53 protein-coding genes, 1 pseudogene and 1 other annotated feature (2 of these 55 running past the window's edge) are annotated in these 57,671 nt (G+C 42.1%); of the genes and pseudogenes, 20 read left to right on the forward strand and 34 right to left on the reverse strand.

Translation table 11 applies throughout. From position 1 onward, the window contains the following. The 3 genes in view from SCJ97_00670 to larA are tightly spaced (at most 43 nt apart) and all read right to left on the reverse strand, a layout consistent with a single transcriptional unit that may run on beyond the window. Positions 1-1,003, reverse strand: the 5' portion of a protein-coding gene (locus tag SCJ97_00670; GenBank protein MDW7738559.1) for an aldehyde ferredoxin oxidoreductase C-terminal domain-containing protein. The gene continues 701 nt to the left of window position 1, outside the view; only the first 1,003 of its 1,704 coding nucleotides appear in the window; it begins with the start codon at positions 1,001-1,003; the stop codon falls past the left edge of the window. A gap of 24 nt (positions 1,004-1,027) precedes the next feature. Then, positions 1,028-1,273 (reverse strand): MoaD/ThiS family protein, encoded by a 246-nt coding sequence (locus tag SCJ97_00675; GenBank protein MDW7738560.1) that lies wholly within the window; start codon positions 1,271-1,273, stop codon positions 1,028-1,030. 43 nt (positions 1,274-1,316) lie between these two features. Further along, positions 1,317-2,564, reverse strand: coding sequence for a nickel-dependent lactate racemase (gene larA, locus SCJ97_00680; GenBank protein ID MDW7738561.1), 1,248 nt, complete (start codon positions 2,562-2,564; stop codon positions 1,317-1,319). A 188-nt stretch (positions 2,565-2,752) separates the two neighbouring features. Between larA and SCJ97_00685 the strand changes: the two genes are divergently transcribed. The 4 genes and pseudogenes from SCJ97_00685 (at position 2,753) to SCJ97_00700 (ending at position 6,610) form a co-directional block, all read left to right on the forward strand. Beyond that, positions 2,753-3,745: an ATP-grasp domain-containing protein gene (locus SCJ97_00685; protein MDW7738562.1), complete on the forward strand. Its 993-nt coding sequence runs from the start codon at positions 2,753-2,755 to the stop codon at positions 3,743-3,745. A 67-nt stretch (positions 3,746-3,812) separates the two neighbouring features. After that, positions 3,813-5,630: a YgiQ family radical SAM protein gene (locus SCJ97_00690; protein MDW7738563.1), complete on the forward strand. Its 1,818-nt coding sequence runs from the start codon at positions 3,813-3,815 to the stop codon at positions 5,628-5,630. A 3-nt stretch (positions 5,631-5,633) separates the two neighbouring features. Next, the gene (locus tag SCJ97_00695; GenBank protein MDW7738564.1) at positions 5,634-6,314 is read left to right on the forward strand and encodes a hypothetical protein; all 681 of its coding nucleotides are present in this window, start codon (positions 5,634-5,636) and stop codon (positions 6,312-6,314) included. 35 nt (positions 6,315-6,349) lie between these two features. Then, positions 6,350-6,610 (forward strand): annotated as a pseudogene (locus tag SCJ97_00700) (HD domain-containing phosphohydrolase). 13 nt (positions 6,611-6,623) lie between these two features. On the opposite strand, the gene phoU reads toward SCJ97_00700, so the two are convergent. From phoU to SCJ97_00735, 7 genes are all read right to left on the reverse strand, one after another. Beyond that, complete coding sequence (gene phoU, locus SCJ97_00705) at positions 6,624-7,292, reverse strand: phosphate signaling complex protein PhoU (GenBank protein ID MDW7738565.1); 669 nt, start codon at positions 7,290-7,292, stop codon at positions 6,624-6,626. 32 nt (positions 7,293-7,324) lie between these two features. Continuing rightward, positions 7,325-8,134 carry a phosphate ABC transporter ATP-binding protein PstB gene (gene pstB / locus SCJ97_00710; protein MDW7738566.1) on the reverse strand — a complete coding sequence of 270 codons (810 nt, stop codon included), beginning with the start codon at positions 8,132-8,134 and terminating at the stop codon, positions 7,325-7,327. Between the two features lie 97 nt (positions 8,135-8,231). Next, positions 8,232-9,113: a phosphate ABC transporter permease PstA gene (gene pstA, locus SCJ97_00715; GenBank protein MDW7738567.1), complete on the reverse strand. Its 882-nt coding sequence runs from the start codon at positions 9,111-9,113 to the stop codon at positions 8,232-8,234. Positions 9,114-9,116: 3 nt separating this feature from the next. Further along, positions 9,117-9,971 (reverse strand): phosphate ABC transporter permease subunit PstC, encoded by an 855-nt coding sequence (gene pstC / locus SCJ97_00720; GenBank protein ID MDW7738568.1) that lies wholly within the window; start codon positions 9,969-9,971, stop codon positions 9,117-9,119. A 162-nt stretch (positions 9,972-10,133) separates the two neighbouring features. After that, the gene (locus SCJ97_00725) at positions 10,134-11,081 is read right to left on the reverse strand and encodes a phosphate ABC transporter substrate-binding protein (protein ID MDW7738569.1); all 948 of its coding nucleotides are present in this window, start codon (positions 11,079-11,081) and stop codon (positions 10,134-10,136) included. A 105-nt stretch (positions 11,082-11,186) separates the two neighbouring features. Beyond that, positions 11,187-12,980, reverse strand: coding sequence for an ATP-binding protein (locus SCJ97_00730; GenBank protein ID MDW7738570.1), 1,794 nt, complete (start codon positions 12,978-12,980; stop codon positions 11,187-11,189). Between the two features lie 37 nt (positions 12,981-13,017). Next, positions 13,018-13,761, reverse strand: a complete 744-nt coding sequence (locus SCJ97_00735) for a response regulator transcription factor (protein ID MDW7738571.1) — start codon at positions 13,759-13,761, stop codon at positions 13,018-13,020. Positions 13,762-13,937: 176 nt separating this feature from the next. Between SCJ97_00735 and SCJ97_00740 the strand changes: the two genes are divergently transcribed. The 4 genes from SCJ97_00740 (at position 13,938) to nifJ (ending at position 19,758) form a co-directional block, all read left to right on the forward strand. Continuing rightward, entirely contained in the window at positions 13,938-14,234 is a 297-nt protein-coding gene (locus SCJ97_00740; protein ID MDW7738572.1) for a hypothetical protein, read from the forward strand. Positions 14,235-14,361: 127 nt separating this feature from the next. Beyond that, positions 14,362-15,891, forward strand: coding sequence for a sodium:solute symporter family protein (locus SCJ97_00745; GenBank protein MDW7738573.1), 1,530 nt, complete (start codon positions 14,362-14,364; stop codon positions 15,889-15,891). After that, on the forward strand, positions 15,892-16,044 hold the full coding sequence (locus tag SCJ97_00750; protein ID MDW7738574.1) for a hypothetical protein: 153 nt from the start codon (positions 15,892-15,894) through the stop codon (positions 16,042-16,044). Between the two features lie 180 nt (positions 16,045-16,224). Then, positions 16,225-19,758, forward strand: a complete 3,534-nt coding sequence (gene nifJ, locus SCJ97_00755; protein MDW7738575.1) for a pyruvate:ferredoxin (flavodoxin) oxidoreductase — start codon at positions 16,225-16,227, stop codon at positions 19,756-19,758. A 69-nt stretch (positions 19,759-19,827) separates the two neighbouring features. Here the strand turns inward: nifJ and SCJ97_00760 are convergent, their stop codons facing one another. Genes SCJ97_00760 through SCJ97_00770 form a run of 3 tightly spaced genes read right to left on the reverse strand, consistent with a single transcriptional unit; the run spans position 19,828 to position 22,063 of the window. Then, complete coding sequence (locus SCJ97_00760; GenBank protein MDW7738576.1) at positions 19,828-20,451, reverse strand: nitroreductase family protein; 624 nt, start codon at positions 20,449-20,451, stop codon at positions 19,828-19,830. After that, entirely contained in the window at positions 20,444-21,265 is an 822-nt protein-coding gene (locus SCJ97_00765; protein MDW7738577.1) for a patatin-like phospholipase family protein, read from the reverse strand. The genes SCJ97_00760 and SCJ97_00765 overlap by 8 nt, the downstream gene beginning before the upstream one ends. Positions 21,266-21,298: 33 nt before the next feature. Further along, entirely contained in the window at positions 21,299-22,063 is a 765-nt protein-coding gene (locus SCJ97_00770; GenBank protein ID MDW7738578.1) for a type III pantothenate kinase, read from the reverse strand. A gap of 195 nt (positions 22,064-22,258) precedes the next feature. Between SCJ97_00770 and SCJ97_00775 the strand changes: the two genes are divergently transcribed. From SCJ97_00775 to folK, 6 genes are all read left to right on the forward strand, one after another. Next, on the forward strand, positions 22,259-23,578 hold the full coding sequence (locus SCJ97_00775; GenBank protein ID MDW7738579.1) for a CPBP family intramembrane glutamic endopeptidase: 1,320 nt from the start codon (positions 22,259-22,261) through the stop codon (positions 23,576-23,578). An 18-nt stretch (positions 23,579-23,596) separates the two neighbouring features. Then, positions 23,597-24,163 carry a GTP cyclohydrolase I FolE gene (gene folE, locus SCJ97_00780; protein MDW7738580.1) on the forward strand — a complete coding sequence of 189 codons (567 nt, stop codon included), beginning with the start codon at positions 23,597-23,599 and terminating at the stop codon, positions 24,161-24,163. Between the two features lie 21 nt (positions 24,164-24,184). Next, positions 24,185-24,679 carry an HD domain-containing protein gene (locus SCJ97_00785; GenBank protein ID MDW7738581.1) on the forward strand — a complete coding sequence of 165 codons (495 nt, stop codon included), beginning with the start codon at positions 24,185-24,187 and terminating at the stop codon, positions 24,677-24,679. 344 nt (positions 24,680-25,023) lie between these two features. Beyond that, positions 25,024-25,863: a dihydropteroate synthase gene (gene folP, locus SCJ97_00790; GenBank protein ID MDW7738582.1), complete on the forward strand. Its 840-nt coding sequence runs from the start codon at positions 25,024-25,026 to the stop codon at positions 25,861-25,863. A 7-nt stretch (positions 25,864-25,870) separates the two neighbouring features. Continuing rightward, entirely contained in the window at positions 25,871-26,224 is a 354-nt protein-coding gene (folB, locus tag SCJ97_00795) for a dihydroneopterin aldolase (protein ID MDW7738583.1), read from the forward strand. 5 nt (positions 26,225-26,229) lie between these two features. Beyond that, a complete protein-coding gene (folK, locus tag SCJ97_00800) occupies positions 26,230-26,739 on the forward strand; it encodes a 2-amino-4-hydroxy-6-hydroxymethyldihydropteridine diphosphokinase (protein ID MDW7738584.1) in 510 nt (169 codons plus the stop codon). 118 nt (positions 26,740-26,857) lie between these two features. On the opposite strand, the gene SCJ97_00805 is transcribed toward folK, so the two are convergent. The 11 genes from SCJ97_00805 to mfd form a co-directional block, all read right to left on the reverse strand. Next, positions 26,858-28,621: a formate--tetrahydrofolate ligase gene (locus tag SCJ97_00805; protein MDW7738585.1), complete on the reverse strand. Its 1,764-nt coding sequence runs from the start codon at positions 28,619-28,621 to the stop codon at positions 26,858-26,860. A 114-nt stretch (positions 28,622-28,735) separates the two neighbouring features. Next, entirely contained in the window at positions 28,736-29,695 is a 960-nt protein-coding gene (locus tag SCJ97_00810) for a P1 family peptidase (protein MDW7738586.1), read from the reverse strand. Positions 29,696-29,767: 72 nt separating this feature from the next. Next, positions 29,768-31,780 carry an ATP-dependent zinc metalloprotease FtsH gene (ftsH, locus tag SCJ97_00815; GenBank protein ID MDW7738587.1) on the reverse strand — a complete coding sequence of 671 codons (2,013 nt, stop codon included), beginning with the start codon at positions 31,778-31,780 and terminating at the stop codon, positions 29,768-29,770. Positions 31,781-31,866: 86 nt separating this feature from the next. Beyond that, positions 31,867-32,391, reverse strand: a complete 525-nt coding sequence (gene hpt / locus SCJ97_00820; GenBank protein ID MDW7738588.1) for a hypoxanthine phosphoribosyltransferase — start codon at positions 32,389-32,391, stop codon at positions 31,867-31,869. Positions 32,392-32,447: 56 nt separating this feature from the next. Further along, a complete protein-coding gene (tilS, locus tag SCJ97_00825) occupies positions 32,448-33,848 on the reverse strand; it encodes a tRNA lysidine(34) synthetase TilS (protein MDW7738589.1) in 1,401 nt (466 codons plus the stop codon). A 110-nt stretch (positions 33,849-33,958) separates the two neighbouring features. After that, a complete protein-coding gene (locus SCJ97_00830; GenBank protein ID MDW7738590.1) occupies positions 33,959-34,360 on the reverse strand; it encodes a S1 RNA-binding domain-containing protein in 402 nt (133 codons plus the stop codon). 76 nt (positions 34,361-34,436) lie between these two features. Then, positions 34,437-34,697, reverse strand: coding sequence for a septum formation initiator family protein (locus SCJ97_00835; protein ID MDW7738591.1), 261 nt, complete (start codon positions 34,695-34,697; stop codon positions 34,437-34,439). 252 nt (positions 34,698-34,949) lie between these two features. After that, complete coding sequence (locus tag SCJ97_00840; GenBank protein ID MDW7738592.1) at positions 34,950-35,222, reverse strand: HU family DNA-binding protein; 273 nt, start codon at positions 35,220-35,222, stop codon at positions 34,950-34,952. A 74-nt stretch (positions 35,223-35,296) separates the two neighbouring features. Beyond that, positions 35,297-36,748 (reverse strand): nucleoside triphosphate pyrophosphohydrolase, encoded by a 1,452-nt coding sequence (gene mazG, locus SCJ97_00845; GenBank protein ID MDW7738593.1) that lies wholly within the window; start codon positions 36,746-36,748, stop codon positions 35,297-35,299. Between the two features lie 5 nt (positions 36,749-36,753). Continuing rightward, positions 36,754-38,388, reverse strand: coding sequence for a polysaccharide biosynthesis protein (locus SCJ97_00850; GenBank protein ID MDW7738594.1), 1,635 nt, complete (start codon positions 38,386-38,388; stop codon positions 36,754-36,756). 43 nt (positions 38,389-38,431) lie between these two features. Further along, complete coding sequence (gene mfd / locus SCJ97_00855; protein ID MDW7738595.1) at positions 38,432-41,917, reverse strand: transcription-repair coupling factor; 3,486 nt, start codon at positions 41,915-41,917, stop codon at positions 38,432-38,434. 422 nt (positions 41,918-42,339) lie between these two features. Here mfd and SCJ97_00860 point away from each other — a divergent pair, with 422 nt between their 5' ends. The 5 genes from SCJ97_00860 (at position 42,340) to SCJ97_00880 (ending at position 47,792) form a co-directional block, all read left to right on the forward strand. Then, positions 42,340-43,428, forward strand: a complete 1,089-nt coding sequence (locus SCJ97_00860; GenBank protein ID MDW7738596.1) for a formate/nitrite transporter family protein — start codon at positions 42,340-42,342, stop codon at positions 43,426-43,428. Between the two features lie 41 nt (positions 43,429-43,469). Further along, positions 43,470-43,733, forward strand: coding sequence for a hypothetical protein (locus SCJ97_00865; protein ID MDW7738597.1), 264 nt, complete (start codon positions 43,470-43,472; stop codon positions 43,731-43,733). A gap of 152 nt (positions 43,734-43,885) precedes the next feature. Continuing rightward, positions 43,886-45,055, forward strand: a complete 1,170-nt coding sequence (locus tag SCJ97_00870) for an iron-containing alcohol dehydrogenase (protein MDW7738598.1) — start codon at positions 43,886-43,888, stop codon at positions 45,053-45,055. Then, a complete protein-coding gene (locus SCJ97_00875; GenBank protein MDW7738599.1) occupies positions 45,055-46,227 on the forward strand; it encodes an ATP-binding protein in 1,173 nt (390 codons plus the stop codon). The genes SCJ97_00870 and SCJ97_00875 overlap by 1 nt, the downstream gene beginning before the upstream one ends. A 56-nt stretch (positions 46,228-46,283) precedes the next feature. Then, positions 46,284-47,792, forward strand: a complete 1,509-nt coding sequence (locus SCJ97_00880; GenBank protein MDW7738600.1) for a sigma-54 dependent transcriptional regulator — start codon at positions 46,284-46,286, stop codon at positions 47,790-47,792. Positions 47,793-47,820: 28 nt separating this feature from the next. Here the strand turns inward: SCJ97_00880 and pheA are convergent, their stop codons facing one another. The 7 genes from pheA to spoVG all read right to left on the reverse strand — a co-directional run bounded on the left by pheA (position 47,821) and on the right by spoVG (position 53,900). After that, positions 47,821-48,648, reverse strand: coding sequence for a prephenate dehydratase (gene pheA / locus SCJ97_00885; GenBank protein MDW7738601.1), 828 nt, complete (start codon positions 48,646-48,648; stop codon positions 47,821-47,823). 1 nt (position 48,649) lies between these two features. Further along, the gene (gene aroF, locus SCJ97_00890; GenBank protein MDW7738602.1) at positions 48,650-49,699 is read right to left on the reverse strand and encodes a 3-deoxy-7-phosphoheptulonate synthase; all 1,050 of its coding nucleotides are present in this window, start codon (positions 49,697-49,699) and stop codon (positions 48,650-48,652) included. 74 nt (positions 49,700-49,773) lie between these two features. Further along, positions 49,774-50,042: a binding site (T-box leader), on the reverse strand. Between the two features lie 28 nt (positions 50,043-50,070). Continuing rightward, positions 50,071-50,679, reverse strand: a complete 609-nt coding sequence (gene pth, locus SCJ97_00895; GenBank protein MDW7738603.1) for an aminoacyl-tRNA hydrolase — start codon at positions 50,677-50,679, stop codon at positions 50,071-50,073. 59 nt (positions 50,680-50,738) lie between these two features. Next, entirely contained in the window at positions 50,739-51,422 is a 684-nt protein-coding gene (locus tag SCJ97_00900; protein ID MDW7738604.1) for a 50S ribosomal protein L25, read from the reverse strand. A 53-nt stretch (positions 51,423-51,475) separates the two neighbouring features. After that, positions 51,476-52,429 (reverse strand): ribose-phosphate pyrophosphokinase, encoded by a 954-nt coding sequence (locus SCJ97_00905; GenBank protein ID MDW7738605.1) that lies wholly within the window; start codon positions 52,427-52,429, stop codon positions 51,476-51,478. Between the two features lie 123 nt (positions 52,430-52,552). Beyond that, positions 52,553-53,542 (reverse strand): NTP transferase domain-containing protein, encoded by a 990-nt coding sequence (locus tag SCJ97_00910; protein MDW7738606.1) that lies wholly within the window; start codon positions 53,540-53,542, stop codon positions 52,553-52,555. Positions 53,543-53,624: 82 nt separating this feature from the next. Next, positions 53,625-53,900 (reverse strand): septation regulator SpoVG, encoded by a 276-nt coding sequence (spoVG, locus tag SCJ97_00915; protein ID MDW7738607.1) that lies wholly within the window; start codon positions 53,898-53,900, stop codon positions 53,625-53,627. Positions 53,901-54,255: 355 nt separating this feature from the next. Between spoVG and SCJ97_00920 the strand changes: the two genes are divergently transcribed. Beyond that, positions 54,256-55,143 carry a hypothetical protein gene (locus SCJ97_00920; GenBank protein MDW7738608.1) on the forward strand — a complete coding sequence of 296 codons (888 nt, stop codon included), beginning with the start codon at positions 54,256-54,258 and terminating at the stop codon, positions 55,141-55,143. A gap of 13 nt (positions 55,144-55,156) precedes the next feature. Here SCJ97_00920 and SCJ97_00925 read toward each other — a convergent pair whose 3' ends face one another. The 3 genes in view from SCJ97_00925 to SCJ97_00935 are tightly spaced (at most 2 nt apart) and all read right to left on the reverse strand, a layout consistent with a single transcriptional unit that may run on beyond the window. Next, a complete protein-coding gene (locus tag SCJ97_00925; GenBank protein ID MDW7738609.1) occupies positions 55,157-55,936 on the reverse strand; it encodes a nucleotidyltransferase family protein in 780 nt (259 codons plus the stop codon). Continuing rightward, positions 55,929-56,822 (reverse strand): 4-(cytidine 5'-diphospho)-2-C-methyl-D-erythritol kinase, encoded by an 894-nt coding sequence (gene ispE / locus SCJ97_00930; protein MDW7738610.1) that lies wholly within the window; start codon positions 56,820-56,822, stop codon positions 55,929-55,931. The genes SCJ97_00925 and ispE overlap by 8 nt, the downstream gene beginning before the upstream one ends. A gap of 2 nt (positions 56,823-56,824) precedes the next feature. Then, positions 56,825-57,671: the 3' portion of a nicotinate phosphoribosyltransferase gene (locus SCJ97_00935; protein ID MDW7738611.1), read on the reverse strand. Its footprint extends 194 nt past the window's final position; 847 of the gene's 1,041 nt are visible here — the last part of the coding sequence; its start codon lies beyond the right edge, outside the window; the stop codon is at positions 56,825-56,827.

Raw genomic sequence — 57,671 nt, forward strand, 5'->3', positions numbered from 1 at the left:
TTCCTATCCCGCAATTGGAACCAATCAGTCCTATGGTCTCATATTCAAGCGGAGAAACAATTTCGCTGCCTGAAGAATCCGCATAAACATTGGAACACTTGATTACGCAGCCCGGCATGCAGGCATGCGTCGGATTACCTGCTCCGCCCCGCTTCATGATTGTATTAAACAAGTAGTCCCCGTCTATTCGGTTAGCAAACTCAAATGTACCTTCGGAAAAATTTCTTGTTGGCAGCGCATACAGTGCATTAGTCCTGGTTACCATGGCTGCTGTTCCGTATTTTGGATATGCTTCTCCTGTTGCCGGGTTTTCACGGAGTATTTTTACCAGCTCTTTATTCAATTCCTGGAAAGCTTTACGATCATGATATTTAATACCTTCCTTTCCAGCAGGATCTAGAACAATAGCTTTTAACCCCTTTGTGCCCATGACTGCACCGAGGCCGCCACGGCCGGAAAAACGACCCGGACGCCCCTGTGGATCTGTATTGGTAATACCGGCAACGGGGAGGCCTTTCTCACCGGCAGGACCAATCAGGATAAGTGAAACCTTATCACCGTAGCGTTCAAAGAGTAATTTAGAAGACTGGTAAACGCCCATACCGGCAAATTCAGCAGGCTTTAAAGCAGATTCTTGATTCCCGAGGAAAAGATATTGGCAGTAATCAAGATTACTTTCTCCCTCAAGGATAACAGCTTTAATACCAAGTTTACTCAAAGCCTGAGCGGCAGTTCCGCCTGCATTAGATTCTTTGATGCCCCCGGTAAGCGGGCTTTTCCCCCCGATCGATAACCTCGAAGAGCTGGACAAAAAGCTCCCTCCAAGTAAACCGGGAGCGATAACCAGCTTGTTATGGCGCCCCAATGGCTCACAGGCAGGATCAATCTCATCAAGTAAGATCTGTGCAGTCAGTGCTCTTCCACCAAGCTGTTTATATTTATCAGGAACCTCTTCGCTAGTTATACTCCCACTTGTAAGGTTGACGCGTATAATTTTCGACATTATTGTTGCCTCCAATTCAATGAATTAACCGCCAGACATGGGCGAAAATATCCTTACCTGATCCTGATCTGAAATCAGGTGTTTGTAATTTACCTGTTTACCATTCAAAGTCACCAAACCTACCTGTGATACGGAAAGGCCCAGTTCATCAAAAAGATCATATAGCGTCGATCCATGATTAAGTTCAATATTCAATTGACCGGATCCGGTTTGAGATTTATTTCTTAGTTTATCTTTCAACACATCTGATAGTTGAACCTTAATAATCAACAGGCAACACTTCCTGACTGGTAAAACTATTTCAAATAAGAGTTCATTTTAGAATGGGTCTGTAAATAGCCCCCTGTGGAATAACATAAGTCAGCAACTCTCTCGTCTTTTTATAAACTGCTGCAAGAGCTTCATCAAGATCTTCCACAGGAATAAAACCCAACGCCCGGGATAAATCTTTATCTAACCTTGATACCAGATAAACAGTACCCTTTCGCAAAAGGTTGCTAATCGTATATGCTTTATGTCCTCCAAGTACGAAATTATTTGTAATAGCCCTTCTAAGTTCCTGAAGTGAGCAATATTTTAATGTCCATTCTTTAAAGGTTGTTGAACCCATTCCTTCTTCACATTCTGCAAGCAGGATCAAATTACCCCCTGGCCGCATCGCATTTAAAGCATTATCAAGCGTTTTATGAGCCTGGTAGAGGTTAATATCTTTCGGATACCCGCCACAAGATGCTATTACAACCTCAGCAAGTTGGTTTATTTCAACATTATAGACCTTATCAGCTGCTTTACAGGCGGCAAGATGTGCATCAATCATATCTCCGGCATATATGCCCAGGATAGCTTTCTCTTCGTCAAGGACAGTATTAATTAAAAAGTTTCCACCGACCATCAGCGCAGCTTCAAGTAAGTCTTCATGAACCGGGTTTCCATTCAAAATTCCACCCGCAGCCTTTTCATCGAGCATAAGACTATGATTTTTCTCTATTGTCTTCCAGCCGGCAGCGCCCGGGACTAAAGCTTTACGCCCTCCCCCATATCCGGCGAAATAGTGCTGAACTACACTACCGGTCAATATTCGCTTATCTGCTTTTGCAACACGGCTATTAATATAAACCGGGGTATCAAACGATGTGGTTCCGTAATAAACCAGTTCATCATCATTTCTGCTATCATGATTATACAATGCAATTTTTGAGGCTACATAATTTCCCACCAAGTCTTTCATTTCCGTCTTTGAAAGAGCACGGTGAGTTCCATTGGTAAAAACAATAAACATATCTTTATCTTTTATTCCAATTCCGTCCAGCTCATCAATCAGAACCGGTAAAAATATTTCACTGCGGGCAACCCTGGTCGAATCATTAACCAGGATACAGACTTTATCGCCAGGATCAATTATTTCCGAAAGCGGGGGGCAGCCAATCGGTGATCGTATAGCATAGATGATTTCCTGCTCGGGATTGTTAAGCGGTGGTTGAAAAGTACCACTGACCATTTGGAATTTAACGCCCTCCGGAATTTTTAGTTTAATCTGATCTTTACCGTAATCTAGCAGCATCTTTAATCGTCCTTACTTCAAATTTTTATCGAGAGTAAACATTTCGGTTCCGTGATTGAAATTCCCTGCAATGCAGGTTTGATTTGCAAATATAAACCATGATATTATTGAACTAACCGGGAATTTATTTTATGATATTTCAGAATACAGGGCAGGGACAGTCCGAATAATTTTTGGTGGTGTAAAAAATGAAAGTTGCAATTGTTTATAACTACCAGAGCCGGGCTGTTATAAACCTTTTTGGAACGCCAAGCAAAGAAGTTTATGGCATACAAACAATTAAATTGATTCAAAGTGCCCTGGAATCCGGCGGGCATCAGGTTATAGCTTTTGAGGGCGATAAGAATATCATTAATATCCTCGAAAAATTTATGCCCCCGGATTCACTAAATAATAACCCCGGCATAGTTTTTAACCTGAGCTATGGAATCCAGGGGAAAGCTCGCTATACTCATATTCCGGCAATATTGGAGATGCTGGGAATCCCTTATGTAGGTTCAAGCCCTTACGCTCATGCTATTGCATTGGACAAGGTGTTAACAAAAATTCTTCTTCTTCAGAAAGGATTACCAACACCTCGTTTTATGGTCATTGATGAGCCTGAACTTACCCCTATCGAAGAATTAAATTTCCCCATCATACTTAAACCTAAAGATGAGGCACGTTCGATGGGGCTAACGATTGTTTATAATATAGAGCAATTCAGATCTGGGGTATCAGAGATTATTGAGAAGTTCGAAACACAGGTTCTGGCAGAGGAGTTTATTGATGGGAGAGAAATATGTATAGGGCTTCTGGGAAATAAACCGGCGATTACACTTCCTCCAGTTGAGTTACTATTCTGCGAAGGATTGAATATATACACCTATGAAGATAAAACCAAACAAAGTAAGCGGAAGATTGAAAAAATTTGTCCGGCAAAGCTTCAACCAGAACAGTTAACCTTGCTTCAAAAGTTGGCTGTGAAAGCTTTTAATGCTCTTGAATGTTACGATTGCGCGAGAATAGATTTTCGTTATGATCGGGAAGATCAGCCATATATTTTAGAGGTTAATTCTATGGCCAGTCTCGAACCGGATAGTTCATTCATTCTTGCTGCCAAAGAAGCTGGCCTATCCTACGAACAACTGTTGAATAAATTGATAGATATAGCAGCAGAACGCTATTCATTTGCTCTATAGGGAATAGCAAATATAAAAGATTTGATCAGCTCAGATAGATTTATATTGACCATAACAGGCGGACTAAATGACAAATTACTTTTTGCCCATTTCAGTTGAAGATATGAAAAGCAGGGGTTGGGACACCCTCGATTTTATTTTGATCAGCGGGGATGCATATGTAGATCACCCTTCATTTGGTACTGCCATCGTAAGCAGACTGCTTGAGGCAAAAGGATTTAGAGTTGGCATAATTGCTCAACCGGATTGGAAAAATATAAACGAATTCAAAAAACTTGGAAAACCAAAATTTGCATTCTTAGTTACATCAGGAAACATAGATTCAATGGTCAGTCACTATACAGTAGCAAAAAAAAGAAGAAAATCTGATCTATACAGCCCCGGAGGCAAAACCGGTCATCGGCCGGATCGGGCTCTTACCATTTATTCAAAAATGGCCAGAATCGCATACCCGGATACCCCTATAATTATCGGCGGAATTGAAGCGAGCCTGCGCAGGTTGGCTCATTATGACTATTGGGATGACAAGGTGCATCGTTCAGTTTTACTCGATGCCGGAGCTGATCTTTTAGTTTACGGCATGGGCGAAAATGCCCTGATCGAAATTGCAGAAGCGATGGAAAGCGGACTTAATATAGAAGATATTACCTATGTCAAAGGTACTGTTTATTCTGCAAAAAATATAGATTTTCCTGAGGATTTTTTGGTCCTTCCATCATTTTCCAAGATCACCTCATCAAGGGATGCTTATGCCAAAAGCTTTATAAACCAGTACAATAATACCGATCACATAACAGCCAAAAGTCTGGCTGAACCTTATGGCGGTATTTATGTTATCCAAAATCCACCGGCTGAACCTCTCTCCACAGATGAACTTGATATGGTCTATCGTCTTCCCTATCAAAAAACATTCCACCCGGTATATGGAAAAACCGGTGGAGTACCGGCTTTAAAAGAAGTTAGATTTAGTATTGTCAGCAGCAGGGGCTGTTTCGGTGGTTGCAGTTTCTGTTCCCTTCACTTCCACCAGGGAAGAATCATTCAGAACAGAAGCACTGAAGCTGTAATTGAAGAAACGAAAACATTGATTAAAGAGCCCGATTTTAAAGGATATATTCATGATGTTGGCGGCCCGACGGCAAATTTCTATCAAAAAGCCTGTACCAAACAGGTTAAATACGGTTCATGCATGGAACGTCAGTGTCTTTCTCCCGATCCATGTAATAATTTGATTGTCGACCACAGCAAATATTTAAAACTGCTCAGACAGCTGCGCAGCCTGGAAGGAGTAAAAAAAGTATTTGTTCGATCCGGAATCCGTTATGATTATCTTCTACTTGAAAAAAATAACGCTTTTTTCGAAGAGCTGTGCGAATATCACATCAGCGGCCAATTGAAAGTAGCGCCTGAGCATGCATCAAAAAAAGTACTCAGCAAAATGGGTAAACCTGAAATAAAAGTCTATCTTGATTTTAAAAAAAGATATAAAAAAATTAATGGTAAGTTAGGAAAAGACCAGTACCTGGTGCCCTATTTCATGTCTAGCCACCCGGGAGCAGATCTTGAAGCTGCTGTTGAGCTTGCCACATTTATAAAAAATCACGAACACTACCCTGAACAGGTTCAGGATTTTTATCCAACTCCCGGCACATTATCAACCTGCATGTATTATACTGAAAAAGATCCACGCACTATGGAAAAAATATATATTCCCAAATCACCACATGAAAAAGCAATACAACGTGCATTGATCCAATTTAAAAACCCAAAAAATTACCAGCTTGTTTGTGAAGCACTTAAAAAAACCGGCCGTAAAGACTTGATCGGATACGGAAGAAAATGCCTGGTTAAACCACGAAAGCAAAAGTTAAAAAAACGGAGTTAAGCGATGAACTTACATTCAGGAACAGCTGATCGAATCAAATTTCGCAGAAGCGTGCTAAGATATACAGCTCTTTTTTCAGGGCTTTTTATAATTGCCAATGGTATAGTTTTTACCATAAATGCAAATCTGGGTGTAAATCCCTGGGATGTGCTGCATATCGGGATCGCCAACCAGACCGGGATCACTATAGGCCGGGTAATGCAGGGCATAGGATTATTACTGATCTTTGTCAGTTATCTGCTCAGGGTAAAACTTTTTCTCGGAACTATCCTGAACATGATCTTTCTCGGTCTATTTGTAGATTTAATAATTGGCTGGGACTATATTCCTCATCCTGATTACCTTTGGCTGAGAATTATATTTTATCTATTCGGAGTAATATTGTTTGGTTTCGGCGTTGCTTTTTACATCAGTCCGAATCTCGGTGCCGGCCCTAGAGATAGTCTCATGTTAGCCCTGACCAGGGCTTCAAAACTTAAAGCTGGAACAGTAAGAACTTTTATGGAAGTTACAGTTGCTATAATCGGTTATTTACTTGGAGGCCCGCTTGGAATAGGAACCTTTATTTTTGCCCTATCCATCGGCCTTTTTATGGAATTGGGTTTTTCTTCTGTCCGATGGATTAAAAGAACCGCTATTTACATGCGAGTATGGTCTTTCAATGAAAAGGATTATTCAGATTAGTGCTTAATAATATATATCATTCAAAGTGATTGCAGGTGACCAAGCATCATGAATACTGGAATGGCAGTGGTTATCCTCTTGGTCTGAAAGAAGACGAAATTCCGATCGAATGTCGTATCCTGGCTATAGCCGATGCCTTTGACGCCATGACCAGTGATCGGCCTTACCGAAAAGCCATGAGTGCAGCAGCCGCTATTCAAGAACTGAAAAAAAATGCCGGATCACAATTTGATCCCAACCTGGTTAAAACATTCCTCACTATCATCAATGAGTATAAACAGGATAAGCAGGATTAATAATATTAATTGGTTATTCATTCAGGTTTAGCTTTTTACCGGTAACAAGGAAAATAACCTCTTCTGCAATATTGGTGGCATGATCTGATATACGCTCCAACCAGCGGCCGACAAAAAGCAACTGCGTTGCCTGAGTTATGGTTTTCGGATTTTCCATCATAATTGTGAGCAGTTCCCTGAAGATCTGACCAAACAGGTTATCCACCTCATCATCATCCTGCCCGACAGCTTCTGCCAACGTAATATCTTCCCGCACGTAGGCATCAAGTGACTGTTTAACCATCTTTTGGCTTAATATAGCCATCCTGGGAATGTCAACCAAAGGTTTAATCAAAGGCTGGTGTCCGATTCTTATGGTTATTTTCGCTATACTGGTTGCGTAGTCAGCCATCCTTTCCAGATCGCTGATCATTTTAAACAGTGTGGCAACCCGGCGTAAATCCCTGGCCATCGGCTGTTGGGTTGCAATTACCTCAAGACATTTCCCTTCAATTTCCCGCTCGAGATCATCGATAATATCGTCTCCATCTATTACTTTCTGAGCCAGCCCGAGATCCTGTTTTTTTAGGGATTCGATCGAACGCGCAATGGATTCTTCAACAAGACTGCCCATTTCCTGAAGTTTTTCCAGTAATAAATGCATCTTTTCCTCAAAAACTATTTTACGTTCAGTATGTTCCATTCTATCCACAAATATCTCTCCTTTAAGCGGGCTTAACCAAATCGCCCGGTGATATAATCTTCAGTCCTCTGATCCCCGGGATTGGTGAATATTTCTGAGGTTTTCCCCCACTCCACCATCTCTCCCTGCAGGAAGAAACCCGTGTTATCTGAAATCCTTGCTGCCTGCTGCATGTTATGGGTAACTATTATTATTGTATAGTTTTCACAGAGTTCCCGGATTAAATCTTCTATCCTCTGGGTTGCAATCGGATCAATTGCCGATGTCGGTTCATCCATTAAAAGTATTCTCGGCTGAACAGCTAACGCACGGGCAATGCACAGCCTCTGCTGCTGCCCTCCCGAAAGTGAAAGTGCCGGCTCATGGAGACGATCTTTTACTTCATCCCAGAGAGCTCCCCCCTTTAAGCTTTCCTCCACGATCCGGCTTAATTGTTCTTTATTGCGCAAGCCATGAATTCGAGGGCCATAGGCAACATTTTCAAAGATACTTTTCGGGAAAGGGTTGGGCTGTTGAAATACCATGCCTACGTTCTTTCTTAGCTCCACTACATCGAAGGACTGATCATAAATATTTTCTCCATGAATAGTGACAGTGCCTTCAAGACGGGTTCCGGGGATTAGATCATTCATCCGGTTTAAAACCCGGAGAAATGTTGATTTCCCGCATCCCGAAGGGCCGATCAGGGCGGCAACGCCTTTTTCCCTTACTTCAAGGTTAATATCAAAAAGGGCCTGTTTCGAATCATAGTAGAAATTTAGATTTTGAACTTTAACTTCGCAATAACCGTTGTTGTTTATTCGATTGTTTATATAAGAATTACTATTTTTTATCTGAATCATCTTAATCGGTTCCTTGTCAAAAAGAACCTGCGCACACTCCCCTCATAAAAAAATATTTTAAAATACAAGTTATTATGAAACATCCACTGGCTAAGCATTAAAGACCTTTAGCCATTCTGCTTCGATAATGTTTGCGAAGCAGTATTGCCACCAGGTTAAGGAGGCAAACAAGTACTACAAGAACCAGCGCTGTACCGTATGCAATGGGACGAACTATAGCCAGGGCGTGATGCTGGGTAGACATAATAAATAGATGATATGGCAGCGCCATAAACTGGCTCTTAATTGAGTCAGGTAGAAAGGGTAAAAAGAAGGCCGCTCCGGTTGCCAGTATGGGAGCTGTTTCACCAGCGGCCCGGGCCAATCCGAGAATTGTACCGGTCAATATCCCGGGAATCGCCCGGGGTAGAACTACTGTCCGAATCACCTGCCAGCGAGTTGCGCCCAGGGCGAATGAACCTGCCCGGTAAGCACGGGGAACTGTAATCAGAGCTTCCTCAGCTGCAGTTACAATAACCGGCAGCGTTAAAAGACCGAGTGTAAAACCGGCAGCAATCAGAGAAGGGCTGAAACCGAATAATTTAACAAATACAGCCATCCCGAACAGACCGAAAACTATTGAAGGAACACCGGCCAGGTTGCGCAGGGACATCCGGACCAGTCTTGTGAATCGATCCTGAGCCGCATATTCATTGAGATAAATTGCAGCAGCAACTCCAATCGGAACAGCAAATGCTATAGTAATTAGCGTCACATAAACCGTACCTACGATAGCCGGGAAAATACCTCCCTCGGTCATTCCTTTTCTGGGGGCTGCAGTGATAAATTCCCAATTGATCACCCCGATACCCTTGGAGAAAATATCATAAATGATAAAGAGAAGGACAAGTATAACTATCGCCAGGGCAAAGCGTAAAAACCAGTAACCGATCATTTCGGCTCCGCGCCATTCCGCTTTTTGTTGGTTTTTATTGATCATTTTTTATTTATTCACCTCCGGCTTACGGCGGATAAGGATATCAGCGATAAGGTTAACAATGAAAGTAATTGTAAATAAAACCAAACCAACAACAAACAAGGCATGAAAATGAACCGAGCCAAAGACAACATCACCGATATCTATAGCAATATTTGCGCTCAGGGTTCTAACCGAATCGAGAAATGAAGAAGGCCGGGCAATCATATTTCCGGTTACCATCAATACGGTCATTGTTTCACCAATCGCTCTACCCATTCCGAGCATAGCGGCAGCTGTTATCCCGGAAAAAGCAGCTGGAACTGTAACTTTCCAGATCGTCTGCCAGCGGGTACCCCCAAGGGCCAGGGAAGCATGGCGATATTCTTTTGGTACCGCTGTAATAGCATCTTCAGCCAGGGTTATGATCGTCGGCAATGCCATAATACCCACCAAAATTGCTCCGTTTAAGGCATTGATTCCATTAGGCAATCCAAAAATATTTGCTATGATCGGCGAAAGAACAACTAAACCGATAAAACCGAGCACAACTGAAGGTATCCCTGCAAGGACTTCTACAACCGGTTTAATGAGTTCTCTTTCCCAGGGAGCTGCTATTTCAGATAGGTAAGCTGCTGCTGCAATTCCAAGAGGAACAGCAAAAACCAGGGCCCCGGCAGTAACCATGAAAGTTCCTAAAATAAAATTATTGATGCTGTAGGTAGGTTCTCCATAAGCTCCCGGTCGCCATACTCCGGAGGTAAAAAAAGCGCGTAAACCGACTTCGCCAAACGCGGGAATACTATTGGAAAGCAGGGTAAAAAGAATCCCTGCCAAAAAAAGAATAATGGCAATTCCGCTCGCCCAAAAAATGAATTTCATAATTTTTTCTGTCCAGAAGTGCAAGTTAATCCTCCTTTCAGTAAACCCGGCTGTGAGAAGTTAAGCTGCCCCGCAACCCATCACCGTTTATGAACAGCAGTGAATCGCAGGGCTAAATAGATAGGGTTCATCATTACCATTACTATGTATAAAAATATATTGTTACTCTAGTGCTTTCTTGTTAAACTCTATATCCGCTGCAGTAATCGGATAAAAGCCCTCATCCAGCACTATGCTCTGTCCCGCATCACCTGTTTCAAAGAGTAGAAATTCGAGAATCGCACCACTTGGTTTACCGGTTACACACTGGTACAGGGGCCTTGTGAGAGGATAGTTACCGCTGGTGACATTCTCCAGTACAGTTGGATCGTAAGCTGTAGAGCCTGCATCTTTCGCAATATTAACAGCTTTTACACCTTCACGGTCGGCATATCCAATAGCTGCATATCCAATCCCTCCAACATCACCTGCTACTGCTTCTACAATATCTGAAGTGCCCGGCAGGTTACGCATCTCCGGTGAGTAATCGGCCTGGACTACCAGTTCCATGAAGAACACATAGGTACCGGAGGTGCTTTGCCGGCCGTAGAGGGTTATCTCCTGATCTGCTCCCCCAACTTCCGACCAGTTTGTAATATCTCCACGGTAAATTGCGCCAACCTGATCGACTGTAAGTTCAACAACCGGATTGTTTTCATTAACAACCACAGCAACGCCGTCAGTGGCAAACCGGACTGCAAATGCTTCATCGCCCTGGTTAGCCAGGTGATTTTCCAGTTCAGCATCTTTCATCGGTCTGGACGAGTTGGCGATATCTATACCACCATCGATCAGAGAAGATATGCCCACACCGGAACCACCACCGGTTACAGCTATAGGAATATGAGCATTTTCATTCATAAATTCTTCTGCAAGCCTGGTTACCAGGTTAACTTCCGAATCTGAACCCCCGATCATGATCGAAGCTGATTCAACGGATTCCACTATCTCGTTACCGGCATCATCATCAGATAAAGAATCAGGTGCTGGCTGCTGTCCACAACCGGCAACCAAGATGACCAATAATATAAAAATCAAACCTGCCAAAGCTAGCCACCGTTTCTGTTTCATCGTATACCTCCTGATAAAATAATTTAACCTTGTCCAGAATAGCTGATCAAGGTTAAATAACAAGGTAAAGAAAGTAAAATAAATGTTAAATTCAGGTTAAATACTCTAGCTGTTATTTATAATCGGCAGGCTGAAGCGAAAAAAGGTCCCCAATCCTTCAGTACTGTTAAGAGAATAATAGGCTTTATGCGCTTCCATAATGTGTTTGACAATTGAAAGTCCCAGGCCGGTGCCACCACTTTTCCTGGAACGGGCTTTGTCAACCCTGTAGAAACGTTCAAAAATATAAGGTAAATCCTCTTTTGGAATACCGGGTCCATCATCAGAAATCTCAACCACGGCTTGATCCGACTCCCTAAATATTTTGATGGTGATCCTGCCTCGTTCTTTCCCATGTCGTATACTGTTTTCCAATATATTTATAACCGCCTGGCATAACCACTCAAAATTTCCTGATACCACTAAATGGGATTCAGAGATATCCAGATCTATTGAAACCTCTCTTTGGCTCTGCAGGTCTTGAATTCTTTTTTTCGCTTCGAGAAGCAGTGCTTCCAGATCAATCTTTTCTTTCATGAAAAGCTCTTTTTCATTCTCAATCTGGGCCAGATCGAGTAAACTGTCAATCAGGTTGGTCAGCCTGTTTGTCTCTTTATCAATAATTCTTAAAAAATCAATTAGTTCTTCATTGCTTAGTTTTTCGGTCATAATAGTTTCTGTGTAACCCCTGATTGTTGTTAAGGGAGTGCGCAATTCGTGAGAAACATTCGCCACAAAATCACTACGCATCTTCTCCATTGTCCTCTTTTCAGTTACCTCATGGAAGATAAATAGGCCCCCACTGACTCCTTTGCCATCGGTTGTTAAAGGCAGTAAATAGGCTTCGACAAGCACCGTTCTAGGGTAATAAAGATTAAGCTCAAAATACTGAGATTTACCTTCCCCGTAAACTGTCTTTAACTTTTCAGTAAGAGCATAGTAACGTACTGTTTGTTGGATCGGTTTGCCAGTTACCGCATCCTTATTAACATCAAAGAGTTTTTCGGCTGCCGGGTTGATCAGTTCAATCTTTTGTTCTTGATCGACCATAATTATCCCACTGTTAATCGATGAAACAACAGTATCCAATTTGTTCTTTTCCCAGGTTACCTGATCGATTTTTTTATTCAATGCCCCACCCATTTCTTTGATACTTCTCCCCAGAGCAGTCAACTCATCATTGCCTCCTATTTCCAGTGCCGGGGCGAAATTACCGGCAGAAATTGCCCGGGCTGCCTTGCTGATCTCTCTTATCTGCCCTGTCAGGCGGTGCGATAGTATAACTGAAGCAACAAGTGCTATGATTGATGAGCCCAGTAATGCAGCAAGTATAATATATTTTAATCGGGAGGTTGTATCGTTAATCATAACTAAGGGAAGTGAGATCCTGATTGTTAACGTCCCATCTTCTGTAAACTCCATTAGAGAGGGAATTTCCACGGGAACAGCCAAATAATACATTTCTTCGCCAATTGTAGTGCTGTATCGGATAGAACTACCTTCACCAACAGCGTATGCTTCTATAATTTCGGGTCGTTGGGCGTGATTATCCATAAAGGCAGGAATTTCTGCAGAGTCTGCCAATACTGTACCATCCCTGTTAACCAGTGTGATCCTGAGTCCGAGCTCATGCCCCAACTGCTTACATAAATTATCAATATCTTGGGAACTGGCTCCGCGATCGCTCATTTCGGCGACCAGAGCTTCAACCAATTTAAGTTGTGTGTAGAGGTTTTCATGAAGATTTTTCATGTAAAAATTATTTAGAAACCAGATAAATGACAGCCCCATAATCAGAACAATAAGGGATATAACCAGGATATAGTAAAAAATTAAACGCCACCGAATGCTCGAAAACAAAGGAAGCCCTCCATCTATCCCTACCTACCCCTGCAGATTAATGAAAAGCAAACCTGTAGCCAACACCACGAACAGTTTCAATATAATACGGGTTAGCGGGATCATCTTCAATTTTTTGTCTCAGGTAACGAATGTGGACATCTACGGTTCGGGTGTCAACTTCTACTTCATAACCCCAAACCTTGTCCAATAATAATTCCCTGGTTAAAACTCTACCGGCATTGGACATCAGTAATTCCAGTAATATAAACTCTTTATGGGTCAGAGTTTGTTTTTTCCCTTCGACCGTTACTTCATGCCTTTCTGGATAGAGAACGATATTCCCATGCCTAAGAATCTTTTCAATTATCTCCGGGGAATCCTTTTCAACAGGCATTTTTATGTTTTCTATTCTCCTCAGCATTGCCCTTACCCTGGCCACCAACTCTCTTACACTGAATGGTTTTACCATATAATCATCGGCACCGAGTTCCAATCCTAAAACCTTATCAAGTTCTTCTTTACGGGCGGAGAGGATTAATATTGGGATTGAGACTGTCCTATCATTTCGACGGAGTGCACGGCATACTTCCAGACCGTCCATTTCCGGAAGCATGATATCGAGAATAATCAGATCGGGGGGTTCCTCGATGGCATGATCGAGTGCTTCTCTGCCATTGCCATAACTGCTCACCCGGTACCCCTCTTTACCCAGGTGAAATGATATCAGTCGGACGATATCTTCCTCATCTTCCACAACCATAATATGGCGCTGCTTGCGTTCAGATTTATAATTTTCCATATTTTTATTGTAGCATATCTCCCTTACTCTTAATAATTTATCTTTTACCTTAAACAACTCCGTGAGGAATATTTCACATGCTGGAATAAATATTTCTTTAATTTTCTTCCCTGAAAGAGTAAAATTGAGACAGGGAAATAATATTTTTACAATCTGGCAGGAAAGCCGGCTTAGCGATGAGGTACTTAATTGCCTTCATAATATTGTTGCTTTTTCCCCTGGCCCTTTTCTCAGTTACCATTACTGAAAAAACTGCGGCAACGATCAATGAATATGCCGAGATTAACGAAGAATTATGCCGTGATGAACAGGTAGAACGCTGCGACTCCTTAATAAGGCCCAATGTTTTTTCAGATGTTAAAACCCCCAATAAAAAAAGCTTATTTAACTGTATCGGTTCATTAAACAAAGAGGCATTAAATGTCCGTACCTGCAGCAAACTTCATATCAGACTGAAGATCCTCCGCATTTAGAAAAAGACCCACCCCGTTATCTGTTTTCAGCTATTGATAAGATCAAAAAGAATTGCTTATCAGTGACCCCTGGCAGTTATAAGTTGCATAAAATGATTAATAAAACAGGTTATAGGTGGTGAATCTAATGGGTGAGATGGAATTAAGTATTAATATGACCTGGCTGGACTGGATAATTGTTCTAGTCTACCTGGCCGGGATGATTTATGTCGGACTTTTCTTCCAAAAGAAAAATAAGAACTTTGAAGACTACTTTCTCGCTTCAAAGGGCATCACAATGCCTCTGTTGATCGGCACGCTGGTGTCAACTTTCTTTGGCCTTGATACACTTTTTGGCACCTCTGAAATAGGCTTCTATGAAGGTGTAACAGCTTTCTTCGCTTATGCGCTTCCTTATACCGGCATGTATATACTGATGGGTTTCCTCGCGCCAAAATTCCGAGAACTTAACAGCAATACGTTTGTAGATATTATGGCAGAACATTACGGGAAATTAACCCGGGTCATATCAGCACTCTGTTCATTCTTCTATTCAATCAATACGATGGAAATGATGGGTATGGGGTTTATTTTCGCTTTGATTTTTAAAATACCCTTTTCGGTCGGTGTCCTGATCGCAGCTGTGATCGTCGTTGTTTACACTTACACAGGAGGCTTATGGGCGGTTGCGACCACCGATATGGTCCAGTTTCTTGTTATGGCCGTTACCCTCGGAGTTGCGCTGATAATCTGCTGGGTTGATGTAGGAGGCTATAGCGGAGTTTATACCGGGCTTACGGCCTACCTTGGAGAGGATCCATGGTACTACTTCTCCCCATCCGGCGGATATCTGACAGCCGGGGTAATCATTGCTTATGCGTTAACTTCACTTGCAGTATTATGTGAACCTGCATTTCTGCAACGTATTTTTGCAGCCAGAAGCCCTAAAGAAGCGCGAAATGCCCTGCTGATTGGGACTCCAATCTGGACTGCCTACGAATTTGCCTGCTGCATGCTTGGAATTACAGCTGTTGCGGTTGTGGGACTTGGTTTGATGGGAGAACCTCATGCCAACCAGGCTTTAATCGCTGTGGTTGCCAAGTATATCCCGGCCGGATTTATGGGACTATTTCTTGCCGGTGTTCTTGCGGCTGCCATGTCTACCGCCGACTCCTATTTTTTGGTTTCTTCCGGTAACCTTGTATATGATATATACCGCCCCATTTTCAGGCCAGATCTTGAAGAGGATAAGTTGGTTGCATATACCAAGAGAGCAGTCCTGATTTCTGCAATTGTTTCTGTAAGCCTGGCCTTTTACTTCGAACGGATCATGGGAGTTTGGGTTTTCCAGGCCAGTATAATCATTAATACAGTGCTAATCCCACTTTATATTGCTGTTTTTCTAAAAAAATTCAAATTTACCAAACTGAGTGGAACACTGGCTTCAACTGTAGGGTTTTTTGGTACTATCGGCTATTATCTTGTGATCACTTTTGCCGGATATTTCTCTGAGGATTGGGAGACAATGGTCATAGAGCTCAATATTTTCGGACGTAGCTATGAGCTTTGGCAGGAATACGGTATCTTCCTGATTCCGCCATTTGTCATTCTGGCTTTTATAGTTGGGCAAATTTTCGGAAAAGACCGAGGCGATAGTTCCCTGAAGGGGGTAAATTAAATGACTGGTTGGGATATTGGAGTATATATTACAGGAGCTGTGCTAGTGATAGGCCCAATAGTTGTTTTCATATTTTATCTGAAAGAAATACTTCGTCACATACGCGAAGATGATTTTGGCCGCAAGAAATTCCCTTCAGAAGGTGAACAGTAGTTTAAAAACTGCATAATATGTTGAAGAATTACTTTTTATCCAGGTTAAAGCCGACTGTAAGATTGTCGGCTTTAACCTTGTCATGCTTTCTATAAAATGATAATATTAAGCGGGATTTGCAAACGGTAATATTTGTAAAATAAACCGTTTTCACAACATATATACATGGAGGTGTCTTTGTTGACAAAGAAAGTTGAAACAATGGATGGCAACACAGCTGCTTCATATATTGCTTATGCTTTAAGCGACGTGGCAGCAATTTATCCGATTACACCATCATCACCAATGGCTGAGATATGTGATGAATGGGCTGCTTACGGCCGAAAAAATATTTTTGGTCAAACACTGCGTGTAGCGACAATGCAATCGGAAGCCGGAGCAGCCGGAGCTGTGCATGGTTCACTGGTTAACGGTGCATTAACTACAACATTCACAGCCTCCCAGGGTTTACTTTTAAAAATACCTAATATGTACAAAATATCAGGAGAACTACTGCCTTCAGTATTTCATGTTTCAGCAAGAGCTCTCTCTACACACGCATTATCAATTTTTGGTGATCACTCAGATGTAATGGCTGCCAGGCAAACAGGATTTGCCATGATTGCTTCTGCTTCAGTTCAGGAAGTCATGGATCTTGCCCTGGTAGCTCATTTAAGTACTTTAAAAACGAGGGTGCCTTTTTTACACTTCTTTGATGGATTCCGCACATCACATGAAGTGCAGAAGATTGAGTTAATCGATTATGAAGATATAAAAAAAATAGTAGACTGGGAAGCTATTAAGGCATTCCGCAGCCGCGCTCTCAACCCTGAAAAGCCGCACCAGCGCGGAACTGCCCAAAACCCTGATATTTATTTCCAGAACCGCGAAGCAGCAAACCGTTTCTACATAGAGACACCGGAAAAAGTTGCTGCTGTGATGGACCAGGTTTATGAACTTACCGGAAGGCGATACAAATTATTTGATTATTGTGGAGATCCCGAAGCAGAATCTGTAATCATCTGTATGGGTTCGGCCTGTGAGACTGTAGAAGAAACAATTAATTATCTGAATAGCCAGGGTGAAAAGCTTGGCCTGGTTAAAGTACGTTTATACCGTCCTTTCTCGAGGGAGCATTTTTTAGCGGCTCTTCCTTCCAGCTGCAAGCGTATTGCTGTCCTTGATCGAACCAAGGAGCCAGGCGCCCTGGGAGAACCTCTCTACGAGGATGTTTGCACAGCTTTAATGGAAGCAGGAAGAACACCAATGGTTATAGGCGGCCGCTACGGCCTGGGTTCCAAAGAATTTAACCCCTGTATGGCTAAAGCAGTGTTCGATAACCTTAATTCCGAAAAACCAAAAAACCACTTTACTGTCGGTATAACAGACGATGTTACCCATACCTCACTGATTAAACCTGATTGTCTATACACAACTCCTGAAGGGACCTATCGGGCAAAATTTTTCGGACTGGGAGCAGACGGCACTGTCGGCGCCAATAAAAACAGTATTATTATTATCGGTAACAACACCAATCAATATGCCCAGGGCTACTTTGTTTATGACTCGAAGAAGTCAGGAGGTATAACCGTATCGCACTTACGTTTCGGACCGGAAAAGATCCGTTCAACTTACCTGATTGATCAGGCAGATTTTATTGCCTGCCACAATCCTTCTTTCGTAACCCGTTACGACATACTTGAAGGCATTAAAAATAACGGTGTCTTTCTCCTTAACTCCGATTGGAGTGTAAAAGATATGAACGATCATCTCCCGGCAGAAATGAAACAGACTATAGCCAGGAAACACCTAAGGTTCTTCAATATTGACGCCTTCCAGATAGCAGGGGAAATAGGACTGGGCGGACGGATAAATGTAATTATGCAAGCTGCCTTCTTTAAACTGGCGGGTGTTATCGACTCCGAACTGGCATTCAAAGAAATTGAAAAAATGATTAACAAATCATATGGCAAAAAAGGCGCCGAAATTGTAGCCAAAAACGTTTCGGCCATATATAAAACAGTCGAAGCTCTGGAAGAAATAAAATACCCGGAAAGTTGGGCTACTTCAACAACCGGCGCAACCTTTGTTCCGGAGGATGCACCAAAGTATGTATGTGAAACCATATATCCGATGACAGAACTGAAAGGCGATCAACTTCCCGTCAGTGCTTTCAATCCTGATGGTACAGTCCCCACGGCAACAACCCGGTATGAAAAGAGAGGAATCGCCATCCAGGTGCCGATATGGATTTCCGAAAATTGTATCCAGTGTAACCAGTGCTCATTTGTCTGCCCCCATGCCTGTATAAGGCCTTACCTGTCCAGGCCGGAAGATCTTGACGGAGCCCCTGAAGGATTTATAACGCTTGACGGCAGCAGTAAGGATATTAAAGGATTAAAATACAGGATCCAGGTATCACCATTGGACTGCACAGGTTGTGGGAACTGCGTTGACGTTTGCCCGGCAAAAGAAAAAGCGCTCGAGATGAAACCTCTGGAGGAAGTAAAAGCAGTCGAAGATGCCTGTTACCGATTTGCCGAGAGTCTGCCCGAACTGGATCTGGATATATCGCCCGCAACTGTCCGGGGCAGTCAGTTCCATAAACCTTTATTTGAATTTTCCGGAGCCTGTGGTGGATGCGGAGAAACCCCCTATATCAAAGTTATAACTCAACTATTCGGCAACCGTATGATCATTGCCAATGCAACCGGTTGCTCATCAATATATGGAGGCAATGCCCCAACTGTACCCTATACAGTTGACAGCAAGGGCCGGGGCCCGGCCTGGGCAAGTTCCCTCTTTGAAGATAATGCTGAATTTGGTTATGGTTATTATCTTGGTGTGACCCAGCAGAGGGAACGATTAACAGCACTGGTTCAACAGGCACAGCAAACAGGAATATCGGGTTCACTACATGATGCCCTTCAGCAGTGGTTGGATGTAAAGGATGAAGGTGAACCTTCGCTAAAGGCTGCAGATAAAGTACGTGAGCTCATGGAAATAGAAGAAACTAGAACAGATAATGCCGAAATTCTGAATCAAATCAGGGAAAATGCCAGTCTGTTACCAAAGCGTTCTATCTGGATCTTTGGCGGAGATGGCTGGGCTTATGATATCGGTTTTGGCGGACTTGATCATGTAATTGCCACCGGTGCAGATGTAAATATACTGGTTATGGATACTGAAGTTTACTCAAATACAGGAGGCCAATCTTCAAAAGCCACCCCGATTGCAGCGATAGCAAAATTTGCAGCTGCCGGTAAAGAAATGCGCAAGAAAGATCTCGGTCTGATGGCGGTTACTTATGGATACGTTTATGTTGCCATGGTATCAATGGGAGCAAATAAAAATCAATTCCTGAAAGCTATTTTGGAAGCTGAAGCTTACCCGGGCCCGTCTCTGATAATAGCTTATTCGCCCTGTATCGCTCATGGCATTGATATGAGCAAGAGCCAAAGAGAAGGAAAACTGGCTGTTGAATCCGGATACTGGCCGCTTTATCGTTATAACCCATTATTGGCCCGGGAAGGTAAGAACCCCTTCATCCTGGATTCAAAAGAGCCTAAAGAGGATTTACGTTCTTTCATGATGAACGAAGTTCGTTTCCGGGCACTGACCAAGGAGTTCCCGGATCGGGCAAAGTTGCTTTTCGATAAAGCCGAAAAGGTAGCAAAAGAAAGACTTGAAATGTATCGCCAGCTTGCTGAGGTGCATATAGACTCAAATAATTAAAGATAGCTTTTATAAAATCGAATAAAACCAAGAAGGGAGGTGCATTTCGTAGAGCACCTCCTTTTTCTTTCAGTCAGCTTTTATTTTTATCAGTAGCTCATCGCGCTTAAGGCGGGGGCGGGGTGGTGGAGTTTCTGCAGGATAACCGACAGGCAGTAATACGACCGGTTCTATCCTGGTGGGAAGGGAAAGCGCTTCACGAACCTGCTGGGCGTCGAAGAGGCGTACCCAGCAGCTCCCCAGACCCAGGGAGGCAGCCATTAAAACCATGTTTTCCACGGCAATGCCCAGATCTAAATATGCCGAAGGCGGAAGGATAACATCATCAACTGACAGTGGCATCTTCCTTTGTTTAATATAATATCCAGCTTCTTTGCTGACCACCTGGGCTTCAATAAGTTCCTGCATTCTTTTTTCAACCAAATCACGGGTAAATGAGCTTCGATCCAGGCAGCAGAGAAAGAGTGCCGGGGCTTCCAGAACAAAAGGCTGTATTACAGCATTCTTAATAATATTCTTTTCTTTTTCACTGGTCATCAGGATAAACCTCCAGGGCTGACGGTTTGTCCCTGAAGGTGCCAGGCGGGCAGCTTCGATAATCATTTCCAGGTGTTCATCGTCTACCGGACAGGATTTAAATTTTCTGATGCTTCGCCGGTTTTTAATTATATCCTGGCAATATTGCTTATTCATCAGCCCACCTCGTTTTATCCTTTCGCTTTTTCAACCATCTAGCTATACGCCCGGGTCTCTTTGCCAGATCTATCTCATCCAGGGCTTTCCTGGCAGCTTCATAACCACGATCGATAAGAATTTTTGCTTTGCCGGTATCCCATATTGAAATATCTCCCAGATCCGGTTCGATTAGAACATCAGTATTTTTATATCCGGGAATATCCCTGTGACGTCTTATTATGTCATATGATTGAATCAATACCTCAAAAATATTTCCTGGTTCTTTCTGTAACGGTTTCTGTGCTGAAACATTAACGGCTATTATAAAGTCGATATCCCGGTTTTTCATGTGCGCTGCCGGAACATTATCCAGAAGCCCTCCATCAACCAATATATACTTGTTCCATTTAACGGGAGTAAAAATTCCGGGTATTGCGCAACTGGCTTCCACCGCTTCCGCTACCGGTCCCTTTTCAATTATTACTTCTTTGCCGTGAAGAAGATCAACTGCATTTACAATCAGTGGTATCTTCAATTGTTCGAAAGTAATTTTACCAATGTGTTCTTCAATTTCACTCAACAACAATGAAGATTTTATTAAACCCATACGTGGTATCGATATTTTTATTAAATCTTTCCAGGACATCGATAAAGCAATGTCTATCAAACCTTCCACAGAAATTCCCGAGCAGTAAAAGGCACCAACCAGGCTGCCGGCGCTCGTCCCGGCAATGCAACATGGTTTTACACCGCGTTCTTCTAAATATTTTAAAACGCCAACATGAGCAATACCTCTTGCCGCACCTCCACTCAGGGCAAGACCGATTTTCATCTACTCATCCCCCTCAACTGTTTTGGATTGGTCCTAAGAGTTTCTGCTGCTTATGATGCGGAGTCCTTCGAGAGTCAATAATGGATTAACCTTAACAATGGTTTCTGATTCACGCGCAATTAATAAAGCAAAACCTCCGGTAGCCACTACCAGTGGATTTCCCTCAATTTCTTCGACCATTCTGCGGACTATACCATCTACCTGACCAACAAAGCCATACACAATACCTGACTGCATACTGGTAATTGTATCTCTGCCGATTACTCTACCGGGTCTGATCACCTCAACACGGGGAAGCTTTGCAGCTCTATCGAAGAGAGCTTCCATCGAAATGCCAATCCCGGGAGCAATTGCACCGCCCAGGTAATCCCCTTTTCCGGATATCGCGCAAAATGTAGTAGCTGTTCCAAAATCAACAATTACAAGTGGGCCACCATAAAGATCTAAAGCGGCTACTGCATTTACAATCCGGTCAGCTCCAACTTCACGCGGATTATCCGTTACAATATTCAAACCGGTTTTTACGCCAGGACCGATGATTAGTGGATCAACTTCAAAATATTTAATAGACATTCTTTCCAGTGAATACATAAGTTGAGGAACAACAGATGAAATTGCAACAGCTTTGATATCTTTTAAACTTAAACGGCTGTTGTGCAAAAGGTTTTTTACGATCATTCCCAATTCATCTTCCGTACTTTCGCGCCTGGTTGCCAACCGCCAATATATAAGGATCTTCTCTTCCTGATAAACTCCAAGCATTATATGGGTATTTCCCACATCAATAGCGAGTAGCAAAAAAGTCACCCCATTGCTATGATTTAGATCTATAATTAATCATTGGACATTAACACTATAGCAGATCGGAACTCTTTTGAAAAGAAGACAACTTTATGGTAATATACCAGATGTCTTGTTTGATAAGAAATTCCAGACTATGTCGGAATTGGTTGAAAGCACTCAGACAACATGAGTTATTGAGGAGGAAATTCTGTGCTGCTAAACAAATTAGCCCGAAAAAACTATTTTGTAGCGTTATTAATACTGCTTGGCATTACTACTCTGGCAGTAGTAACAGCTTTTACACTGACAGCTTTAATTCCGGATGCCCTTGGTCGTAACCCTTACCATTATGAGATCACCTCAGTAAGTGAATTTGAACCATGGAAAATCGAAGTTGATGGATTAAATATAAACCTCCCGTCTGGAGGGATAATTGCCACAGTAAATCAAACCGATCGCAAAAGGGGCGTAATAATCCTGGGAGAGGGAATATATCAACAGGATGGTGAGGATCTTGCCGACAAACAGGTAGGCGGTATATTTTTAACTCTGGAGAACTCGCTTTTTGAAGAAATCAGGGGTGGCAATATCTTTATTCCTGTAGAGAATAATGTCCTGCTGGGGGAGATTTCCGCTATAGCCGAAAAACAGGTTGGCATACCACCAATATGGGATGATACAATTCCCTTGTCTTTTCATTCAAGACAAAATGGTCTTGTTTACTACTATTTTCTAACACCTGACGGAAAACCGATTCTGCCGCCGGAAGCCATAACAACAGATACAGGGTTAGGCGGAACATTTATAGTCTATTCGCTCTTTATTATTATTATGATCCTGGTCATCACTATTTTTTCACTCGAACATCGTTATTCTAATCACTGGATACACCTGAGAAAAACCCCTGTAAGCTCGATCAGTATAATCCTGGTTCCTGTAACTGCTGCAACAATATTTATAGCAGAGTATGTAGACTTAAAACTACCATGGGGTGATGACTATTCACAAGGTATAGGATATATTGTTATTATAGTTTTTTTAATTTTGATGCACCGGATTGGTATCATTGATCGTCTGGATTTCGGCTTAAGAAGAGAAAGAATACTTCATGGTTATTTTTTAGCCCTGATTTCAGCAATTTTGATAATCGGCGCCATCAGGAGCCTTCCAGAAGGATTAAGCTTTAACGGGTTGTCTGCAGCAATTCGTTTCCCTTTGATGTTTTTATTCATAGGGCTTCCCAGGGAGATGATCTGGAGAGGTTACATACAAACTATTCTCAGCAGAAAAACCGGAGCAAACAAAGGTTTGATACTAACAATGGTTATTGCTGCTGTAATCCGTCTTGCGGCAGTTTTTATCAATACACCATGGATGCTATATTATCCTTATATCTACCTGGATATTTTAATACTGGCTCCAGGTATCGCAGCCATTCTAGGCTATGTTTACCTGAGAACGGAAAACATTATGGCTCCAGCCCTTATTTACAGCCTTATTGTTTTTTTACCAGACTATATCCTTTACTAGGGAAAGGCGGTTACATGAATGGATAAAGAAAAGATTATTAAAGGTGTGGAAATGATCCTGGAAGCTGTTGGAGAAGACCTAAACCGTGAAGGTTTACGGGGCACACCTTTAAGGGTAGCAAATATGTATTCTGAACTTTTCGGGGGTCTGCTCCAGGATCCCCGGAAACATTTGCAAACATGTTTTGTTGAAGACGGCCACGACGAAATCGTATTGGTCAAAGATATATCATTTTATTCAATGTGTGAACATCATCTTTTGCCTTTCTATGGGAAAGCTCATGTGGCTTACCTGCCGGCAGGGGGCAGGATAGTCGGACTGAGTAAACTTGTGAGAGTCATTGACACTCTGTCTCGCAGGCCGCAGTTACAGGAACGGCTGACCAGCAATGTAGCTGATATTATAACTGACGAATTAAAACCTAAAGGCGTTGTAGTAGTTGTTGAAGCTGAACATCTTTGTATGAGCATCCGAGGAGTCGGAAAACCGGGGTCCGTCACTGTAACCTCTGCTGTAAGAGGCCTGTTTAGAAGAAACCCAAGTTCAAGGATTGAAGTTTTCAGCTTAATTAAGGGAGATCGTTAGTCAGAATCAGGGGATGATCTTATGGAAAGAGTTAATCATATTTTATCTAATCCCTGTTACCATCAGTACCTTCAAAAAATTGCTGATGCAGAAAGCGGAAGGTACTATTGCAAACACCCACTTGAACACTTGTTAACGGTTGCCAGGTTGACTTACCTATTACTGATAGAAAAGGGCAACCCTTTTATTTCCCGGGAAATAGCATATGCTGCGGGCTTACTGCATGATATTGGTCGGTGGCAGGAATATGAAAACGGCACTGATCATGCTGAATATAGCGCCGAATTGGCTGGTCAGATTTTAGTACAGGCAGGTTTTACTACATCTGAGTCAAATATAATAAAACATGCAATTGCCCGGCACCGTAGTAATTATTATACCTCTCCGGAAAACTCACTGCTGGGTAAATTACTTAATAAAGCAGATAAACTGTCACGCCTCTGCTTTAATTGTTCGACCAAAATTGGATGTAACAAAATAGATGTTCAACCACATAAAGAGGAGCTGTTATATTGACCCGGAGTCAAAATCCAATTAAGATTGTCAGTTTAGATCCCCACAGATATTTGTCGGCGAACAAATTAAACTATTCAAACTCCAACATCATAGGAAATATCATCGAACGCACAAACTTCGTTCTGATAAAAATTCAGGGCATTCCCCCAAGCCATTATACTAACTTTGAGAAAAAAGCAGCTCAACATAATATAGAGTTACTCCTTGGATCAGGCCATACATCTCCTGAACAAGAAATTGTTATGATCGGCACTAAAGGAGCCCTTTGTAATCTGAGCTCGTCGATTAAACTCCAGGGTGGTTTTTATAAAATAGTCGGAAATAATATTGATAAAATTTTAAAAATGCTAAAGAACAAAAAAGCGGAACAGATAAAACTGGGGAAACAACTATTACCTATTGGAAAACGAACCCTGGTCATGGGCATTTTAAACGTCACTCCGGATTCTTTTTCCGATGGCGGACAATTCAGCGCTATAGATGAAGCAATAAAACAGGCCTACAAGATGGCCCTGGAGGGTGCGGATCTGATCGATATCGGTGGCGAATCAACGCGTCCGGGGTCAGAACAGGTTAGTGCCGAAGAAGAACTTAGAAGAATCATGCCTGTTATAATCGCTTTAAAAAGGGATAAGGATTTTATACTCCCTATTTCAGTTGACACTTACAAAGCTGCCGTAGCTGAAAAGGCATTGTCTGCCGGCGTCGATATGATTAATGACGTTTGGGGACTAAAAGCAGATAGTGAACTCGGCAAGGTAACTGCGCATTATGATGTTCCAATTTGTCTCATGCACAACCGTAATGATACAAATTACAACGATTTGATTTTTGACATACTGACAGAACTTACTGACTCGATTGAAATAGCTTTGGAGGCAGGCGTTAGAGATGAAAATATTATTATTGATCCGGGCATCGGGTTTGGTAAAGATCTGCAGCAAAATCTTGAAGTGATGCACAATTTGGGTGATTTCTGCAAGCTTGGTTATCCATTATTACTCGGGACATCCCGTAAGTCGATGATCGGCAAAACTCTTAATCTTCCTGTTGATGATCGGCTTGAAGGGACAGCAGCAACAGTCGCTCTGGGGATTAGCGCCGGAGCAGATATCGTCAGAGTTCATGATGTAAAGCAAATGCGGAGAGTTGCAGTGATGGCAGATGCGATAATACGGAGGTGATCCAGAATTGGACCGCATCGTTATTGAAGGTTTTGTATGTTATGCTTACCATGGCGTTCTGCCGGAAGAAACTTCCCTCGGCCAGGAATTTCAGGTAAGCATTGAATTAGGAACAGACCTATCAAAACATTCGAGCGATCGAATTGATCAGGTGCCTGATTATCGTAAAGCAGTGGTTATCATCGAAGAGGTAATGTACGGGGAAACATGCCAACTTCTTGAAACGCTAGCCTGCCGGATAGCCGACAGGCTATTAAAGCTGGAAGGGATTTCAGAAGCAACTGTAGAGGTAAGAAAACCAAACCCACCAATTCCCGGAATTCAGGGTGGTATCGGGGTAATTATTACCCGTAGGAAGTGAATTTGATGACAAAATATGCATATATAGGCCTCGGATCAAACTTGGGAGATCGTCTTAATAACATTAGGGGAGCTCTTGATAAAATTTCAAAAAGATCTGATGTCTATATTAGCTCAGTTTCCTCAATTTATGAAACAATCCCGGTCGGCGGTCCAAAACAGGGACTTTTTTTAAATGGGTGCGCTATGCTGATTACAACTTTATCGCCTACAATTCTTCTGAAAGTACTTCTTCAGATAGAAGATAAGATGGGGCGCGTAAGAAAGGAAAGATGGGGGCCGCGTATCATAGATATAGATCTGCTGGTTTATGAAGGCATAGAAATGAATACACCGTTAGTTTCCCTGCCTCATCCCCGGATTGCAGAACGGGCTTTTGTTGTTATCCCCCTGAATGATATTGCACCGGAACTCAAAATCCCCGGACTTGAAAAAAGTGTAAGCTCTATAGCCAAAGGTTTTAATCAGGAGAAGGGGATCAAACTCTTAATACCAAAAGGCTGGTATACTATTTAATATACTATTCAACGATCCTGACTTATCTTTATATTTAGGATTAAATAGGAGGGACATCTCCTGATGCCCCTCCTAATGTATTATAAATATGATTTACCAAATGATTACCGGAATTATTCTAAAAGAGACCCTGGACTTTTCCGGTATCAACATCAACATCAACCCTGCGATAAGCAGGATTTGCAGCAGTTCCCGGCATAAGTGAAATTGCACCGGCAACGGGAACTACAAATCCTGCTCCACCGTAGGTAAGGATGTCGCGGACAAACAATTTCCATCCCTTGGGAACACCCTTAAGCAGGGGATTATCTGTCAAACTGAGATGGGTTTTCACCATACAGGTACCCATTTTCTGAATCTCTGGATCTGCTTCCATACGCTTCGCTTTCTCCAGCGCTTCAGCAGAATACTCAACACCATCTGCTCCGTAAACCTCTTTCGCTATCAACTCAATACGCTGACGAAGAGGAGTTTCAAGTTCATAAAGGAATTTAAATTCATTTGGTTCATTGCAGGCATCAATTACTGCATCTGCAAATTCAAGAGCACCTTCGCCACCATACTGCCAGTGTTTGGAGACAGCTACTCTGGCTCCAGCTTCTTCGGCCAGGCGGCGGACAGCTTTTACTTCGTTATCTGTATCGGTGTAGAAATGGTTCAGGCACACAACCGGGTTGATACCGGCTTTTTTAACAGTTTTGATATGGTGAATCAGGTTTTCACAACCTTTTTCTACCCATTCAACATTCTCCTGACTGTATGCAGGATCCAAAGGCTGCCCCGGCATCGGTATCGGAGCACCACCATGGCATTTAAGAGCACGAATGGTAGCTACAATCACAGCGCAGTAGGGAGTCAAACCAGACATACGGCACTTAAGATTCCAGAATTTCTCAAAACCTATATCTGCTGCAAAACCTGATTCAGTAATTACATAATCACCGAGTTTTAATGCTACACGGTCGGCAATAATTGAAGATTGTCCAATCGCTATATTGGCAAATGGGCCGGCATGAACAAATACCGGCTGACCTTCGACAGTTTGCAATAGGTTCGGGTTGATTGCTTCAACCATCCAGGCAGTCATTGCACCGGCTACATCGAGATCACCTGTAGTAACCGGGTTCCCTTTTTTGTCATAAGCAACTACAATTTTTGCCATGCGTTCCCGCATATCCTTAAGGTCTTTTGCTACAGCTAAAATCGCCATAACTTCAGACGAAACAGCGATTGCAAAATTCGAATTCATCATGAAACCATCTTTTCTTCCACCCAGGCCGATAATGATATTGCGAAGAGCCTGTGCGCAGAAGTCAATAATCCACTTCATTTCAACATTCCGGGGATCAATGTTTAGCCTCTTTAGTCCGCTGCGTTCCAGAAAAGCATCGGTTGAATTAAATTCGTGCTGGATACGTGAAGTTAAGGCAACCATGGCCAGGTTATGCGCATTCATGATTGCATTAATATCTCCGGTTAGTCCGAGAGAAAAAGGAGTTAGAGGAATACACTGGGATAATCCGCCACCTGCCGCAGAACCCTTAACATTCATTGTCGGTCCGCCGGATGGTTGGCGAATAGTAGCTATAACATTTTTACCCCGCTTACCCATTCCCTGGGTTAAACCCATTGTAGAGGTTGATTTTCCTTCACCAAGGGGAGTAGGAGTGATGGCTGTAACATCTATATATTTGCCATCTGGTTTGTCTTTTAATCTTTCCAATACTTTCTTATAATCTACTTTGGCCACATAGTGACCATGAGGAAGGAGTTCTTCTTTTTCAAGTTTTAACTCCTCTGCCAACTGGTATACCTGTTTCATGTGCGCCTCAGCAGCTTCAGCTATTTCCCAGTCAGCATGTTTGGTTGGATCTAGCGGCATTAATAAAACCTCCTTGATATTTTTAAATTTTACTTAAAGCAACTTTTTTTACGCAGACAAATGGATTATTTCAACAAAACGATTTCGAATCCTGCTATCTTGTTAAATATTTCACTATTCTTTACCTTTAGAAAGTTCTTCTACTGAAGGTATACCTCCAAGCGGATTGGCAAGAAAAACGGCCCTCTCAACAGCCTTAGTAACTGCTTCTGCCGCCATCAACCCAACCAGGTTAATATCTGCCCTGACATTGCCCTTGGAAATCGCGAATATTGTATCTCCATCCCACATGGTATGAACAGGCCATATACAACGAGCCAACCCGTCATGGGCAAGTTCGCAGATTTTCAGTAAACCTGGTTTGTCAAATTCGGCGTTTGTTGCAACGACCCCGAGAGTCGTGTTTCCGGGATAAATCTCGTTAATATTTGACAAAAGGTAATCGGTAGTTTTGCTTATTTCACCCGATAAAATATTCCTAGGCCCGGCCAGGAGTTTGCCTCCGGCACCGTAAACATCACCGAATGCATTGACTACAACCAAAGCAGCAACAACAAGCTCTCCAGATTTTAGTGCCGTAGAACCCTGGCCACCTTTTACTGATTGACCAATGCCTAAAATTTTCCCGATAGTTGAGCCAGTTCCTGCTCCTACAGATCCTTCAGGCACTCTTCCGGTTGAAGCCTTTAAACATGCCTCGAAGCCCATTTGCGCATCCGGCCTGATCTTTGAAGAACCGATACTTAAATCATACAAAACCGCTGCCGGCACAATGGGAACTCTAATTTCACCTACCGGAAATCCGCATCCCTTCTCTTCAAGGTATTTAACAACACCTGAAACAGCATCGAGACCAAAAGCACTACCACCGGTTAATACAATAGCCTGAACTTCATCAACCAATTGACCGGGGCGCAGTAAATCAGTTTCCCTGGTACCCGGCGCAGAACCACGTACTTCAACAGCAGTTCTTGCTCCGTCTTCCGCTAAAATAACCGTTAAACCGGTAATTGCTTCAAGATCAGTGGCAACACCTACTTTTAGACCATTTATATCTGTGATGCCGGTGACCATACAGGCTCACTCCCCGAATGGTTGTATTATATATTTTAGAATGGAATAAGTTAAAGGAGCCCTCAGGCTCCTTTAACTCTCCTCTTTTGGTTTTTCTTTTTTCCCTGAACGCTGCTGGATAGAAGCACGCCCGCTGGTCTTCTTTTTAACAACTTCTATTGTTTCTGTCTCGATTGCCAGTTTTTTGGCATCTGCCAGTGTTTCATCTTTCCTGCTGTTATCTTCACCTGTTTCCGAATCTACATCGGCAGTTATGGTCTCTGCGTCGGAAGGGACTTCTTCAGCCGCTTTTTCAGGTAAAGGCCTGCCTTCAACAAGCGCTTTGATTTCTACAGCATCCAAGGTTTCTTTTTCCAATAAAGCCTGGGCGATAAGCTCGAGTTTATCCCTTTCCTGTTCAAGAATATCCTGAGCTTTTTGATAACAGTTATCAATGGTTTTACGGATTTCCTGATCGATAGCCTTCGCTATCTCTTCACTGTAATCTCTGTCCCTGGCAAGATCTCTTCCCAGAAAAACCTGATCATGTTTTTTACCCAGTGTTATTGGGCCCAGTGTATCACTCATGCCATACTCCATGATCATCTGGCGGACAATGGAGGTTGCTCTTTCAAGATCATTTTGAGCTCCCGTGCTGATATCATTTAAGACAAGTTTTTCTGCCACTCTTCCACCAAGCAAAGTACTGACCCGATCAAGTAATTCCGAACGGGTCATGTAGTACCGATCTTCTTCCGGAAACATCAGTGTATAGCCTCCAGCACGGCCTCTTGGAATTATCGATACTTTATGAACCGGATCAGTATGCGGCAAAAGATAGCCAACTAAAGCATGTCCTGCTTCATGGTAAGCAACAATCTTTTTTTCAAAAGCGCTGATAACCCGACTTTTTTTCTGAGTTCCGGCTACAACTCTTTCTATAGCCTCTTCAAGCTCATGCATACCGATACTCTTTCTGGAAATGCGAGCCGTCAGAAGCGCCGCTTCATTAACAACGTTTTCCAGATCCGCTCCTGTAAATCCCGGAGTTCCCCTGGCCAGGATTTTTAAATCGACTTCTTCAGACAACCGTTTATTTCTGGTGTGAACCTTTAAAATCTCTTCTCTGCCGTTGACATCAGGAAAACCAACTGTTATTTCACGGTCAAAACGTCCAGGTCTGAGCAATGCCGGGTCTAGTATATCCGGCCGGTTTGTGGCTGCAATTATAATGATCCCTTCATTTACATCAAATCCATCCATTTCAACCAGGAGTTGATTAAGGGTTTGCTCTCTTTCATCATGACCACCGCCAAGTCCTGCGCCCCTGTGGCGCCCGACAGCGTCAATCTCGTCTATAAACACGATACAAGGTGAGTTCTTCTTTGCATTTTCAAACATGTCTCTAACCCGTGAAGCTCCCACTCCAACAAACATTTCGACAAAATCAGAACCGCTGATGCTAAAGAAAGGGACACCCGCTTCCCCGGCAACAGCTCTTGCCAATAGAGTCTTTCCGGTTCCAGGAGGGCCTACTAACAGGATACCTTTAGGTATTCTCGCCCCGATTTCAATGTATTTCCGCGGATCCTTAAGGAAATCAACAACTTCGGACAATTCAGCCCTTTCCTCATCTGCGCCTGCAACATCTTTGAATGTAACTCTTTTTTTATCACTTTCCTGAAGGCGGGCTCTACTTTTCCCAAAATTCATCACCCTATTGCCTCCACCCTGGGATTGCTGCATAAAAAAGAAAAAGATCCCGATAAGGAGAAGGAAAGGAATAAGATATGTCAGAGCACTCTGCCACCAGGCCGGACTGCGAGCGGGATTTGAATTGATCGAGACATTGTTTTCCAGTAAAACTTCTGTCAATTGATGATCAGACATGCGAAAAGTTGTAACCACAGTTCCGTCAACCAGAACGGCTTCAATTTCATCACCGTGGATTTCAACTTCTGCAACCTCTCCCTGTCCAACCTTTCTGATGAACAAATCATAGTCTATTTTTTCCGGCGGGCTGCCGGTATTAAATGTCGCAAGCAGTATGACTACTATCAGCGCAATAACAAGATAGAATGTAATTTGTCTTAAAAATGGACTCAAGAAACTACCCCCTTTCTATAAAAGCCCTGAAAGCCTAAATTAAATTTTAACATACCGGTCATGTCCACGCAATAAAGATGCACTATCTACTCATCCAAAACACAAAGATCTGCAAGGTAACGGTAATTTTCATTGAAATCAAGACCGAAACCGATAACAAATCTATCAGGGATGGTAAAACCACAATAGTCCGGTACGAACTGTACTTTGCGGCGATCAGGTTTATCGAGCAGGGTAACTACTTTTAAAGATCGTGGTTTACGACTACTCAGGTTTTCATAAAGATAATTAAGCGTAAGCCCTGTGTCGACAATATCTTCAACAATAAGCACATCTTTATCCTTGATGCTCTGTTCAAGATCCATTTGTATTCTAACAACTCCAGAGGAAGCTGTATCGGCTCCGTAACTTGAAACCGCCATAAAATCAATTTCCAGAGGAATTGATAGGTGACGGATTAAATCACTTAAAAATATAACCGCTCCTTTGAGCACACCAATCAAAAGAGGCTTTTTCCCTTCATAATCTTTTGAGATTTGCTCAGCCATCTCCTTAATCCGTTCATCGATTTCTTTTGCAGATAACATTACTTCAGGCTTTTCTGCGCCCATTTAATCAACCGCCTTTCGAAAACCATCTATTTTATTTATTTATTATGAATATGCTTCTAAGATTTTCTTAATCTGCATACCTTGTAATCAAGCTGCAGAATACGCCTTGTTTGATCGGTAACCCGGTATGGATGGGCAATTCTGATGCCAACAACCCATATTATCTCACAGTTGATGGCAAGGAGAGGGATAAAATCACGTTTATAATACGGGATTTTCTGATCAATTAGAAACTTTTTCAGTTTTTTGCTGCCTCCGGCACCCTGGGGATGAAATCTGGCACCGTTCCAACGATTAGTAATCATAATTTCACCCGGTGGAAGAGTGTCATAATCCAGGTAAGCTCTGTTCTTAGGGGGAGGCCATTTCATGTTCCCTCTATCGATAATTCTGGTTTCTATAAGCGTATCACCATTTATGACCGTTTTGCCCGGTACCTTCAAAGCTTTTCTCTCAATTTTTTTCATATACTCTTCATTAACCTGCCGGATAACCAGGTTCTTGTGGGCTACTGAAACCAGAATACTGCCCGGTAAAGTCATCTGTTTTCCGGAATTTCCTTCTTTCGCAAAACCAGACAATAGCCTGATATGTTTCCGGGTTATTTGTCCTGAAGAACCTATTTTCTGTAGGCATAGTCTCAATACTCTCCCTCTTATAGAGGGTGCGAGATTAAATAAATCTTTAATCAACAGTATGCTTTCCCGGGGCCCTGCACAAACAATTTTTTTATATGCCTTTAAAGCCTGGGTGTTAAGATACCTTCGATCATCCCTGGCCAGTATAGCCAACCCGTAAAGGGCTTCCCGAAACCTGGGATTATATTCTTTCTCCAACTGCGGTATCAGCTGCAGTCTCAGTTTATTGCGAGTATATTCCGTTTCTAAATTACTGCTGTCGGTTAAGGGAGTTAGCATATTAATTTGACAGTATACTTCTATCTCTCTCCTGGTTAAACAGAGCAGTGGTCTTACTACCAGGATATTACCTGTTCTACGTTTCGGCATTATTGCCGAGAGACCATCAATTCCTGTTCCTCGGATTATATTCATCAGCGTCGTCTCCGCAAGATCATCCATATGGTGTCCCAGCGCAACCAGATTTGCATTATATTTATTCGCAGTTTCATAGAAAAAATCGTACCTGGCTTTTCGACCGGCAACCTCTTCCGAGACTCCCAATTCTTTTTTCAATTTCCTGATATCGACAGTTTTGACCTCACAGGGCATGGACCAACAGGCTGATATTCTTCTAACCTCGTCAGCTTCAGAATCAGCTTCGGGGCGCAGATAATGGTTGAGGTGGGCAACAACAATTCTCAAGTCGAACCTATCCTTTAATTCATGCAGCATATGTAAAAGGCATAAAGAATCCGGTCCTCCTGAAACAGCAGCTACTATGGTATCACCTTTTTTAAGAAGACGGTATTGCCGGATGAAGTTATAAACTTTTTCCAACTGCATCAAAAAAGATCACAACCAATCTTGAAGAGTTCGACTAGTGTTATAGATAAAAAAACACTCTGAAACAGAGTGCCTTAAGGATAAACTAATCAGCTTGAAAACAATCAAAAAGCTTCCCGGAAGGAACCGCGGCCACCCCTTTTGGCTTCTGTATTTCGTTTTAAATCGAGCAATCTTTCATCACTCTCTTTGAGAAAGCGATTCATCTTGTCTTCAAAAGAAGCCTTCGCGGCAGGATCATGTTTCGGTCTGTTACCTTTTTTCTCAACAATTGGGCCTTCAACAGCTTGTCTAATCGAGAGCCCGATTTTACCACTATTTTCGACTGAAAGTATTTTTACTTTTACCTGGTCTGACTTTTTATAAAAGTCATTTATATCCTTAACATATTCATCAGCAATTTCTGATATATGTACAAGACCGGTTGTTCCCCCAGGCAGCTCAACAAATGCTCCAAATTTTGTGATGCCGGTAATCACTCCCTCCAAAATGCTACCAACGACTATGTCTTTCTTGATAAAAAACTCCTCCTAACAAAAATGCTTATAAACTAAGGTTATTATAACTTTTATGCTGCTATTGTCAATCCTCAAACTGAAAGATTATTTCTCCCGGCTTAACCAATCCTAATCTTTTACGTGCTAAAATTTCTATATAATCAATTTCCTGCAAACGTTCAACTTCTGTAGAAAGCTCGTTCATGCGAACTTCATATTCTCTTATTCTCGTTTCAAATTCAGCCAGATCCTTTTTAACCCTATAATACTTCACATACTGGGTGCCTAAAACAACCAGCATCCCTATTATGATCAATATTCCTACCATGCTAATAAATCTGTACACACTGTACTGGTTCTCCCGACGTCGCACGGGAAAATATGAGATTTCCTCTTTTTTTTTATTCTTACCCTTCATAACCATCACGTTACAGTTTTCATTTTAACAATTATATTCTTGTCAAGCTTCAAAAACCCTTTATTCCTGTAACACTTGTTACTATATTTACCATATACAATATATATCTAAGAAGAAAATTCCCCCGTTCTTTAGACGGAGGAATAATAACCATTTAAATCTATGATGCCTTATTGGTTTTTATTTTACTTTGTCTTTTAAAGCTTTCCCTGGCTTAAATGCCGGAACCTTAAGTGCTTTAATTTTGATTTTTTCTCCTGTTGCCGGGTTACGACCCTCTCGTGCTTTACGGCTGCGAACTTCAAAAGTTCCAAAGCCGACCAGCTGAACTTTTTCACCTTTTGATAAACCATCTGCGATGCTTTCCAATACTGCTTTTACTGCTTTTTCACTGTCCTTCTTGGACATTCCAGCTTTCTCTGCAACCAGATCAACCAGTTCAGATTTATTCACTGTTTAAAACCCTCCTCACATAGTTAGATACCCTTAAGGAAATTTTATTCGCGCTTCATTCTTCGATTCCTTCTTTATTTACGCATTTTCCTTATTTTTTTGGCTTCTTCCCACCATCGATCCAATTCATCCAGCGAATATTCACCTATCGAACGACCATGTTTTTCAGCCTGTTCCAAAACATAATAAAATCTATCAATAAACTTATTAATGGTTTTACCCAGGGCCATTTCCGGATTTACTTTTAAAAACCGGGAGATGTTCACTATCGTAAAGAGATAGTCTCCGACTTCCTCTTCAATCGCATATTGATTTTCACTGGCACAGGCTTCCTCCAGTTCATTAAGTTCTTCTCGTGCCTTCTGAAGAGGCCCTTCAAATGAAGGCCAGTCAAAACCGACATCAGCAGCACGTTTTTGCAGCTTATAGGCTTTCAGTAATGCCGGAAGCGCTTGGTCAACAACCATCAGCGATTTTGAACCGGTATTTTTTTCGTCAGCTTTTATCTCCTCCCATAGCACCTTTACCTGTGAAGAATCTTCAACCTGTTTATTGCCAAATACATGAGGATGCCTCCTGAGAAGTTTGGCTACGATCGAGCTTACGACCTGGTAAAAGTCAAACCTGTTTTCCTCCTCGGCAATTTGGCTGTGGAATATCACCTGTAAAAGCAAATCACCAAGTTCTTCTTTAAGCGATTCATCATCTTCACGTTCTATTGCTGCTACAACTTCATAAGCTTCTTCTACAACATACTGTCTCAGGGTTTTATGAGTTTGTTGTTTATCCCATGGGCATCCATCATCTGCCCTGAGCCTTTTCATAACCGCAATCAGGTTTCCTGTGATATATGAAGCATATGGGGGCAGATAGATTGTTGTCAGATGATTAAAAAAGGGCTTGCGGTCCAACGCATATAAAGGTAATCTCCAAATTTGCCCAGAAGGCATTCCAGCATTTCTTACAATCGTGACTTGCTGTTCATCAGGATACAGATCAAGTAATTTTAATTTAACTTTTGAAGCAATAGTCCGGTTATATACCTGGGCTATGATAAGATTATTTTTCAAAGGTTCGTTTAACTTACCTATAGATAGTGCATCTATGATGGTAAAACCATCAAGAAGATCAATTTCAAGTGAATCTAGCAGTGGCTCAATGAAACTAATCCCTGGAACGATTTCTAATTTGATTTTCAGAGGTGGGCAGATTCTCCTTAAATAACTAACCGTTGCCTCACCGATTTCAGGATGGCCGGGAACTGCATAACAAACCGTCTTATGTTTGTTCACTGCCGAGATAAGGTAAAAAGCAATCTTTTTATACACTTGCTCAAATTTCTCTTCGTTTTCATAGAACTGATCAAAAGAGTGGGCTTTCATTCCTTTATTAACAAGGTAACGGGCTGATGGATGCCCAATAGTCCTTAAATAAATCGGGTGCTTCCCTAAAAGGTTGCCAACGGCTTCTTCAGTCAGGTGTTTTGGATTTCCCGGTCCGAGGCCAATTATTATTATCTTATTCATTAATATCAATCCTGTCTTCTATCTATTTTAAATCGGGCTCTTAATTTCGATATTCTTGAGCCGATATATGGAATCAGCCTTAATTCATCCTCATTTAGAACGCCCATTAATAATAGAGTGACACCATAAACTATTATTCCTACAGCTATAGCAAAAAGTGTTGAAATAGCATTCAACCATCCACCTGTCATTAAAGCAGCACCATATGTATTAATTAATCTAAATGGGAAGTATACAAAAACAGACATAATAATCATTGAGATACCCGGTAAAAGAATAAATTCACGAATATTAATACGCCAGCCGGTATGCTTCATAACATAATTAATATTTAAAATTGCCGCAACCGCTATCCCGATTACTGAAGCAAGTGCCGCTCCCCCAACATTTAAAGCAGGGATTACAGTCAGGTGCCAGGCCAGAATAGTTTTAACAATTCCTCCATAAAGCATATTCAGGGCTGGAACAATCGGCCTGCCCAATCCCTGAATTAACCCTGTAGTTGTAACATAAAAACATAGAGGAATTACCGACCAGGACATATAAGATAGAGAGTAGCCGGCTTCAGCATTATTAAAAAGAAGTATTGTGATCGGTTCAGCAAGAAGGAAGAGGCCGGCAGCCGACGGAAGCGCAAACAGCAGGGTCATTTTCATTGCTATTTCGGTTCTGTTCAAGACCATCAGTTTGTTTTTCAGAGCAAATGCTTCCGATATAGCAGGAACAAGGCTCATACTAAGGGCAAGGGCAATGACATTTGGAAAATAGACTACTGAGCTGGCCATCCCTGTTAGCTGGCCATAAAGAGCTCTTGCTCTTTCAATTTCAAAACCGGCCTCCAAAAGCTGCCGGGGAACCACGGCAAGATCTATCAGCGAAATCAGTGGTATAACCAATCCACCTATTGTAATAGGAATAGCCAGTCCGAAAATACGCCTGATAATATGTCCAACCCTCTCCGGCGAATGTTCGGATTGTTTAGCGGCAAGATCGAATAGACCGAAACGCCTGCGCCGGTATAAGAAGAATAAAAGCAGTAAGCCGGCAAGTCCTCCTGCCGTTGCTCCCGATGTCGCTCCGGCAGATGCATATTCCAAACCAACCGGAAGCATAATTACCACCATTATAATCGCAAATAAAACTCTAACCAGCTGCTCTAAAAGTTGTGAAACTGCCGTCGGAAACATGTTCTGCTGCCCCTGGAAGAATCCTCTTAAAGAAGCCATGATCGTTACAAAAAAAATTGCCGGAGAAATAGCCAGGATGGGGTAGTATGCTTTTAGATCTTTTACAATTACAACAGATATGAATTGTGCACCGAGCATCATCGTGAGCGAAATAATCAGACCGCTCACCGATAGAATGATAAAAGCCACACGAAAAACACGCAGTGCTTCATGGTAATCATTAAGGGCTATTTTTTCGGCTATTATTTTTGATAGAGCTACCGGTATTCCTGCGGTGGAAATAACCAGCAAGGTAGAATATATCGGGTATGCATACTGGTAGAGACCAATTCCTTCGTCTCCTAGAACAGCGGCCAGGACTACCCTAAAAATTGCCCCGATTCCCCGGGCAGCTATACCGGTAATTGCAAGGGTAGCTGCTCCCTTTACAAAAGAAGAATTAACATTAACCAATACACATAACCTTCTTTATACTTATTAAGATGTATTATAACAGTTATCCTTTCCGGTAACCACCTTGATCAGCCTTACCAACTGTTAACATTTCACGGAATAAAATGATCAATTTGTTTAACAGCTCATCGATCATTTCAATATTTTCTATTCGTAAAATCAGTGGGTTGGTGGAACGCACATCCAGCCAGGCTTTGTTTCTTTTAATTGCCTTAGCTATTAAAGAATCGTTTGGATTCACCTGACGGTTAAAGTGCACTTCAATATATTTTCTTTGCCTGATTAATTCAACAGACAGATCCATCGCCAATATTCTTAACTCAGTAACTTTAAGCAGTTCTTTAACAGGCTCAGGAGGCAGGCCATAACGGTCAGCAAGTTCTTCTTGAATATCATGTAGGGTATCGATCGATCCAATCCTGTATAAGCGTTGGTATAAATCTACTTTTTGGTCCTGCGCAGTTATGTAAGAAGTCGGAATGTAAGCACTAACCGGGATATCAATCCTGGTGTCAACCCGATCTACCTGTTTAATATTTTTCAGCTCTGCTACAGCCTGTTCCAGCAGCTTTACATAAAGATCAAAACCGACCGCCGCAATAAATCCATGTTGTTCTGCACCAAGTATATTTCCCGCCCCCCTGATTTCAAGATCACGCAGAGCGATCTTAAAACCTGAGCCAAGCTCGGTAAATTCCTTTATAGCCCTTAATCTCTTCCTGGCCGCTTCAGAAATAATTTTATCTTTACGAAATGTAAGGTATGCATAAGCAAGCCGGTTAGAACGTCCGACACGCCCCCTGATTTGGTATAGTTGTGCCAATCCAAACTTATCAGCTTCATATACAATAAGCGTGTTCACATTAGGAATATCGAGACCGGATTCAATAATCGTGGTGCTGACTAAAATCTCAAATAGCCCTTCCTGAAAATCAGCCATAACTTTCTCAAGCATAGCTTCGGGCATCTGTCCATGTCCAACCGCAACGGCAGCGTCAGGAAATAGTTTTATAACCCTTTCAGCATATGCATTAATACGATCAACCCGATTGAATACAATGAATACCTGACCAGCACGATTTAATTCACGTTGAACCGCTTCCCGTACAAGGTTCTCGGAATATTCAAGGACATACGTCTGAATCGGGTACCTATCTTCCGGGGGAGTATCAATTATACTCAAATCTCTTGCACCTGCCAGTGACAGGTGTAATGTTCTCGGAATCGGAGTAGCTGTCAAAGACAGGGTATCCACTTCCAGTCTCATCTGTTTCAACTTCTCTTTCTGCTTTACCCCAAAACGCTGTTCTTCATCAATTACAAGTAAACCCAGATCACGAAAAACTACATCCTTAGAAAGCAATCGATGAGTTCCAATAACCAAATCAATTTTCCCGGTTGCTAATTCACTAATAACTTCTTTTTGTTTACCTGTTCGTACAAAACGGCTTAATTGGGCAATTTTTACAGGAAAACCGTTAAACCTTTCGCGAAAAGTGCGATAATGTTGTTGAGCTAATACTGTTGTAGGAACTAGTACTGCTACCTGTTTTCCTTCCATAATAACTTTAAAAGCTGCACGCATAGCCACTTCCGTTTTTCCATAACCTACATCACCACAAATCAATCGATCCATAGGATGGCTCTTTTCCAGATCCAGCTTAACCTCTTGAATAGCACGCATTTGATCCTGTGTCTCATCATAAGGAAAATACGACTCAAAATCCTGCTGCCACGGATGATCAGGACCGTACTGATAACCTTCAGTAGCTTCTCTGGCAGCATAGAGCGCCAGCAATTCACCCGCCAGTTCTTCAACCGAACGGTGAACCCTGCTCTTCAATCGCTGCCATTCGCTGCCGCCTAAACTATGCAGCCGTGGCGGAGGTGCATCTCCTCCCGAATATTTTTGGATTAGCTGAACCTGTTCCACAGGGATGAAAAGCTTATCAGTTCCCCTGTATTTTAAATGAAGGTAATCACGTTTTACTCCGCTTATTTCCAAGGTTTTTATCCCTTGGTACTTTCCTATACCATGCTGTTCGTGAACCACATAGTCACCAGGTTCAAGTTCACGATAATTACTTAAACGTATTCCCCCATAATCGGCCGGTTTTCGCTTCTTTTTATGTCGGGGAAGCAAATGTTGGGTGGAAATAACTGCTAATTTTATACTGGAAATAAGAAAACCTTCGTCAAGATTTGCTACGCGTATCGGTAGTGGTTCTGTCAAATAGCTTTTTAAACCTTTACTCTCCTGCTCCGATGTTGCACAAATTATTACCTTAAATCCTTCTTTCTTAAAGGTCTGGTAGTCGCTGTTAAAAAGCTGCCATTGCCCGTGATAATAGGGGATACTTTTACTTTCGATACAGTAATCCTCACTTGTTTGTAGTAAATTTTTCCCCTCCGGAAATAATGAAAAACTTACCAGGGGACAGGATATATTGGTATAAAGCTCATTTTCTTTCAGAATAAAATCTCTTCCGGCAGCCAATTCCAGAAGTTCAATAATCTTGTTAACACTATGGTCATTGATCTCATTTCGTAATGTATTCCCTTTTTCAAAGAGGATTCCAGGTTCCTCTACTAAAACCAGGTAATCTGAGTCGATATAATCAAGCAGCGAAGAACCGTTTCCATAAAAGTAAGGGAAATAAATACTCAGCATATCCAGGCCATCAGGTTGCATTAACCGTTCCAGATGACTTTCAACCTGTTGATTTAAAAAAGAAGCTGATTCATGATCTCCCCGCCTGCGAAGGTTGGCAGCCGCTTTGTCAAGTTTCAGGCGAATCTCTTTCTCGCCGGTTTCCTTTAGATCTCCTGAAATAATAAGTTCGCTGGCCGGTAGTATTAAAAGTTGATCTACATTTTTTGTTGAACGCTGGGTAAGGGGATCATAATTCCTAATAGATTCAACCAGGTTATCATAAAGCGCTAGACGATGAGGGTGGTTTCGTCCGGTTGGATAAATATCTATGATATCGCCCCTTACGCTGAACTGACCTCCTTTTTCTGCTAAAGTAACTCTTTCATAACCAAGATCAACCAATTGAGCAATCAGATTTTCCCGGTTGAGAGTGGAACCCGGTTTAACTTCTATTGCCAGGCTGTACCAAATCTCCGGAGGGATAACCCTGGTAAGCAGTGCCTGGTTTGTTGTTACATATACACCGGAGCCCCTGTTCCCAAGCCACTCGTAAAATCCCATTCGCATTGCTGAATATTCTTCACTGCGAGATATTACTTCACTGCTTATGAATAACTCTCTGGAAGGTAATGATCTGACTTTGCCTGGTAAAAATACAGATAAATCGGCATACATCTTTTCTGCACGGGCATTATCAGCAGTGATCACAATAGCAGGTTTTTCATTGTTTAATACCAATGCTGCCATGAAAAATGCTCTTGCGCTACCATCAAGACCACTAACTGACAACCTGGTTTTGTTGTTATTAGTCAACTTAGTTATAATCTCATTGAAGAGTTCAAGGTCTCTCCATAACCCTAATATGTCATTAAACAATAGAAAGTTCTCTCCGTTTCCTGCTGATATGAGTACAACAAAAGAAAGGGGATTTTTTATCCCCCAGGCAAGTGAATAAATTATATCTTTCGGGCCAGTTAGAGTCAACCAGGTTTAATGAACTCCAATATAACCAGCTTAACCATTCCTTTTTACGTCTGACATGTGACCTTTATACGTCATTTCTATGCCCGCATTTTTAATCAAATATGTTGCTTAACACGCGCTATATGAGAGCTTTATAAAAATATTAAATTTCTTTTTATCCGGATCACCTTTGAAACTCGTGATTTATGCTAATCAGATTAAAAATATATTTTATAGTTTTCTGTCACAAATGTTGGCATGAAGATTGCTTTATAGTAACTCAGAGGAACAGTAAATTTGCTTCTAAATATTATTAAAGAAAGGAGGCAGTAATAATGGCTGAGAAATGTTCATTCTGGAACGAGTACGATTCGATTGCAGGGCATGTTTGCTACTGTGAATTAGCTGCCTTCAACAGACCGGTAAATACCAACTTTCTGTCTGCAATCGGCTGTACTCCTGAAAAACGAAAGGAGTGCATGCTGAAGATGGAAAATGTGACCGGCATTGGAGTTGTACCTGAGGAACTCCCGGTTCCGGTATCTGTCCCGGCGGCAACTACACCCGTAACTTCATGCGATACCCCGGCAGAAATTGCCAGATCCGTTGTCGGTGTAGCTCAGAAAAAAGCTGCTACCGCGCCGGTTTCATTGATTATGCTTGCTCTTCTGGCTGGAGCATACATTGCGCTTGGAGCAGTTATGTTCACCATCATCACCAATGATCTTGCTGTATATATTGGTGATGGTCTTAGTCGTTTGGTCGGTGGCATATCTTTCTCCATCGGTCTGATTCTGGTAATCCTCGGAGGGGCTGAACTTTTTACAGGAAATAACCTGTTGGTCACAGGATATCTGGATAAAAAAGTGAGCGGCAGGCAGGTTTTGAACAATTGGGTATGGGTTTACCTGTTCAACTTTGCCGGAGCACTATTAGTGGTTGCCTTATTCTACTTCTCAGGCATCTGGAAAGCTAACGACGGCAGCATCGCTCTCAGGGTCATCAATATCGCTTATGCCAAATCAACTCTCACCTGGGGTGAGGCGCTTTTCAGAGGCATACTGTGCAATTGGCTGGTCTGCCTCGCAGTTTGGTTATCCCTGGCAGGAAAAGATGCCATAAGCAAGATCCTGGGAATAATGATTCCGATTACAGCATTTGTCGCTGCTGGATTTGAGCACTCAATTGCCAACATGTATTTTGTCCCAATGGGTATTATGGTTAAAAACAATATATTTATTCAGGGACTGGTTTCTCCGGCAATACTGCAGTCTATCAGCTGGCAGTCATTTTTCCTGAACAACCTGATTCCCGTTACTATAGGCAACATCATAGGTGGAGTTGTTTTTGTTGCTGTTGCTTACTGGACATGTTACCTTCGCCCGACCATGTCAGATAAACTAATCACCAATGGAAGATCCTAGCTGCAGACAGCCCTGGATTTAAAAGGTGAGGAGGGAGTATCATGAAAAAGATGGTTAACTGCACAAATTGGAAAGAGTACCAGAGTTTGAACGGTTGGGTTATGTTCTGCAGTGCCGGGGCTTACGGCCGCAAGTTAACCGTTGAAGAAGCAAGAAGCTGCGGCTGCACCGAATTGCAGAGGCAAAAATGCAAGAAATTGATGGAAAACAATGTAGGCTTTGGCCTTGTTCCTGAAGTAAATGAAGAATCTTTTGTTCTCGAAAAACATACCCACCTAGAACCGATTCTTACCAGGAAGCATTAATATTATGAAGATTAGCCCATTGACATTATTTAATAAAGAGCCCCGGCTTTTCTTTCGGGGCTTTTTATTTCAGAATTGAAGGATAAAGAAAGCATTTTACCGAATACTTGAGCAAAATATACTGAAATTATTTCCAAAGGAAGGTCCGAAATATGTATATCAGCAAATTTGTGACCCCGGAAATAATCTTTGGCACCGGCTCATTAAACCAAATAGGCGAATGCTGCAGCCGGCTCGGTTCATCGAAGGTATTTCTTGTTGCCGACCAGGGAGTTGTCCGCTGCGGGTGGGTTAATAAAGCTCTATCCTTTCTAGAGGAAGCCGGCATGGAATACCGTATATGGTCGGATTTTTCAGCCAACCCCCGCGACTACGAAGTTGAAGATGGGCTTAAGCAGTATATGGAAGCAGGCTGTGATGCAGTTTTAGCAATCGGCGGGGGAAGCGCTGTCGATGCAGCCAAAGCGGTTGCAACACTGTCGACAAACAAGGGGAAAATCCACGACTTTGAAGGCATTGACATGATTGATGAACCACTGCCGCCATTGATAGTTGTTTCCTCTACGGCCGGTTCTGGTGCAGAAGTATCCCAGTTTGCCATAATTTCTGATAGCCACAGAAAGATTAAGATGACTATTATTTCCAAATCACTGGTCCCTGATATAGCAATTTCTGATCCTCTGATTTTATCTACGATCAACAGCAAGGTAACCGCCCACACCGGTATGGAGGCATTGAGCCATGCAATTGAAGCCTATTTATCACTGGCTGCAACTGATATAACTGATATTCATGCTCTTCAGTCCATTAAACTAATCTCTTCAAATCTTCGTTCTTCGGTAGCCAGCCAGGTCGATGAGGCAGCTAAAATCGCCATGGCACAAGCCAGTATCCATGCCGGTATTGCCTTTTCCAATGCAGTGCTTGGCCTGACACATGCCATGACGCATCAGGTGGGTGGTCTTTTAGACCTTCCAATCGGAACTATCAGCGCTGTTTTACTTCCCTATGTGATGCGCTTTAACCTGTTAGCCTGTGTAGACAAGTACGCATCCATAGCGAGGGCTATGGGAGCACAGACCGAGCATTTATCAAAAAGAGAAGCAGCTGAAAAAGCGATCGAACTTGTACAGGAATTGTCACATGATGTAGGCATACCTGCCGGATTGGCAGATCTGGGATTACCTGAGAAATCTATCCCGGAACTGAGCAGGAATGCCATGAACGATGCGTGCTTTATAACAAATCCCCGCGATGCAGACGAAGAAGATATTGCCAGTATATTCCATGCAGCGCTTGAAATGCCTGGAGGTTTATGCTAATGGTTATTCAAAGTAAAAAAATATTAATTGAAAAATTAACCGGGGTTCATAGCTCTAAGAAATCTTATTATGTGGCCCTGAAAAATAAAATAAACGAGTTGCTCGAAATCAAACGTGACTGGGAAGTCACCTTTTCTGCAGTAACCGATTTGCTTGTATTTATCAACAACAATTACGAAATACAGCGGGTAAATCAAGCTGCAATTGATTTTTTTACCATGCCGGAAAGCGATATAATAGGTTCAAAATGTTATCATCTTTTTTATGGGCGTGATACAAAATGTACCCCCTGCCTTGGGGATCAGGTATTAAGCTCTCAAAAGACATCATATTTACAATCGAGAACCCGGTTTAACCGTGTTCTCGATATTTTTGCTTACCCTGCATTTACAGAACTTTTTGAACCTTACGGCGTTACATACTATGCAAAGGATGTAACCCGTCTCGTCGACTCCATAAAATTAGTATCAATGGGTGAGATGTCTGCCGGTGTGGCACATGAGTTAAATAGCCCTTTAACTGCTATAGTTGGCAACTCACAACTGCTGCTGCGGGAAACTCCTGAAGATAATCCACAATATCAACTAATCAAGGATATCCACAGTAGTGGCATAAGGTGTCAGCGAATTATTAAGAACCTGCTGACATTCTCCAGGCAGGAGGAGCTAAATTTCGAAGAAGTGGACATTAACACAGTTGTTGACAGCGCCCTTGCCCTGGCTGCATTTCAAATAGAAAAGAGCAAGATCCGGTTGGCAGTCAATAAAACTGCCGGTATACCAATGTTAACAGGCAGTCCTAACGGACTCGAACAGATAATTGTAAACCTCCTTCTTAATGCGAAGGATGCTGTTGAAGAAAAATTGAATAATGAAGGGAAAGGAGCAAAAGGAAAAATTGCTATTTCTACTAGAATTCACCCGGAAGGCGAACTGGTAATAATCGATATAAAAGACAACGGCAGTGGGATTGCTGAAGAATATATTCCCCAGATCTTTAATCCATTTTATACCACTAAAAAAAGCGGCAAGGGAACCGGACTCGGATTATCTGTGAGCCTCGGCATCGCCCAGGCACACGGCGGTTTTATCGATGTTGATACTGCTGTTGGCGAAGGAAGCACATTCAGTTTGATTCTGCCACTGCACAAAACAGAAAAAAACAACATTTAATCTATATTTGATGCATTGAAAAGTATCTTAATTTCCTTTTAGCCGGAGGACTAAGCATGACCAGGAAAGCAAAATTCTTCATTGTCGATGATGAACGGGAAGTATGCAATTTTTTCAGTTATCTTCTTCACCAAAAAGGCCATGATGTTGTAACTGCAACATCAGGAGTAGAAGCTACTGCAAAACTTAAAGAGCATAAATTTGATACTGCCCTCGTTGATTTAAAGCTGCCTGATGCAAATGGGCTTGATATTCTGAGAGAAATCAAGAAGAATCAACCCGACTGCGAAGTGATAATTATAACCGGTTATTCAACCGTTAAATCGGCTGTAGAAGCTATTCAGCTTGGCGCCTTTGATTATGTGGAAAAACCATTCGCCGATATTGAGGAAATGGAAAATTTACTGGAACGTTCATTGAACGTAAGAGAAGACACAGAAAAATTATTTCTTGAACAGCAGGAGCTTGGATTTATAATCGGGAAAAGCCACCGGATGATTAACCTGATATCTGCTGCTCAAAAAATCGCAAAAAAAAATATAACGGTTTTGATCCAGGGAGAAACAGGAACCGGCAAAGAAGTTCTGGCCAGATACATACATTCCGTCAGCCACCGTACTGATCGTCCATTTCTCGCTTTTAACTGCGGTGCATTTACAGAAACCCTGCTCGAAAGTGAGCTTTTCGGACACGAAAAGGGATCATTTACCGGGGCAACACACAAGAAAAAAGGCATTTTTGAACTGGCCCATAAAGCAACATTATTTCTTGATGAAATTGATTCGGCCAGTCCGGCTATTCAGATTAAACTGCTCCGGGTACTTGAAACTGGAGAATTCCTCAGGGTTGGCGGGGAAGAAATGTGCAAGGTTGATGTCAGAATTATTACAGCTACTAATGCAAATCTGGCGCAAAAAGTTGCAAACAATGAGTTCAGGGAAGATCTTTTCTACCGCCTCGATGTCGCATCTCTTCATATACCACCCCTTCGTGAAAGACCTGAGGACATTGAGCTGTTTATTGATTACTTCCTGGACAAAGAATCCCAATTAAAACAAATACCTATGAAAAAATTCTCTACTGAAGCTATTGAACTGATAAAAAAACATGATTGGCCGGGAAATATCCGGGAGCTCTCAAACACTGTTGCCCAGTCACTACTGCTCAGCAAAGGATCACTTATTGAGGTTGAAGATCTTCCGGAAAGAATCAGCAGATGTCTACCGGAACAGGCACCCGATAAGGCATATGATGACCCTTCTGCTGCCGGAAAACAATTCGAATCATTTATATCTGTTGATTCCGAAGGTGCAAATCTGGCAGAACAGTTAATTAAGTTCGAGAATATACTCTTTAAGACTATAAATTACCGGAGAGGCTTTAATTTTGAGCTTTTCAGTAATGAAATAAACTGTTGGCGGGATAACTTGATGGCAAAAATCATTGAAAATGCACTTGAAGATACTTACGGAAATCAGGTTAAAGCAGCTCAATTGCTGGGCATAACTCCCCGTGCACTAAGATACCATCTGCAAAAACCAAAAAATTCGTCGACCCGCAGATAGCAAACTCCTAAATAGTTGTTACAGAAAATTACCGGTGAACCGGATATGAACCGAGCAGCTTTAAAAAGGGAACAGCCCCTTCAATGCTCTTCCATAATTCTTCTCTTCCAGGTTCATTTCGGTGCCCTTCACAGTCTATAAAAAACAGCCAATCTCCGATTATCTGCCTTGAAGGACGAGATTCAATCCGGGTCAGGTTAATATTACGCTCAGCAAAAAATCCTAAAATCTTGTACAGACTGCCGGCACCGTCGGGTATAGTCATAACCAGGGAAGTCTTGTCATTTCCTGTGGGAGGATGATCAGCATGGGAAAGCACAATAAACCTGGTTTGGTTTTCTACAACATCCTGAATTCCTTCCTTTAAAATACAGAGATTAAATAGATCAGCTGCTCTTTTAGGAGCAATCGCAGCAGCATCCTGAAAACAGGAAACCAATCTGGCAGCAGCAGCAGTGCTCTCAACAGGGATAAGCTCAGCATGCTTGAATTTATTTTCAAGAAATCCAGCACACTGACCCAAAGCATGAGGATGAGAAATAACCTGTAGGATATCTTCAAATTTTATTTTTTCAACAGCCATCAGGCACTGCCTGATGGGACAAATAATTTCATGACTGATATAAATCTCTGACAAACGCACCAGGTGGTCAAGAGTTGCCGCTATCCCCCCTTCTAGATTATTATCAAGAGGTACGATACTTTCTTCAACCTCTGAATCGACCACTGCTTTTATTACAGAAGGAATCGTTGGATATTCAATTAATTCCATATCTCTTTTACGACAATAGATCATAGCTGCTTCTTCGGAAAAAGTACCTCCCGGACCCAAAAAACCTAATTTTTTTCGTATCAATTTATACCCTACCTTCCTTCTGAATACTATTCTGCGAAGGCATAGATCTATTCATGGCAAGCGCAATCGGTGTTACGGCTTCCAGTAATTTCTCATAGTTTTCAGGGGTCAAAGACTGAGGGCCATCACACAAAGCTTCAGCAGGCTTGTGATGAACCTCTATCAATAAACCATCAGCTCCAGCTGCAACTGCCGCCTGAGAAAGGGGTGCCGCTAATCGCCAACTACCGCTTGAATGACAGGGATCTGCGATAACCGGTAGATGACTTAACTCTTTTGCCTGTGGTATTGCGCTGATATCAAGTGTGCTGCGGGTAGACGTTTCAAAAGTTCTAATTCCCCTTTCACAAAGTATAACCTGAAAGTTATTTTCGGCAAGAATATACTCAGCTGCCATCAGCCATTCCTCCAGGGTGGCCGCAAGACCTCTTTTTAAAAGGACAGGTTTATTACTGCGGCCAGCTTCACGAAGCAGAGAGAAGTTTTGCATATTTCTGGCACCGATCTGGAGAATATCTGTATAGCATGCAACCATTTCCACCTCCTGGGGGTTTAACACTTCGGTAACAATTTTTAGACCGGTCTCCAGCCTGGCAGTTTCCAGCATTTTAAGGCCATCCAATTCCAGTCCCTGAAAACTGTAAGGTGAAGATCGAGGTTTAAAAGCACCCCCTCTGAGAACCTGGGCGCCTGCTGCTTTCACTAAACGGGCAATCGTTAAAAGTTGTTCTTCATTTTCCACTGCACAAGGTCCAGCCATAAATATAAGTTCTTTTCCACCTATTTCGAGATCACCAATCTTGATCACACTATTAGTTTCTTTTGCCTGACGGCTTACCAGTTTGTAAGGAGCAGTTATCGGCACTACCCGTTCAACGCCAGCTAAAACTTCCAACCCGGTGGGGAATACTACCTTTTGTTCACCTACTGCACCAATTACTACCCTGCCCACACCTTGTATCCGGTGTGGCGAAAATCCCAATTCAACTAATTTTTCTTCAACATTCTCAACTTCTTTTTGAGCAGCTGACTGTTTCATTACAATAATCATTTATTGTTACCCCTTTTTAAAATCTACTGTACTTTTTTCGCATCAATATAAATAATAAATAAAAAATCCGCCCTTTAAGGGACGGATTAAAATCCGCGGTACCACCCAAATTGATGATTATCCACTCAATAAGTACGGGCATAAGATTTAATTCTGCCGATACCCTCTCCCTGTAACGGGGAAGAACCGTTAACACCTACTTTGCCTTATGAATATCCGGTTTTCAGTGCAAAACTTCGAAGGGAACTTCAACAAGCAGTTTCCCGGCCGGATTTTCAGCCATTGATCCAACCTCTCTGGAGAGTTGCTATGCTTGCCTACTTTCCTTCTGCATTGTTTTTTAAATATATATTGTGAGTAATCTTAACATATTAATCCTCTGAAGACAACCCCTGGTTAAAATTATTCATGGCTGTGTCAATACCGTCATTAATGAAGGTTAAAACTGCTTCTGCTGATTGGTCAACAGCACGATCAAATATCTCCTGATCCGGCTTTTCAATTTGCAGTAAAACGTAATCCGTAACTTCCAAATAATCTGGCGGTTGGCCAATACCGATTCGTAATCTTAAAAACTGATTGGTATCCAGAGAATCAATTACAGATTGGATTCCTTTATGGCCACCGCTCCCACCCTGCTTACGAATTCTGATCATTCCGGGAGGAAGATCCAGATCATCATAGATCACGAGCATATGCTCTAAATCTACCTGTAGATTGCGAAGGAGCTCAAAAACCGCCTTTCCGCTGAGATTCATATAGGTTAGAGGTTGAGCCAGGACAACCTCCTTATTATTATAAAAAGCTTTTGCAATAAGTGACCAGTGCTTCTGTTCAGGGTTCCCGGTTTTCAATCGCCGTGACAGGGCTTCAATTACCCGAAATCCTAAATTATGCCTGCTGCCTGCATATTTACTTCCCGGATTTCCAAGGCCGACAATAAGGTACATAAAACCACCCACTTCAAGGATATCAACCATTTGAAAAAAACAATGCCCCTCCGAAGAGGGGCATTTCTGAAAAAGACGGCTGTAATAAATTAACTTTCCTCTTCTGTTTCTTCTTCAGCAGGCTCTTCTTCAGTAACTTCTTCTCCAGCAGCTTCCTCGCCTTCTTCGAGTTCTTCCTCAACTGCCGGTTCAAGTTCTTCTTCCGCCATCGGGGCAAGGACTTGTGCCAGAGTAGTATCAGGAGGCGTGATCAATTCAAAAGCGCTCCCCAGATTAATACTCTCTGCTGTGATACTGTCGCCAATATTCAAATCTGATATATCAATATCAAATTGTTCAGGAATATCTGCGGGCAGACATTTAATGAGAACTTCACGGGTCGGCAGGGAAACAACTCCGCCTTCCGAGACTCCCACCGGTTCACCGGTAAAGTTCAGGTGAACAGCAACCTCGATCTTATCAGTCATGGAGATACGGATAAAATCAACATGTAAAATCCGATCATGATAGATCATATCTCTTTGAATATCTCTGAACATAACGGTTTCCTGACGGGTCTTTTTCCCTTTTGCTTTAACAGCGAGGTCAATCAGAACGTTGCTTCCGCCAGTTGTAAGAACCTGTCTTAAAGAACGTCCGTCCAGAACCAGGGGAAGGGTGTCGTCGCCCTTACCGTAAATAACCGCCAACACCTTGTCTTCTCCACGCAATTGATGGCGCTGACCCTTGGTCAAAGACGGGCGGGCTTGTGCTTCTAAAACCATTCTTTCCATTCATTCCAGCCTCCTTCTGCAATAGTATACTTCAGGAAGCGTTTAAGATCAACTCAATCAAAGAGTTCACTGACAGAAATTTTATTTTGAATACGCATTATTGCTTCTCCAATTAACGGCGCTACGGATAACTCCTTAAAACAACCACGTAGTCCCTTCAGCAAACCTTTGTCAACCGGTATAGTATTTGTATAAACTACTTCCGTAATTCTCGAGTCACTCAGGCGTTTCAGGGCGGGTCCTGAGAAAACCGGATGAGTGCAGCAGGCGTACACCTCTCTGGCTCCTTCTTCAAGAAGTGCTTCAGCACCCAGTGTTATTGTACCGGCGGTATCAATCATGTCATCAATAAATATTGCAGTTTTATCCTTAACATCACCGATGATATGCATAATTTCCGCTTTATTGGGAGCTGGTCTCTTTTTATCAATAATTGCTATAGGCATCATAAGCCGGTTAGCCAGTTCTCTTGCCCTGGTAACACCGCCAAGATCCGGTGATACTACAACTCCATTTATAATTTTTTTCTGCTTAATATAATTAGCCAAAATAGGTAGAGCCGTGAGGTGATCGAGGGGAATATTAAAAAACCCCTGTATCTGGCCTGCATGCAAATCCATTGCTACTACACGGTTTGCCCCGGCGGCAGTTATCAGATCTGCCAACAGCTTTGCGGTAATAGGATCACGAGCCCTGGTTTTTCGGTCCTGCCGAGCGTAAGCATAATATGGAACGACGGCATTAACTGATTTCACTGAAGCTCTCCTCAGGGCGTCAATTATGATTAAAAGTTCCATAATGCTTTCATTGATTGGGCTGCTCAAGGGTTGAATTAAAAAGGAGTTGGTACCTCTAACGCTTTCCCTGATACTTATCGCAATTTCTCCGTCGCTAAATCTGCTGACTTCACAGTCTCCGAGTGGGACGCCAATATAACAGGCAATTTGCTCCGCCAGGTTCCGGTTAGCGCTGCCACAGAAAATTTTCAACTCTTCGCCATTTACCAATTTAAACCCTCCTGCTGAGTACTTTGCATGCCAGACAGTGTTTTCTTCTCTTTTTCAATAATTATTTCCTGCCGTAGAAATCGTAATTTGTCAAATCATTAATATAACAACCCATAGGATTGCTTACGAAAGATTTGAAAAGAGATCTATCACAGTATTACTCTTAATTATGCTGTTTTCGACTGCGGAGAATCGTATAGCTACACCGTTATGAATTTTAGAGTTTTTCAGGTGAACATTTGGCCCGATAATACATTTATTCCCAATTGTTGTGTTCTTTTCAATAACTACATTAGGATAAATAATCGTATCCTGGCCGATAACAACATCATAATCAATGTATACAGAATCCGGGTCGAGCATGGTTACACCTCCGAGAAGCAGCTTTCGGTTTATCTTTTTTCTCATCAATCTTGTTGCTTCAGCCAACTGCTCGCGATCGTTGATCCCCAATCCAACCCTGCTGTCTCCTATCTTATATACTCCGACCTTATAACCATCCTTAGACAGCAAGGAAATAACATCGGTTAAATAATATTCCTTCTGAGCGTTATTATTTTTTATTAAATGGATATAATAATGAAGCAGCTTAAGATCAAAACAGTACATACCGGTATTAATTTCATGTATATCTTTTTCAGGCAGGGCAGCATCTTTTTCCTCGATAATTTTTTCTACGAGACCGAAGCGGTTCCGGATAATCCGGCCGTAGCCTGTGGGATTGTCCATCTCTACTGTGGCAACTGCTGCAGCTAAATTTTCTGACTGTGCAACAAGGCTTTCCAGATGATTGGCTTCTACCAGGGGGGTATCTCCACATAAAACCAGCAATTTCCCATCATCGGCCATTTCGTTTAATGCCTGTCTGACAGCATGACCTGTCCCAAGCTGTTTTTCCTGTAAAACAGCTCGCAATTGGCTGCCCAAAACCGGTTTGACAAGCGAAGCGCCGTGACCGATGACAACTGTAAGATCTGCTGTCAGGGTTACGGCGCTTTCAATAATATAATCGATCATTGGCCTGCCACAAAGAGGATGTAATACTTTGGGTAGTTTTGATCTCATCCTCTTGCCTTCTCCGGCAGCCAAGACCACAGCTCTGAGCTTTTCCATCATCAGTCCCCCAGATGTTGATTTACCATGCTGTCATTATACTGTAGATGGCCTTCGAAGAGCAAAAAATCAAAAAAATAAATTATACCTCTGATACAGTGCTCTCCACTTCTCTTGAGTATGCTTCCAAAACCGAATGCTGTATTTCTTCTCTTGTTTCCGCGTTAATAGGATGCGCAATATCCCGAAACTCCCCATTCGGTGTCCTCTTACTGGGCATAGCAACAAACAAACCACTATTACCCTCAATAATCCGTACATCATGAACTACAAATTGATCGTTAAGAGTAATCGAAACAATTGCTCTCATCTTCCCTTCCTGTGTTAACCTCCTGATGCGCACATCGGTAACCTTCACCCGGTCGTCACTCCTCCCAGCTTGTCTGTAAATAATAATAATTATGATTACTTACTTTTTCATAACTTCGACAACTTAGAGATAAATCCTTCTTGCATGAGAAATCATTCACTTAATTTACAAAACATATACCCATAACAACAATTAAAATTACTATCCTTATTTGAAGGATTAAATTAACCACGCAGAAATACCAACCTGCCAAACCCCATAAACAAGAGTAAAATAATATGTTATTATAATATTATAAACAAATTTAAGAGTTTTTCCAATTTATAACTTTACATTTTTTTGAACAGCAATGTGCGAAAAAGCGTAGGAGCATCTGGGAAATTAGTAAAAGAGGATGGTAAGAGTGAACCTTTCCGAGTTTGGCTTATTGGTAAAATCATTACGTGAGAGCAGTATGGATCCTTATGGTAACCGTTGGACACGTGAAAGCTTAAGCAGAGCGATTCACCTCAGTCCAAACCAGCTGGGTCGGCTGGAGAGAGGAGACAGGAAATACCTGGATAATCATATTCTTCAGCTATTGGCCGACTGCTTTAATCTTACCGCCCTGGAACGTAAGGAATTCTTATCTGCTGCTGTCGGGTTAGCAGATGAAGAGCTGTTTAACAAGGAAGAACCGGTGTTACAGCTGCAAAAATTGATGAATACCATCGAAAATCTTCAAATACCTGCTTTTATAATAGATGTTTACACTGATATTATAGCTTCCAATCATGCAATGATGAACCTTTTTTTAATTACTCCTGAAGTTTTTGATTACAGAAAAACGCTCCCGGCCGGAGATAACCTGCTTAACATAATCTATTCTTCTGAATTCGGCTGCAGGGAAATATTTGGTCCAGGTTGGAGAGATGTAGCCAATATTGAAATATTATTATTCCGCCGGTCGACATTGCGTTATAGAAATACAGCTTATTTTCAATATCTTTTCAAGGAACTGCTGAAAGAAAAACAGTTCGACATAGACTGGTATTCGAGTCACCGTGACCTCAAACACTATGACTTGACTTATGAGTTGTTTGATTACTGTCATCCCCGGTACGGACAGTTAAAATATATTGCAACAGAAACAATTATTAATACCCGAAAAGGTGACTTATACTCGATATTATATAATCCAATCGATCATGCCACTAAAGAAATTTTTACCGGATTGATCAGCCCTGAAGGCAACAAAGTAATACCCGTTGGGGATTGGCCTGAAAAAAAGATGCATAGAAGAGTTCGGTGACCAGGATAACTGATTAATTTAACTGGAAAAATTCCGGAGTTGATGACAAAATCTCCTTTACCAGGTCAAGGTCACTGGGTTTGTCTACATCAATTCCCACTTCAACACAATCACACTGCACCGCTTTTGCTTTTAAGTACATCAGCTTTGATAAATACTTTTCAAGATCTACCAGTGAAAGGGTTTTTAAGAAATACTTGATAATCAGAATCAAGGGCAAAATGCGCATTAATTTAAGTGGTTTTTTACGGTAAGATACAAACATTTCCAACCGTTTCCGGTTTTTTAGGTACCAGTCAGAACGAACAAGCGCAACATTTCCACCAGTCAGATAGCCCTCTTTTAGCCGTACATATGTCCTGATGTTTTTCGGGTATTTCTCCATACAAGTTTCCCTGGTCAGCACAGGGTAATAGAGATCAGCATCATGAGGAAGACAAAGTTCAATAAATCGATCAATTACTTTGCTGGTAATCAGCGGAATGTCACCGGTCACAATTAAACATAAACTATCGCGCTCAATTATTTCAAATCCTGCGGCCAAATTTTCTAACATACTCTCCTTTTCTGCAACAATATCAAATTTAAAACCCTTCTGGCGCAGGGTTTCGAGATCTTCAGCCGGTCCTACAACAATAATTTTTTTTACCGATTCTGAACTCTCAAGCGCTTCAATAATATAAGCAAGCAAAGTCTTCCTGTAAATTTCAATAAAAGCTTTATTGAAAACCCCTTGCTGTTCGGTCAGCGCATCAGACTTTCCGCTGCCTGCCAGCACAATAGCGTTAAACATCTAACCACTCCTCATTGCCAGACATTGTCCAGCATAAATATGCTGAATCTCCTTCCTGGTTAATTGCATGGGAGACATTACGGGCCAACGAATATTGCTCAAAAAGCATAAATAAAGTAGGTCCGCTTCCTGAAAAAAGAGGCATCAGCCCAAGATTAACGAGCCTTCGCTTTAACTGCTGCACTTTATCGAAACCTGGGCCCCTTACAGTTTCCAACGTGTTTGTTTTCCCTGCTTGAAGCCAGTCAAGTATACCTCGTTTTGATTTATTTCTGATCGCCTCAATCAATGGTATAATAACAGGGTTTCCGAAATTTCTTTGATCCAGGGCACCGTAAGCCTCAGCCGTCAATATTTTTATCCCTTTTGGTACAGCCAAAACCACCCAAAAAAATGGTAGAGCAGGAAGCCTTTCAATTATTTCTCCCCTGCCCATTGCCAATGCCGTACCCCCGCCCAGACAAAAAGTAACGTCGGAACCTAACTGGGATGCTAAGTTATTTAATTCATCTTTACTAAAACCTAAATTCCAGAACCTGTTTAATCCAATTAATGCAGCGGCTGCATCGCTGCTTCCGCCAGCCAATCCTGCCTCTAAAGGTATATTTTTATAGAGGGTTATTGCTACACCACCGAGTTTTTCCCCTGCTTTCTCCTCCAGAAGTTGAACAGCTTTAAAAACCAGGTTATCCGGACCGGATAACGCCTGAACTGTACAGCTAAACCTACAATTCTTGTCAGGATACGGCTCAAGTACGATTAGATCGGCCAGTGATATCTGCTGCATGACTGACTCCAGTTCATGATAACCATCAGGACGGCGGCTTAGTACATTCAGCCCAAGGTTTATCTTTGCTGAAGCCCTGATTACCTGTCTAGTTCTCATTTTTATTTCACTTTTACCAACCGTTTATTTTCGGTTATTCCAGGAATACGCCCCCGCTTGGCTAAAACTTTACCCTTAACTTCTTTTAAATCCATAGTCATATCGATTGCAGGAGCCCTGGAAATATAACTGCCAACACCAAAGGCATCTGCTCCTGCTTCTACCAACAAACTAATTCTTTCCGGGTTCAAACCTCCTGATACAACGATTTTAACATGTTCATAACCAGCCTGATTCAACCTTGCTCTTGTTTCTTTAACTAATCCGGGGGTTACGCCTCCACGTTCTCCGGGAGTATCAAGGCGGATTCCGTCAAGTTTTTTCCCAAGCGCCTCTGCTACTCTCAAAGCCTCTTCAGTTTCGTCTTTAAAGGTATCAACCAAAATAATCCTTGGAGCATCTTCAGGGACGAACCGGTCATAAGCTGCTGCCAGTTCCACGGTATCTCCCACAATTAGAAATGCAGCATGGGGGATGGTTCCTACTGGAGTCCTGTTTAAGAGCAGGGCACCAAGAATACAACTGCAGGCATCTGCACCCCCAATAACTGCCGCCCTTTCCATAACAGGAGCGACTGCCGGATGCAGATGTCGAGCGCCGTAACAAATTACAGTACACTCACCGGCAGCTTCCTTACAAGTTCTGGCAGCTGTTGCCCAACCACTTGAACTGGCCAATATCCCTAATAATGGGGTTTCATAAATCCCAAAGTCCCCATACTGCCCTTTGATTCTCAATACTACTTCCTTTTCTTCAATTTCTGCACCTTCAGGCAGAGCCCATATTTCGAGATTACGGTTACGAAGCAAGTATAGTGACTCATCTATTCCGGCAAGGATACCCGGTCTT

The sequence above is a fragment of the Bacillota bacterium genome, assembly GCA_033549065.1.
Classification (GTDB): domain Bacteria; phylum Bacillota; class Dethiobacteria; order DTU022; family DTU022; genus JAWSUE01.

What these genes read in the sequence shown, in the direction of transcription:
- larA (MDW7738561.1), bottom strand. Translation starts at nt 2,564, where the DNA reads ATGCTGCTAGATTACGGTAAAGATCAGATTAAACTAAAAATTCCGGAG.
- SCJ97_00685 (MDW7738562.1), top strand. Translation starts at nt 2,753, where the DNA reads ATGAAAGTTGCAATTGTTTATAACTACCAGAGCCGGGCTGTTATAAAC.
- SCJ97_00690 (MDW7738563.1), top strand. Translation starts at nt 3,813, where the DNA reads ATGACAAATTACTTTTTGCCCATTTCAGTTGAAGATATGAAAAGCAGG.
- SCJ97_00695 (MDW7738564.1), top strand. Translation starts at nt 5,634, where the DNA reads ATGAACTTACATTCAGGAACAGCTGATCGAATCAAATTTCGCAGAAGC.
- phoU (MDW7738565.1), bottom strand. Translation starts at nt 7,292, where the DNA reads ATGGAACATACTGAACGTAAAATAGTTTTTGAGGAAAAGATGCATTTA.
- pstB (MDW7738566.1), bottom strand. Translation starts at nt 8,134, where the DNA reads ATGATTCAGATAAAAAATAGTAATTCTTATATAAACAATCGAATAAAC.
- pstA (MDW7738567.1), bottom strand. Translation starts at nt 9,113, where the DNA reads ATGATCAATAAAAACCAACAAAAAGCGGAATGGCGCGGAGCCGAAATG.
- pstC (MDW7738568.1), bottom strand. Translation starts at nt 9,971, where the DNA reads ATGAAATTCATTTTTTGGGCGAGCGGAATTGCCATTATTCTTTTTTTG.
- SCJ97_00725 (MDW7738569.1), bottom strand. Translation starts at nt 11,081, where the DNA reads ATGAAACAGAAACGGTGGCTAGCTTTGGCAGGTTTGATTTTTATATTA.
- SCJ97_00735 (MDW7738571.1), bottom strand. Translation starts at nt 13,761, where the DNA reads ATGGAAAATTATAAATCTGAACGCAAGCAGCGCCATATTATGGTTGTG.
- SCJ97_00740 (MDW7738572.1), top strand. Translation starts at nt 13,938, where the DNA reads ATGAGGTACTTAATTGCCTTCATAATATTGTTGCTTTTTCCCCTGGCC.
- SCJ97_00745 (MDW7738573.1), top strand. Translation starts at nt 14,362, where the DNA reads ATGGGTGAGATGGAATTAAGTATTAATATGACCTGGCTGGACTGGATA.
- SCJ97_00750 (MDW7738574.1), top strand. Translation starts at nt 15,892, where the DNA reads ATGACTGGTTGGGATATTGGAGTATATATTACAGGAGCTGTGCTAGTG.
- SCJ97_00760 (MDW7738576.1), bottom strand. Translation starts at nt 20,451, where the DNA reads ATGAATAAGCAATATTGCCAGGATATAATTAAAAACCGGCGAAGCATC.
- SCJ97_00765 (MDW7738577.1), bottom strand. Translation starts at nt 21,265, where the DNA reads ATGAAAATCGGTCTTGCCCTGAGTGGAGGTGCGGCAAGAGGTATTGCT.
- folE (MDW7738580.1), top strand. Translation starts at nt 23,597, where the DNA reads ATGGATAAAGAAAAGATTATTAAAGGTGTGGAAATGATCCTGGAAGCT.
- SCJ97_00785 (MDW7738581.1), top strand. Translation starts at nt 24,185, where the DNA reads ATGGAAAGAGTTAATCATATTTTATCTAATCCCTGTTACCATCAGTAC.
- folP (MDW7738582.1), top strand. Translation starts at nt 25,024, where the DNA reads ATGCTAAAGAACAAAAAAGCGGAACAGATAAAACTGGGGAAACAACTA.
- folK (MDW7738584.1), top strand. Translation starts at nt 26,230, where the DNA reads ATGACAAAATATGCATATATAGGCCTCGGATCAAACTTGGGAGATCGT.
- SCJ97_00805 (MDW7738585.1), bottom strand. Translation starts at nt 28,621, where the DNA reads ATGCCGCTAGATCCAACCAAACATGCTGACTGGGAAATAGCTGAAGCT.
- SCJ97_00810 (MDW7738586.1), bottom strand. Translation starts at nt 29,695, where the DNA reads ATGGTCACCGGCATCACAGATATAAATGGTCTAAAAGTAGGTGTTGCC.
- hpt (MDW7738588.1), bottom strand. Translation starts at nt 32,391, where the DNA reads ATGGGCGCAGAAAAGCCTGAAGTAATGTTATCTGCAAAAGAAATCGAT.
- mazG (MDW7738593.1), bottom strand. Translation starts at nt 36,748, where the DNA reads ATGAATAAGATAATAATAATTGGCCTCGGACCGGGAAATCCAAAACAC.
- SCJ97_00860 (MDW7738596.1), top strand. Translation starts at nt 42,340, where the DNA reads ATGGCTGAGAAATGTTCATTCTGGAACGAGTACGATTCGATTGCAGGG.
- SCJ97_00865 (MDW7738597.1), top strand. Translation starts at nt 43,470, where the DNA reads ATGAAAAAGATGGTTAACTGCACAAATTGGAAAGAGTACCAGAGTTTG.
- SCJ97_00870 (MDW7738598.1), top strand. Translation starts at nt 43,886, where the DNA reads ATGTATATCAGCAAATTTGTGACCCCGGAAATAATCTTTGGCACCGGC.
- SCJ97_00875 (MDW7738599.1), top strand. Translation starts at nt 45,055, where the DNA reads ATGGTTATTCAAAGTAAAAAAATATTAATTGAAAAATTAACCGGGGTT.
- SCJ97_00880 (MDW7738600.1), top strand. Translation starts at nt 46,284, where the DNA reads ATGACCAGGAAAGCAAAATTCTTCATTGTCGATGATGAACGGGAAGTA.
- aroF (MDW7738602.1), bottom strand. Translation starts at nt 49,699, where the DNA reads ATGATTATTGTAATGAAACAGTCAGCTGCTCAAAAAGAAGTTGAGAAT.
- pth (MDW7738603.1), bottom strand. Translation starts at nt 50,679, where the DNA reads ATGGTTGATATCCTTGAAGTGGGTGGTTTTATGTACCTTATTGTCGGC.
- SCJ97_00900 (MDW7738604.1), bottom strand. Translation starts at nt 51,422, where the DNA reads ATGGAAAGAATGGTTTTAGAAGCACAAGCCCGCCCGTCTTTGACCAAG.
- SCJ97_00910 (MDW7738606.1), bottom strand. Translation starts at nt 53,542, where the DNA reads ATGGAAAAGCTCAGAGCTGTGGTCTTGGCTGCCGGAGAAGGCAAGAGG.
- SCJ97_00925 (MDW7738609.1), bottom strand. Translation starts at nt 55,936, where the DNA reads ATGTTTAACGCTATTGTGCTGGCAGGCAGCGGAAAGTCTGATGCGCTG.
- ispE (MDW7738610.1), bottom strand. Translation starts at nt 56,822, where the DNA reads ATGAGAACTAGACAGGTAATCAGGGCTTCAGCAAAGATAAACCTTGGG.